Genomic DNA, 57,671 nt, shown 5'->3' on the forward strand with positions numbered 1-57,671 from the left:
ACAAAATCTGTAGAAGGTTGTGCGCCTAAAATACCTAAATCTTGAACCGTTAAATCAAAATCCTCAAATCCATCATTACTGTCGTCATCGCAGACTTCTAGGTCTGGAACACTATTAAAAGAAGGGCTTCCTACAAAAAGTGTAAACTGAGATGTAGCATAACAAGCTTCACTGTATATATCTTGAATTCTTACATAAACTATTTGTCCATCAGCACTAGTATAGTTAGTTGGATCTGCTATTGGGTTTGTATTATTTTCAGCATCTGTTAAAGTTTCAAAATATACTACATCAAACACAGTATCATCTTGACTACCTATAACTACTGGTGTATTTTGAGTTAAATCAAAATTTGCTGTTGAATTAGGAGTACAAATACTTAAATTTTGAACGTCTTCAACAACAGGAGAAGGATAAAACTCAATTATAATAGAGTCTGTGGCTTGACATGATGCAGAGAATACAATTTCAACAGTATATTCTCCATTTTCAGTTACATCTAGCGTTGAAGATGTTTCGCCTGGAATTACATCACCATTTAAATACCAAGTATGCGTAGCTGCTGGTGCTGCAGTATCTAATGTTATTACACCTCCTTCACAAGTAGTATTAGCAGCTTGTACTGTGATATCATCTCCTAAATCACCTCCTAAATTAAAACTACCCGCTTCTAAAAACACTCCAGAATCTAGAGCAGAATCGGAAGCATCAGCTATTACTAATTTTATATGATAAGTTTCTCCTGGTGTTACTGGAGATTGTGCTGTAAATACTTCTGTTCTTCCATCAAAAGAAATTGGTGGTTGGTTATTTCCTGTGTAGCCACCAAAGTATTGCTCGTTAATAGCGCCACATCCTGGATTTGCTGGGTGAATATTTGTAACAAGAATAGGTGTTGTTGTTCCAGGTAAAACAGCCAAATTAGTTGTTGTTCCTCCAGAATCGGTTAGTAAGAATGCAAATGCATCAGAATAAGTACACTCAAAGGTTCCTCCTGTACTTCCATTATATTCTTCTGAAGCCATTAAAAAGTTAAAGCTTATACTATCTGCTAAAGGCACAAAGTCAAATTCTATTATTGAAGCATTATTAGTTGTAGCTACTCCAACTGCCGCATTTAAATCTGGGTCACCAGGCCATGCCGAAGAACCGTCGCTCATTGCATTATTATTAGGACCTCTTGCTTTACTCGCGTCACCAGATGTCATTAATAAACCATCTTGAAAAGGAAAACTAATTCCATCTCCATAGAAGTAACCTATACCATTATCTTGCGAAAAATTAGTTCCTGTTGAGTAGGTTATATTTGAAACCTCAGCGCAAGGACTATCAATTAACACGTCTAAAACCAATTCTTCAACTGTATATGTTGTTTGGTCGACAACTACATTTGGTCCAAGTACAAAAACTGTTATGGTTGTTGTTTCTGTACAGCCTTGTGGGTTAGTATCAGTTACTATAAGTGTAACTGTATATGTTCCTGCTGTAGTAAAGGTATTAGAAGCAGATTGACCAATAGCAGTATTTCCATCGCCAAAATTCCATGTGTAGGTTGCTCCTGTTCCATCTACAGAAAAACCTGCACTTCCTTCAAAATCTACAGTCTCTCCTGGAAGAATACTCACGACTCCAGCACTTGCTTCAGGAGTTGTACTATCTATAGAAGGAGTTATAGTTTGACAAGGTTCAGCACAAAATATTTCAGCAACCCAACCAGTAGTAGTTCCTGTTGCATTAGAAACAAACTCGAAAGTTAAACAACCACTCGTATTAGTATCTGATGCTTCTACAAACCCTGGATTAACAACTCCAGAGTATGAACCTATAACAGGCGATGAAGTATCAGGTCCATCATAGATTGTTAAAATATCAGTATTTAATTGTGTACTAAATTCAGTAAAGTTCACTATGGTGAAATCCGTAGTGTTTTCTGGACAGATTGTTGTAACATAGCTCTCATTACTTGAGTAAGATCCAGCTGCTCCACCTGAATCGTAGAACATATCAGGTTGACACCTATTAAATGTCCCATCTTGCATGAGAACATCTTGTGAAAAAACATTTAGAGATATTAAAAAAACTACTAATAAGTAAACTTGCTTCATAATTACCTACTTTTTACTAATTGATATTATTTTATAAAGTATTTAACTTTTAAAATATAACAGTTTTATACATCAAAATACTACCTTACAAAAACAGGTCTTTGATATACCAACATGTTCCTCAACCAGTTATGTTAACACCTTATTCTTAAACAGCGTTGTTAAAAACAAAATTAATGTTAACAACATTCAAGTAGGTATTACAATAAAAGCGGAAATTTAATAAATTTTAACTAATTACATCTTTTAAATTGTAATAAAAATACCAGTTTTAACAGTTATAAGTATTAAAAAATTGATTTTCTGATTATGATTACTTTTTGAGTTAAAAATGACTTAAAAAGAAATTTAGAAAACCTCTCTTCAATACTGCTTTTGTATCTTTGTATCTAAAATAGATTTACAGTGAAAAATATTTCAATAAAAATTACAACAACCAACAATCCCTCTATTGTTAAGTTTGAAGCAAATACTTTTTTGACTCAACATAAAAGTTATGAGTTTAATAACATTGATGATGCTAAACCATCGCCTTTGGCTCAACAGTTATTTTATTTACCTTTTGTAAAGAAAGTTTACATCTCTGGTAATTTTATAGCGGTTGAAAAATATAATATTGTTGAATGGGAAGACGTACAAAACGAGGTTGCTGAACAAATTGAAAACTATTTAAATAGCGATGGAGTGTTAATAGAAGAAACAGCTACTCCTAAAAAAGTTCCTGTAACTGTATATGCTGAAAGCACACCTAATCCATCAGCAATGAAGTTTGTTGCTAATAAAAAATTGGTTACAACAAACTACGAATTCTCTTCAATAGACGATGCTAAATTATCGCCATTAGCTTTAGAGTTATTTCATTTTCCTTTTGTGAAAAATGTTTTTTTTGACGAAAACTATGTTTCAATTACTAAGTATGACATGGCAGAATGGAATGACATCACTATGGAGTTACGTGAGTTTATTAGAAAGTACATTGAAGATGGTAAAGAAGTAATGAATGCTAATGCACAAGCAACACTACAAAAAACTACAGAGCAATTAGATGAAGCTTTTGAATTGCTTGATGACACTTCAAAAGAAATCATCAATATACTTGAAGAGTATGTTAAACCTGCTGTTGCTAGTGATGGCGGAAACATACATTTTGACTCCTATAATAAAGACACAAAAACCGTAAAGGTAATCCTACAAGGTGCTTGCAGTGGATGCCCTTCATCAACATTTACTTTAAAGAATGGCATTGAAAACATGCTAAAAGAAATGTTGAACGGTAAAGTCTCTACAGTTGAAGCTATAAATGGTTAAACTTACTCCTAAAAAGTATTGTTTTGAATTTATAAAACTTCATAATTTTCAAAAATTAGATTTATCTTAAAAAAGAGTTAATTTATCTCAATCTTAACATTTTCAGCTTTTATTATTAAACATATTTTCTTTTTTTTACGACAAAATCACAAATCATGAAGAAAAACCAAGTAATTGTTGCCCTAGCACTAATTTTAACCTCAAATCTAAGTATTGCACAAGAAGTGCTTAGTCGCTCATTATCACCTTCTACTAATGGTAGTAGTGGTCTTATCACAACAACACCTGTTGTACTAAACGACGATGTTGAAGGCACACCATACATAACAAGTGATTTTCTACCAGCAAGAATATCTGCCTCTGATGACAATATTTTTTACGTAAGGTATAATGCAATTAAGGATGAAATTGAAGTAAAAGGAGATAACAATCAAGCTTTTGCTTTAAATAAATATAGAAAAGATATTATTATCAAGTTAGTTTCTAACAGTAAAACTTACAGATTATTCGACTATGTTGACGATAACGAATTACCTAATTTAGGGTATTTTGTTGATTTAATCCCAGAATCTAACATCAAACTTCTTAAGAAAGAAAGAGTAATCTTTATTGAAGAAAAAGTAGCATTAACTAGCTACCATACTGCAAGACCTGCTCAATTTAAAAGAGTAAGTGATGATTACTACATTAAAATTTCTGAAGAACAAGGTGCTGTATTAATGCCTAAAAGAAAAAAAGACATCGCTAAATTAATTCCTGAGCATTCAAAAGATATTTTAAGCTATATTAAAACTAACAAGATTAAAACTTCAAGAGAAGAAGATTTAATTAAACTGGTTAGCTACATGAGTACTTTATAATTTTCTCATGAATATAAAATTTTAAAAAGCACTTACAATAAGTGCTTTTTTTTATACCTTCAAATTAAATAATCGTTAATAAAAGAATTTGATTTTCACTTCAAAATCATTATAATTAATTTAATAGAAATTTAAAAACACACAATATGGATATTGAAAAATGGACAAACACAGCTGTTGAATTTGCAACAGAATATGGACTAAAGGTAATTGGAGCTATTGTCTTTTGGATTGTAGGTTCGTGGATTATTAAAAAAATCATGAACACAACCAGAAAATTAATGACCAAAAGCAACTATGATGAAAGTCTTCAAAAGTTCTTATTAAACCTATTAAGTTGGGGATTAAAAATTTTATTAGTCATTACACTTTTAGGCGTTTTAGGAGTACCAACCACATCATTTGCAGCAGTATTAGCAGCAGCAGGTTTAGCAGTAGGTATGGCACTTCAAGGATCGTTAGGTAATTTTGCAGGTGGTGTTTTAATCATGATTTTTAAACCTATAAAAATCGGCGATTTAATTGAAGCTCAAGGTGAAATAGGTGTGGTAAAACAAATTGAAATATTTACCACTAAATTAACTGGCTTGTCTAATAAAGAAATTATAATTCCTAATGGAGCTTTGTCTAACGGAAACATTGTTAACTATTCTACTGAAGGAACTAGACGTGTAGATTTAGTTTTTGGTGTAGGTTATGACTCTGATATAAAACAAACTAAAGAAGTATTAATGAATGTGCTTACCTCACATCCAAAAGTACTTAAAGATCCTGCTCCTGCTGTAACTGTTTTAGAGTTAGCAGATAGCTCAATAAACTTTGCTACAAGACCATGGTGTAAAACTGAACACTATTGGGATGTTTACTTTGATGTGACCGAACAAGTAAAAGAAGCTCTTGATGCTGCTGGTATTGAAATACCTTACCCACACCAAGTTGAAATACATAAAGAAAGTTAAGCTTTAGGCTTTAACGCAATAAAATCTTTTAAATAATAAGGTTCAAAATAAGCGACATCTTCGATGTCGTTTTTTTTGTACTTATCATAAGCCAACATACTCATTTCGTTTGCTGAAGGTAATCTATCTTCGATAAATACTGCATTTTCATGCTGTATTATAGTTTGCGCTTTTTCAACGCCATTACCAACAAAATAGACTTTACCTTTTGCTAGATAGTCTTTAAAAGAGTTTTCATCTAGTATTTGCGCTTCAATAGCTCTTATTTCGTTATATGAACTGTCAAACACAGCTGAATAGACTTCCATTCGTCTAGCATCTAACATAGGCACAATAACACCATTAGTAGCTTTTACTTGATGCGCTAAAGCTTTTAATGTTGATACAGAGATTAACGGTTTCTCCAAAGAAAAACAAAGTCCTTTTGCTGCTGAAACACCTATTCTTAAACCTGTGTAAGATCCTGGACCTTTACTTACTGCAACTGCGTCAATTTGAGACAAACTAACGCTTGCGCTATTAAGGACATCGTCAATAAACACATGCAAAGACTCAGCATGTGAATAATTCTTATCATTAAGTTCCTTTAAAACCAAAGTCTCTCCTTGTTTTGAAAGAGAGACTGAACAGTTTGTTGTTGTGGTTTCTATGTTTAGTATAACTGCCAAATATTTAGTCTTGTGAGTTATCTGTATCTTTTGTGTTTTGCTTAACTTCTATTTTATCTCCAGAATTAAGCGTTTTTGAAACTACGTTGTATGGTCCAGTAATGATTTCATCATCTTCTTTAAGACCTGAAATAATTTCAATGTTTGAATTGTCTTGTATTCCTGTTTTTACAACTCGCAATTTAGCTTCTCCGTTATTGGTAACAAAGACACATTCAAACTTTTCTTCAGTTTCACCTTCAACTTTATTAATCGTTTTTTCGTAAGACTTTTTAGTAGAACTAGTATCTGTCTTAACAACTATTGCGCTAATTGGTACAGCAACTGTTTTTTCTCTTTTGTTTGTAATAATATCTACAGTAGCAGTCATACCAGGTCTGAAAGGCGAGTAATGCTCTGGCTTCCCTTCAATTAAATCTTTATAAGATTCTTCGAGAATTCTAACCTTTACTCTAAAGTTTGTAACCTGATCTGCTGTTAATGTTCCTGCTGCTGAGTTTGCTATTTCAGTAACGACACCTTTAAATTCCTTTTTCAAATAAGCATCAACCTCAACAATAGTAGAGTCACCAATTTGAACCTTAACAATATCATTTTCGTTTACATCTACTTCAACTTCCATATTGCTTAAGTTAGCAACACGCATAATTTCGGTACCAGCCATTTGTTGAGTACCTACTACTCTTTCGCCTAATTCTACATTAAGCATAGAAATAGTTCCTCTCATTGGTGCATAAATAGTAGTTCTGGTAAGGTTGTCTTTTGCTTCATTTACTGTAGCTGCAGCACTTTGCACACTGTAATATGCTGAACTCTTGTTTGCTTGAGCAGTTTCGTAAGTTGCAATAGCTTTGTCCCAATCTGCTTTAGAAATTACGCCTTTTTCAAAAAGCACTTTGTTTCGGTCATAATCAGCTTTTGCTTGTTTTAAATTTGCTTCAGCTTGTTCTAAACCTGCTCTTACATTTTGGTAAGAGGCTTGAGACCTGTTTACTGCAGATTGAATTAAATCTGGATTTATTCTTACTAATAAATCTCCTTTATTTACTTCTTGTCCTTCTTTAAATGGTAGTTCTAAAATTTCACCAGATACTTCAGAAGATATTTTTACTTCTACTTCTGGTTGAATTTTACCTGTAGCCGAAACAGTTTCAATAATATCAACTAAGGCTACTTTTTTAGTTTCTACTTCTTTAAAGTTTCCTTTTTTGCCAAATAAACCTGCTTTTGACCCAATAATTAAAAGGATTATTAATGCAATAGCTGATAGTACTAAAATTTTGGCTGTCTTACTCATGGTAAATTATTAGTTTATGTCTGTAATAGGAATTCCAAAGTAGAATTCTAATACTTTTAATTTGAATATATAGTCGTATTTTGTTCTAATTACATCACTTTGAGCTGCTTCAAATCTGTTTTGAGATTGATTATAATCAAAGGCATTTAACAATCCAACATTATAACGCTCTCTAGAATAATTAAAAGCTTCTTCTCTTGCTTCAAGTGTTTTTTGCGCAGCTTCATAAGCTTTTAACGCACCTTTAGTGTCGTTATAGGCTTGGTAAACTGCTGTTTCCATATCTAAATTGGCTTGCTCTAATTGAACTTTTGCGCGCTCCAAATTTACTTTATTTCTTTTAACATTGTTGCTTGCAGCAAATCCATTAAAAATAGGAATACTTAAACTTAAACTAAAATTGTGGCTTTTGTTATCTGTTAACTGAGTTTCAAAATCAGGAGTATCAAATAGCTGTGATGTAAAATAATTTGAACCAAAATTATACGATCCTCTTAAGGTTGGTTGTAATGCACCTTTAGCTATTTTTAAATTATCGTTTGCTATTTCTTGGTTTGTTTCAGCAATTTTAATATCGTATCTAGTTTCTTTTGCCTTACTTACTATAGCATCAGGTGATTGTTCTAATATCATAGTTGTAGGTACTTCATAATCTATATCTACGATATCAAAAGTTTCATACTCTTGTATTAATAATAATTGTGCTAACTGAATTCTAGACAATAAAACTGTGTTTTCGGCATTTACAATTTGTTGTTCTTGAGTAGCAATTGTTGCTTGTATTTCTAACAAATCGCCTCTTGGTAACACTCCTGCATCGACAAGCTCATTGGTTCTTTCTAATTCTTGTTGAGATACAACTTGTTGTGCTTGTAATACTTTTAACTGCTCTTTATTAAATAGGATTTGTAAAAACGAATTAGCCACAAGTAGCGAGATATCATCTTTAATTTTATCTAATTGATATCTAGAGGCTAAAATTTCTAAGTTAGAGCGATGTAATTGATTAATGTTACGTAATCCATCATAAATGTTTAAACTAGAGCTTATACCTCCTGAAAGGTTTTTAGTAGTTGAGTTAACAGCATCAAAAGTAACAGGATCTTGCCCTAAACCAATACTCCACGAGTGTGAAACAGAAGCATTTAAAGTTGGCAAAAAGTTACCTATTGCATCTTTTTTATTGATTTCTGATTGTTCTAAGTCTAGTTCACTTTGTTTTACAGTAATGTTGTTTTGTAATGCGTGATCTACACATTCTTCAAGCGTCCACTTTTTGGTTTGCGCTTGGAATGAAAACGTCAATAATACCGTAAATACAAAAATTGCTTTTTTCATAATTAAAATATATGTCTATAGATATGTTAAAGTGTTACAAAAAATTGAATTAATTATTTTGAGCATAGCTTGGAACGCCTTGAATTTGGTTCCAAACCTTGATTTTATCATCTTTTGTAACTCCTTTTTTAATTTCAACGTGAATACCATCGCTAATTCCTAGCTCTACATCTTTGCGCTCAAACTGTTGGTCACCAGTTTCAATCTCAACGAATGGTTGTTTAGTTTCAGAATCGTATTGCACCAAAGCTTCTTTAACCGCTAAAACTTTTTCAGCTTTTTCTAAAATAATAGATGCATTCGCACTTAAACCTGCTCTAATAAAAGTAGAATCGACAGTTTTTAAAGAGCCTTTTATTTCAAATTGAATAGCGCCATTTTCTTCAACTCCTTTTGGAGCAATATAATCTAAAACAGCATCAAATTTTTTGTTTTCGATAGCTCCAACAGTAATTTCAAGTGGTAACCCTTCTTTAATTTTCCCTACTTCACTTTCGTCTACTTTTCCTTCAAAAATCATTTTTTTAACATCAGCCAATGATGCAATTGAAGTTCCTTCGTTAAAGTTATTAGCTTCAATAACTTGGTTTCCTTCTTTTACAGGAACATCTAACACCATTCCTGAAACTGTTGCTCTAACTTGAGTTTGTGCAATATTACCCAAACCACTAGTAGTTCCTGTTTTGATAATATCATAGTTTTGTCTAGCAGAATTCACATTAATTCTTGCTTGCTCAACACTTTGTTTAGTTTGTAGATACGTGTTTTTTACAGCTTCAAAATCATTTGCTGAAATAACTCCTTTTTCAAACAACGCTTTTTGACGGTCGTAATTAGCTTGTTGCGTCTCTAGGTTTATTTGTGCAGTTTGAAGTGCAGTTTGGTTTGTAGCAATACTGTTTTTTGCACTTGTTAAAGAAGATACATTTGGTATTACTCTAATTTGAGCAATTAAATCACCTGACTTTACATACTCACCAGCTTCAATAAAAACTTCTTCTATAACTCCAGAAATATTAGGTTTAATCAAGACCTCTTCTTTAGGCACAATGCTTCCTGTTGCAACGGTTTTTACCACAATAGTCTCTTCAGATGGAAGTTCAGTAGCATACGTTATTGGGTTTTCTCTATTTTTTTGCCACAAATAATACAATGCTGCAGCAAATACAAGTACAATAACTACTAAAGCGATTACGGTTTTGGTTCTTTTCATGATTATGGTTGATATTTATTTTTTTATTCTATTCTTAAAGCGTCTACAGGTTTCATTTTTGTGGCACTATTTGCTGGTATTAAACCTGCTAAAAGCCCTGAAACCACTAATATTATTAAAGCTGTAAAAACAACTGTCATACTAACACTAGGGTTGGCAAAACTATCTACAGGTCCACTCATATCCAAAAGGTAATTTAACACCCAAATAACAAATGCTGAAAATGAAATACCAACCATACCTGAAAGGATAGTTAATATTAAACTTTCTTGTAATATTTGCCCTTTTATGGTCCATGGAGAAGCACCTAATGCTCTACGCACACCTATTTCTTTTGTGCGTTCTTTGACCACAATAAGCATAATGTTACTAATACCAATAATACCAGACATTAGTACTAATGCTCCAACAAAGTAACCAACAATAGTTAAAATTGTAAACAGTCCATTAATGCGCTCAAACTGTTCTGATAAGTCCCAATGGCCAATTGCTCTATCATCATCTGGTGCTACTGTATGTCTCGATTTCATTAAATCAAAAACTTGTTGTTTTATTGAAGTAATAGGAACTCCATCAACAGCTGTAATAGCCATCCAACCTACTCTATCTCCTCTATTGAATGCTTGACCAAACGTTGTAAATGGAATATAAATGGTATTGGCATCTTGCTCATTGTCGCCTTGGCTGTTACTCATTTTAAAAGTACCAACCACCATAAAGTTTACACCATTAATTTTTACATAACTCCCTAATACTTCCTCATCTTTATCATAAAGACTTTTAATAACATCTGTACCAATAACACAAACTTTACGCTTAGAATTGATATCGGAATAACTTACAAAACGCCCTTGGAGGATATCCATAGGTTGTTGCTTTATATACTCAGGGTAATCACCATAAATTTCAAAAGCTCCAGTTTTAGTACCTCGTATCACGTTATTTGCACCTTGAAACCCTCCTAATTGGTTTCTTGGAGATACATATTTTAAGTTTGGTATTTCAGATTTTAATGCTGCAACATCATCTAATTTATAATTGAAATAACGTCCTTTTGGAAGTCCTTTATAAGGTTTAGATGTTCCTTGTGTCCACATAAACATGGAATTGGTAGCGAAGTTACCAAAATCGGCAGTTACACCATTTTTAAGTCCGTTGGTTAAAGCTAGAAGTAGTACTAAAATTGTAATACCCCAAAACACACCAAAAGCGGTTAAAAACGTTCTGAATTTATTAGCAGTAAGCGCTTGTAATATTTCGTCCCAACGGTCTCTATTAAACATACTATTCGTCTCTTAATGCAATGATTGGTTTTATTTTTGCAGCTCTGTAAGCTGGAATAAATCCTGCTACAGCACCAGCAAACACTAGCAAGAACACAGTTGTTAATGCTATATTGAAATCGACTTGAGGATACTTAATAAAATCGCTTTGAACTTGTGGACCAACCAATTCTAACAAGCCAAGACCAAAGATTAGTCCAAATAAACCTGCAAACATGGTTACAAATACAGCTTCCTGAAGAATCATTCCTACAATAGACATTGGTAAAGCTCCTAAGGCTTTTCGTATTCCAATTTCTTTTGTACGCTCTTTCACTATAATTAACATGATGTTACCTACTCCAACAATCCCTGCGATGATAGTTCCAATACCAACAAACCAAAATACTGCTTTAATGGTGTCAATTAAGGAATAAATCTTTTTAGCTTCTTCTAGAGTGTTATACACTCTTACTGCACTTGTATCATCAGGAGCAACTGTGTGGATTTGCTTTATTTGATCTTCAATACCTTTTGAAATGCTTTGAGAAAGCGCTACAGCGTCATCAAAATTATCAGACATTTTAACTGTAAACAGCATGTTTCTAATATTGTCTCCTGCATTGAATACTTTTTGTGCAGTTGAAATAGGAATATAGGCTTGGTTTTCTTCACGCTCTCCTCCTGGATCATAGAATACACCTATAACCTTAAAGTTCATTCCAAAAACAGAGATGTTTTTATCAATAGGGTCTTCGTCTTTGAATAAATCGGTTTTTAACTTGTTACCAATTACTGCTACTTTTTTATTTTCGTTGTAGTCTGATTGATTTACAAATCGTCCCACTGAAATATCAGCATTTTCAATAAATTGGTGATCTGGCATTACACCTCGAATACGATAATTACCTGACTCTCCTTTATATGAAATGGTTCCTCCCCAAATAGAGTACAATGAGGTTTCATATTCAATATAATCTTCATACTTCTGAGAGATCATATCGAAGTTATCGTTTTTAAGCTGTACGTATCTTCCTGGGTTAAGCCCTTTATACTCTTTAGTAGTTCTACCTGTCCATACTGTAATCATGTTTGTAGCATCTTGCTGAAACTGAGAAGTCACTCCATTTTCAATACCCTTACTAAAGCCTAAAAGAATGACTAAAATAAAAATACCAGAAGCCACAGAAAGACCAGTTAAGAAGGTACGAAGTTTGTTTTTTCTTAATGTCTCAAAAATTTCCTGCCAACGTTCAATATCAAACATATTGGGATGCTCTTACTTGTTCAACAGTACTATCATCAATAATCACACCATCTTTGAGGTTTACAATACGCTTAGTCATATTAGCAATATCGTTCTCATGGGTTACAACCAATATGGTTTTTCCTTCGTCGTTAATACCTTGTATTAACTCCATAACTTCATAAGATGTTTTAGTATCTAATGCTCCTGTAGGTTCATCGGCTAAAAGTACTTTTGGGTCACTTGCAAGAGCTCTAGCAATTGCTACACGTTGTTTTTGACCTCCTGAAAGTTCGCTAGGTAAATGATGCGACCATTGTGCTAGTCCTACCTTTTCTAGATAATGCTCAGCTTTTTCAATGCGCTCTTTTCGCTTTATGTTTTGATAATACAATGGCAATGCTACATTGTCTAAAGCGCTCTTGTAGTTTATTAAGTTGAACGATTGAAATATAAATCCTAAAAATTCATTACGGTATTTTGCGGCAACTTTTTCGTTTAGGTTTTTAATTGGAAAGCCATCAAGAATATATTGTCCTGTATCTGCCTCGTCCAACATTCCTAAAATATTAAGTAAGGTTGATTTACCTGATCCTGAAGATCCCATAATGGAAACCAATTCGCCTTCTTTTACTTCAAAATTTATGCCTTTTAAAACGTGAAGAGAATTACTCCCCATGTGATAAGATTTATGTAAATCTTTTATCTGTATCATTTATAGATGGTTAATTCTATACAATGTTACACAAAACTAAAATTGTTTTATACTAACAAATTGTTAAGAATAATTTTGATTGATATTAAATAAGACTGTTGAAATCTAAAAATGTTACAGTTGCAGTTAAATCTTTTTATGAAGTTTTTTTCTGTCTAAAGAATTTCCAGTAAATAATAAAGCCTAATCCTGCTACCAAAATATAAGGAATAGCCATAAGATAAACAATGCCATCATTAACACCTTGAGCTGCTTGTTGCCCTTCTTCGCTTTCTAAAACTGCTCTACACATTGCACATTGTGCATTTACTGTTTGATAAAAAACAGTAGCAAAGAACAGTATAAAAGCAAGCTTAAGTTTAGACATAATATGGAGAAATCATGACATACACAATAACACCAGTAATTGCGACATACAACCACAAAGGAAATGTGATTCGTGCTATTTTTTTATGTCTATCAAAGTTTTTAGCAATTGCTCTTACATAAGTAATTAGCACAAAAGGAATGATGATTATTGATAGTAAAATGTGTGTTATTAAAATAAAGTAATAGAAATATTTAATAGCTCCTTCTCCACCAAACTTTGTAGAATCACTAGTCATGTGATAAGCAACATACATAAGTAAAAATAGTACTGATAAAAAGATAGCAAACTTCATTAAGCGTTCGTGAAGCTTTATTCTTTTGCCTTTAATAGCCCAAAAAGCTATAAGTAACACCACAGCAGTTACTGCATTAATAGCAGCATAAATTGGAGGCAAAAATGTGAGTGGTTCAACATCAAACCCGAGCTCTCTTAGATTAATTCCAAAAAGGGCTGCAACTGCTATTGGAATAACAATTGACAGAATTACTATCAACTTATTATACTTTTTTTCTGCTTGTAGGTTAGTATTTCCCATTATTCTTTTAATAGTTTAGCAATGTCTTCTTTTAACATTGTTATTTGTTGTGTTTTACCGTCTTCGTCAGTTTGCTCTTCTTCTGAAATTATACCTTCGTAATAGATTAAAGGATTACCTTCAATAACTCTAGATCTAATAAATCCGTTTTTATCAATTAAAGCAAAATTACCTGAGTGTTCAAAACCGCCTTCTACCTCTTTATTTTCTGAAGCATAAATATAAAAACCTTCATTTGCTAATTTATAAATATCATCTCGTTCTCCTGTCATTAAATGCCAATTAGGGTTTGTTATCCCGTAATTATCAGCATAGGCTTTTAAAACTTCAGGTGTATCATTTTCAGGATTTATAGTAAATGATGCTACACCAAAATTATCAAACCCTTTAAATGTATTTTGAACTTGAACAAGGTTTCTATTCATTCTTGGGCAAATTGTAGGACAAGTAGTAAAAAAGAACTCTACAACATACACTTTACCTTCGTAATCTTTGTTGGTTACTGTATTACCATTGTGGTCAGTGAAACTAAAATCTGGTACTTTTTTAGGTGAACCATCAGGATTTTTTATAAATATTAAATCAGAGGTATAAGCATCTTTCTCTTTTGTTTGGTCACTACGACTTTCATTTCTGGTTACATCATCATTTGAAATTCTATCTATAATTCTTGGTATAAAATAAATACCAAAAACTAGAATTATAAATGCGATACCTATGTAAGAATAATTAGTTTTCTTGCTCATTGTTGTTTATTTCGTTAGCTCTTCGCTGTGAGGAGTCAAAGTTTCCTTTACGTTTTTCTCTATACTCAGTAAATAGTACTCGCAAATCATCGGCTCCCATTTTATTTTTTAATTGGTCTACCTCAATACAATTGTATGATGATAATCCATAAACTGGTTTATTACTAGCAATTTCATTATCTGTTCTATCATCCAATCGTCCTCTTTGAGACAAATCAGTATCTACTATAAACACGTTACTTGTTGCTAAGTTAGCATCTAAAACTGTATTGGTTTTTAAGCTATTAAACAAGTCGTTAATTTCACCTTCTTTTAAATACACAAAATGCCAAAATCTCAAATCTTCATAAAGTGCTATTTCTTTATATAGTTGTTGTGCTTCAGCTTTTGCTTCTTCGGTCACTAAAACCACTATTTGGAATTTTTTAAAGCCTTTAAACTTATCATAAATAAGTTCTTTAAGGTTAGATGCTTCTGTAGCTTTTTCCATAGGCTTTTTACCAAAGAACGCTAAAACAGTAAGGTGGTCTTTTAACTGAATTTGTAACTCATTAGTTGCAGGAAGCTCTCTTACATTTTCTTTTACAATGTCTAATGTGTTGTAGTTTTCTTTGGAAATTGACATTATAAGAACAAAAAAAACTGGAAGGAAAAATAAAACTCCAAGAATTAAAGGTTTTTTGTATGATTTTTTCTCCATTAGGGATTTTGGAATTTTTCTTGTTTTTACTACTAGTGCAAAATTAAAAAAAGGCGGTTTAAAAACCGCCTTTAAGTAATCTATTTAACAAATAAATTATATGTTAAAAATCTCTTTTTATAAAACCAGAAGAGTATACTCCTTCAATATATCCACCTTCTTGTAGTAAGATGAATATTAAATAGCAAATTAAGAATACTCCTGTCCATATTACAGCTCTTCTTAGTCCTTTAGTTTCATCTCTCATGTGCATAAAGTCCCAAGTGATGTAATATGCTTTTACTATGGTAAGGATGATGAATATCCAGTTTAAGAGTTTCATCCCAATTACTTTTGCTTCTAAAGCTTCAGGCTTGTAAATACCTAATACAACTTCAATTGCTGTAATGATAGACAATAAGATTAAAACACCCCAAATTTTTTGAGTATTGCTTTTAAACTTTAGTAGTCCTCTAAATATTTCTAATTTATGTGCGTGTGCCATTTTTAATTAAATTTCTAAATGAATTAAACTAAGTAGAAGAAAGTAAATACAAATACCCAAACTAAATCTACAAAGTGCCAATAAAGACCTACTTTTTCAACCATTTCGTAGCTTCCTCTTCTTTCATAAGTTCCTAAAATAACATTAAAGAATATAATAATGTTAATTACTACACCTGAAAATACGTGGAATCCGTGAAATCCTGTAATAAAGAAAAAGAAGTCTGCAAATAAAGGAGAGCCATACTCATTAACATGAAGATTTGCTCCTTCTACCACTAACTTACCATTTTCTTTAATTTGCTTTAAAGATTCTTCTCTAGATAAAACTGTTTTCTTTCCGTCCTCTGTTAAAGTTTGAGTTCTAACCAACACATTTGGGTTTGCCTCAAGACCATTGTATACTTCATCAACAGTATAGCTTGGTAATGTACCTTCGCTTACAAACCAAAGTCCGCTTTTGCGCTCATGTTGCACTCTTTCTCCATGCTCACTAACTGCAATATCTCTAACAGCAACACGATTACCATCAGTATCTACAAATTGTAAAATGTTTCCTCCATTAGTTTGGATAGCACCATAATCACCTTTTATAAATGTTGCCCATTCCCATGCTTGCGAACCAACGAATATTAATCCACCAATAATGGTTAAGAACATGTAAATTGTCACTTTTGCTTTTTTCATATGGTGACCAGCATCAACAGCAAGTACCATTGTAACTGATGACATAATAAGAATAAAGGTCATGAATGCCACATAAATCATAGGATAATTCCCATGAAAAAATGGAATATGAGTAAAAACCTCATCGGCAATTGGCCATGAACCAATAAACTTAAATCTTGAAAATCCGTAGGCTGCTAAAAACCCAGAAAACGTTAAGGCATCAGATAATATAAAAAACCACATCATCATTTTACCATAGCTAGCTTTAAGAGGCTGATTTCCACCTCCCCAAGTTTTGCCCTCTGTACCAGTATTTACAACTGTAGTATCCATATAAAGCGTTTAGTTTTTAAAAGTTGCACAAAAATAATCATTTTATTCATCTAAAGAAACATCAAGTAATAAATTATACAGACTCTAAATAAATATAAAAGCGATGTTACTTTATCCTTTTGATAGGCAATATAGTCTATCTAAATAAATATAAAAACAAAAACAAAAACAGCCATAGTATATCTACAAAGTGCCAAAATGTTGCAGATAGCTCTAAACCAAGCATTTTAGTTGCTGTATATTTTTGTCTTAAATGATTAAAAATTACTACCATTATTGAGATTAAACCTGCTACAACATGCATTATATGTGCAAATGCTATAACATAAATAAAACTCATGGTAATATTACTTGTAGGTCCTGTAAAATTATAACCTAAATCTATTATTTGTTGAAACCCTAATAATTGACTCCATATAAAAGCAACACCTAATGCGAGTGTTACAAACAACCATAGTGTTGTTGCTTGCCTGTTGTTAGCTTTTAAACTTCTTTTAGCCAGATAAAATGTAATACTACTTACAATAATAATTACTGTACTTATTACAAATGCTTCAGGTAATTGAAAATCCTTTAACCAGTCTGGTCGCTTACTACTTACAACTACAGCACTTGTTAAACCTGCAAAAGACATAATTAATGAGCCAATACCAAACCATAGCATCATTTTTTTTGCACGTTCATTTTTTTCCTCTAGCGTTCCCTGTGTTAAATCCATTTTTTATCTAATAAACTTATCTATAACATAAACTATTTGCAGCAACGTAATATAAGACACACTTGCCAACATTAATTGTTTAGCAGCTTTTGCTGTTCGTTCTTTAAACAATACTAATGCGTAACGCAACATCACAAGCCCTAATAAAAACACAATTATTGCTGCAACAATAGAGAGTTTTAAGTCTCCTGTAAAACCAAATACTGGTATAATTGAAACCAATATTGTCCAAACAGTATACATTATAATTTGTACTGCTGTTCCTTTATCTCTTTTTCCTGTTGGAAGCATAAAAAAACCTCCTTTTTTATAATCATCAAACAAAAACCAGCCAATAGCCCAAAAGTGAGGAAATTGCCAAAAAAACTGTACCGCAAATAAGGTTCCTGGTTCAATACCAAAATCATTTCGAGCTGCTACCCATCCCAACATAAATGGAATGGCTCCTGGAATGGCTCCAACAAAAACGGCTAAAGGTGTTTTGGTTTTTAATGGTGTGTAAACACTCGTGTATAAAAAAATTGAAATTGCTCCATACATTGCAGTTCTTGGGTTGATAATATACAGTGTTGCTATCCCTAATAATGTAAATGCAACTGCAATTATAAATGCTGTTCTTACCGACATTCTTCCAGCAGGAATTGGACGGTTTTTAGTACGCTCCATTAAAGCGTCTAAATCTTTTTCAATAATTTGATTGTAGGCATTAGAAGCACCTACCATAAAATAGCCTCCAAAAGCCAGTAAAATTAATGTGTAAACATCTACAGTTGGAGCTCCCAACAAGTAACCAGCAATGGAAGAAAATACCACACTTACAGAAAGTCTGATTTTGGTAATTTCCTTAAAATCTGAAATTATTGATGCTGTTGAAACCGAAGACACTTTAGTACTCAAACTCTATTGTTTTGTTGCTCGCTATTGCGACTGCAAAGATACTTTGAAAATTACTTATGGGCAACGCTTAGTGAAAGTAATTCGGTTTTTGTTGTTGAATGTATTTTAAAAGTAAAAAAGTAGTACTAAAAATCGTAGTACCAATTAAACAAATCGGTTCTTACACCTAAACTAAACCAGGTTGTATTACTCTTTATCAGTGCAGCTGTATTAGCGTTTGGGTCAAAGTTTCTAAAGCTTATATTAGTGAATAGCTTAAGATTACTTACAGGATTTATAATATAACCGCCTTGTAATTCGGCATTAAATGTATTGGTTTTTATACCTTGTCCTACCTCTACTCCTGTATCAAAAGGTCTCTCTTCATAACTACGGTAAATATCGCCTCCATAGCTAAAGTTGTCTGTACCATCATTAATATCAAATCCTCTTACGCCAAATACAAGTTTAGCATCAGCAAACCAACGTTTGTAATTATAACGACCAATTAAAATAAGTTCACTAAAATTTGCTCCCCAAAGATGTGCCATTGACTGGTTGTTATGCCCATAATTTAAAGCTACAGTATTATGAGAATAGGTATAAGGTCTAACCCTGTTGTACTCAACTTGCAGTAATAGATCATCAACCTTAAAGGCATCATAGTATTTTGCTCCTAACTGATAGCCATATTTATTTTTCCAACTTTTTTCCCCTCCTTTAATATCGTTTAAAGAAAATTCATCTAAAATAAATTGTCCATAAAGGTTAACTTTATTGTTCCACTTATACTTTAAAGATGCACCAACCACAGCGTTTCCAGCATCTTGTCCTGTTTCAAACTCAATAGCTCTAAAAAATATTATTGGGTTAAGGTAATTTACATCAAACGCTCTATTATCAGTCTTTGCCCACATAACGGATTCAAACAAACCTATGTTAAGTCGTTTAGACACGTTCCAGCTTAAGTAATGGTTTGCCATATACTTGGTTAAAAACGCACCATCTTCGGTTACTTCGGTTCGTACGTCTTTTAACCACATCCAAGTATTGGTGTATTTTATTTTCCAGAATTTAGTGTTCAATTTTAAAAAAGGATATGGACTAGTTACATCACTTTGCAACAAAGACCTATAACCATCACCTATGAAATTTTTACCATGACCAAATTGTACATTTATAAAATTTGCTGGAGAATAGGATAAATATGCTTCAGCTACTGGATAATCGTAAGAATCGGTTTTAAACCGTTTTGCAATACCACGACCAGGAATTATAGCAGGATCTGGACCAAAGGCTTTTAAGCTTTCGGAATACTCATTAAAATATTGAGCAAATCGACCTTGACTTTCATAAACCGATGCTGAGAAATTGAATTTTTTCCCTAATCCTCCTTGAATATAAAATCCTCTAGTATTATTATATGTTGTGCTAAAATCGGCATCAGTATCTTTACCTACCTGAAGGTCAAAAACCGGATCAATGGTAAACCAATAATCTTCTCCTTGAACTTGTACTAAGTGCTCATTCCACAGTTTTCTTGCCCACCAACTTTCAGAGTCTTTTACTAAAGTTTCTTTTTCAGCTTCAAAATCATAATACTTTGAAACCTCATCAAACATAAACGGTTTTGCTGCAGTATGACTATTGGTACCAAGCTCATTCATTTCTCTATCAAACCTTGCATAATAGGTATGCGTAAATGGAATGTTAAGTTGGCTTTTATATTCTAACTTTTGATACTTTACAATGTTATCATTAATGCTATCGTACTCATTAGATACAACCTCATTTAAATCGACCGTTTTTTTAACATCAACTACAGTTTCTTTAGCTGTTTGCGGAGTAACCTCATGAGGATTTACCAAAGGTATTTTTATAGTCAAGGAATATTGATAATAGGTTGGATTGCCATTATAAGTTCCAGGTGTTGCCTTTGGTAGTTCATTAAAAACACGCTTTACCTCATCCTTTAATTCATCATAAACTGCATCTACATAAAGCACATGTATTGTTCCTTCTTTATCTACTTCAAACAACACTTTTGCATCACCTTTGTACTCATCATCAATAGCTACTTGTGGTACTTTTAGAGTATTAAAAATATGGGTGTTTATTTTATTATTAAAACAAGATTTTAAATTCTCTATTGGTTGAGATTCGCAACCTGGAAAAACAGGTGATTTTTCGTAAGTATCGCTAGTTTGAGAAAATACTATGGATTGTGTTAAAACGAAAATAAACAAGAAGAGTTGTTTCATAAGATGGTAACTACCTTTTTATTAGGCGAAAGATACTATTTTTTTCAAAATGCGGACAATAAAAGAATTTCTTGATAAAGGTATAAAACTGAAATTCATTTATAATTAAAAAACCGCTATCAGTAAATGATAACGGTTTATATATTAATAAATTTTAAGGTTTAATAATCCATCACTTGAAAAATGATTGGGAAGGTGTAGATTACCTCAACAGGATTTTCTCTTTGCATACCTGGAGTCATTTCTGGGATTTTTTTCACCACACGCTCAGCTTCTTTTTCAAGTCCTTTGTGTGGTGCTCTAGTTTTAATATCTGAAACCTTACCAGATTTATCCACCTTAAATTCGACATAAATTTTTTGAACACCACTCAGCCCTAATTCTGAAGCTATGCTTGTAGAGAATTTTTTATTTACCAATCTGGTAATTTTCTCTGACATACATTTTTTACGTGCTTCATTAGTTGTTTCATTTTCACAACCAGGATAAATTGGTGCTTTTTCTATTCTGAAAAAAGGCACAGGAATATCTTCAACAACCTTATCAATTACTATATCTCCAGGATCAACAGGAGTTGATGTTGCTACAGGTTCAGTAATTATAGTTTCGGTCACCTGTTTTTCGTTGAAGTCATTTTCAACGATTGTAGGTTCTTTATCTACAATCCTTCTCTGTTTTTGTTTGACCTCTTCTTTAGGCGCTTGTTCTTCATAGATTTTGAACTCTGGGACAATAATTTCGGTTTCATCATCAATTGCCACTAAAGCTTGGTCAATTTTTGGAACATGTGTTGCAAAGTTCATTTCAAAAAGCATGTAAGTTCCCAGCAAACAAAGAATGAGTCCAACCTGAAAATACAAGGCTGAATTTTTTTGTAAATTTGCATCATGCTTTTGTGGTTTTTTCACATTGGTAGTGCTCTGACCAGCATTACTGTGTGTTTCGTTAAAATTTTTCATAATACTTTAAATTTAAAATGTTAATATTATGATAAAAACACAATAAGCATACCAAAAACAAAAATCCCGCTCATTAATTTGAACGGGATTTTTAAATCTATATTAAAACTGTTTTTAGTCTTGTACTTGGAATAAGATTGGTAACGAATATGGAACTGTTACTGCTTTCCCTCTTTGCTTACCTGGTTTCATTTTAGGAAGCAATCCAATTACACGCTTAGCTTCTTTTTCCAATCCTGGATGTGGAGCTCTAGCCATAATGTTAGTAATGTTTCCACTTTTATCAATCTTGAAAATTACGTTAATACGTTGTCTTCCTGATAAACCTAATTCTCCAGCTAAGTCAGTGTTGAATTTCTTGTTTACAAACTTGCTGATTTTTTCAGACATACATTGTTTTTTAGCATTGTTTCCACTTTCGTTTTCACAACCAGGAAAAACTGGTACGTTTTCAATTACAGCAAACGGAACCTCGATGTCTTCTTCTACTTCTTCAACCTCTACTTCTTCTACTTCAACGATTTCTTCTTCTTGATCAGTTTCAGTAGATTCAATTACAGTTTCCTCAACTTCTTCTTCATCTTCTACAATCTCAATCTCTTCAGGAGCTGCAGGTGGTGGTGGTGGTGGTGGAGGGGTTTGTATTTGTTCAGTAATTGGAATTTCTTCTTCTAATTCTTCATCTAAGTTTAATTGACCTATATCAATATCAGACTTATCATATGTTTTATAGTTAATTGCCACATTAGCAAACAATAACATTAAAGCAAGACCTACAGCGAAATAGATTGAACTATTTCTACTTACATCTGCTTTAGTACTCTTTTTAGGTTCCATATCTTAAAAGGTTTAAAAGGATTGCTAAAATAACCAATTAATTGTTAAAAAAGCAAGTGATTTTTTTATTTTAACTTTAAGCTTTTACTAGACTTTATAATGACTACTCCTATTAGGATACCAATTGTATTGGCTGCTACATCATAAAAATCTAATGTTCTTAAAGTTGTAATTGTATTTTGTAATACCTCAATTATAATGCCATAAATTACTCCCACAACAATTGTTACACCTATTTTATAGTTAAGGCTTAATGTGCGTAGGTAATTAAAACAAAGTAAGGTAAACACAACATAGGCTGCGATGTGATAAAACTTATCATCCATTGATGAGCCTAAGCTTGGTAATCCATTAACATTTATAAGGCTAAGTATTGTTAAAGCTATAACGTAACCGCCAAATAAAATTAATGCGAATTTTTTAAGCACCTATTAGTGTTTTATAATCTTCGGCAGACATTAAATTATCGAATTGAGAAACGTCTGAACACTTTACTTTTATCATCCAACCGTCTCCATAAGGATCAGTATTTACTGTTTCCGGTTGGTCTTCTAAAGCTTCATTAAATTCAATGATTTCTCCTGATACAGGTAAGAACAAATCAGAAACTGTTTTTACAGCTTCAACTGTTCCAAAAATTTCTTCGGCTTCTAGAGTTTCGTCTAAAGTTTCAACTTCAACATAAACAATATCTCCTAATTCGCCTTGAGCAAAGTCTGTAATTCCTACAGTTACTACATCGCCTTCAATTTTAACCCACTCGTGGTCTTTAGTGTACTTTAAATCTGATGGTATATTCATCTTGTATAAAAATATTAATTACAGCAAATGTAATTTTTTAAATAAAGAATTTCAGGTGTTTTCTCTTATTTTTTATTAACAGCCTTTATATGTCTAGTTACCAAAATTATACCTTAGAGTAATACCAGATCGTATTGTGGTTTGTGGAAATGCTGTAGAAATAGCATACTCAGAAAACGTATAATCAAAATAGAATATTCCTGTTAGGTTTTTACTAAACGCATAATCTGCATTGTACTTAAACCCTAATATGGTTTGACCTGAAGTAATTTGATTATTATCTAAATCTAAATATCTAATTATGGTTTTATTATCTCTTATTGAGATATCTGCCGACATATTTAAATCACTTTTAATAATTTGTTTTGGTCCTGCAAGTTTAGAGCGTATTCTAACATCTTTTATTCTATACCCTAAACCAATAATGTATTCTTTACCTTGAATTTCAGTAAGTAGATTGTTATCAAAACTTAATGACAGTACTCTGTCTTTTTTAATTTCGGCTAGTATTTTTATTGAGTTTTTCATTTCAAAATCCACTCTTACTAACGGACTGAATTGTTCTTCTAAGTTTATATTACTAAATACTGTTCTATTCTTGAAGTTTCCTGATTGGTCTAACACATTTGGATCTTGGTTAGCATAATCCATAGTTGGGTCAGCAGCTTGATAGTCTAGGTTAGTTCTAAACTGATTGATTGTATAACTAGACCTATAACCATGCGTTACAGAAAAACGTTTAAAGCGCTTTTTAAACCAGTTAAACTTCATGAAACCTGTATACTTTAACTGCCAGTTTGGAATTGGAACATCTCTAAACGCTCCTAGTTTAATATTATCAGGATTAGTACCTTGATATGCCGATAAGAATGCTGGTAATAATACAGCTTGACTATTTTTACCAAATCCTAATGGATAACCTTCATCATCTACATCATAAGTTGAGTTACCATAAAAGTTTCTCGCCAATCTATTAGCTATTACAAGTCTGTTTTCTCTAAAATTATCAAAAGCTTCTGATTGATTTTCGTCACTCTTACTAAACGCTGTTTTAATTAATGCTGTAGAAATATTAAAGTTACCATATGAATTTTGAATTAATGAATTATAGTCTAACTCTCCATCATTATCTAAATCTTCAACTCTAAAATTCTCAGTCATACTTTCAGAGTAAGTCCTACTTCCAGTAAAGTCAATTTTTAAATCATTAATAGGTTCCATATTGGCTGCTAAATCCAATATTTTATTGGTAGTAGCCATATACTGTTGGTTAAACTCTGGGAATACAGTAAGCCACCCGTTTCTTGCAACTACATCTCTAATGTCTCTTTGACTACCAAAGGTATATCCAAACGTAGGCTTAAGTGTTCCTACAAATCCTGGTGTTCTTAAATAACCTGGTAAGAATGTTCCGTTATTTTCAGTATAATTTATTTGAATACGTTTTATACTCGTTAAAAGATCAATTCCAGCGTTTAGTATTTTGGTTCCTGCTCCAGCTTTAGAAGTAGAACTATTATTTCTTTGATTTTGGGCTGGTTTGCCATCTTTTCCTATTGCTGCAGGTGTCGCTCTAGTTCTTGCTCTTGTACGAGTTGGTTTTTTAACCAAACCTACATATCTATATAAATTCTCCATATTTAATGTAGAATTTATAGAGTGGGTATTTGCATTTTGTACTGAGTTCCCTAAATTATAGGTTCTAGTTACATCGTTATCATCAGTATACTCAAAATCGGTATTAAGATCAGAACCCTTTTGCCACTGGAAATTTGCTGTATAAGAATACGTTGCCTTTAAGAAACTAAATGTTGGTATTTTATACAATGGAATGTCATAGTTAATCTGTAAATCCTGTGCTTGAATATTTGGATCTCCAAGATCAAAGAAACCATCCCAAACATCTAGAGTTGGGTCTTGACTTCCGTTAATTTGGTCATCAATAAAATAGTTTCTTACAATATTTTTGTTTGCAGCACTAAAGTTTAAATTCAAACCATTAGTGATATTATAGTTAATAGCGTATTGGAAGTTGAACGTGTAATTTCTTCTAAATAACTCTTCAATTCCTATGTTATCTCCTCCCAATTCAACATCTCTAAACTTTTGCTTGTTGAATTGTCTAATAATATCAGTATTAACAGAGAATGTTGTTGGTAACACATTAAAATTGAAATCTTTAAGTATCTTCCAGTATTTCCCTCTAAATAATGAATCGTTCTTTTTAAAAGGTTCAATAGGTTTTGGTGTAAAACTGTAGTTGTAGTTAACACCTGCTCTAATGTTTTGGTCTAAAGATCTTTCAATTTCAAAATCTCTATGCTCAACTTTGTTGTATGAATAGTTGAACGTTAAATTTTCAACATCATAAAAATGTGGTTTAGCTTCAGCTGAACGTTGCTTTTTAACACCAATAAAGTTAATACTCTTACGCTTAGTGTAATTTTCTGATTGTACTCTAATTTGCTCACGCTCTTCTTCAGTTTCTGCAGCATCTATTCTTGACTCTAGCGTAAGGTCATTATAATACTGGTCGTATTTTGGTGTAATAAGCTCTTCACTCTGAGCATAATTAAATGGAATTTGAATTCCCCATTTTTTAGGTAATAATTGACCAAGCTGAACATTGGTAACTACATCATACTGTTGCACATCTTCTCTACTACGCTCATTAGGACGTTGCTCAACCGAACCAAATCCTGAAGTACTCTGTCTTCCTGTTGCACTAATGTTTGCAAAATCTGCAAAATTGGTATCAACACTAGCAATAGCTGCCCAACCACCTTCGTTTTCTAAATCAGATAAACGCAATTCATTTACCCAAACCTCTCCACAAACATCTTCGTTAGGGTTGATGTTTTTAACACCAACCATCAACACTCTAATATCTCCAAAGTTAGGATTACCTTTAATTGCCACACGCTGTTGACCTAAAGTATGTGGTGAAAATTCAGTAACAGGATCTGCACTTAACTCTCCATTTATAACATCGTAGAATGTAGGGTCAAGGTTACTTAATGTTTGTGCTGAAATTCCTCTTGATTTTATTTCTTGAAGTACTGATAACTGAATATTAATTTCATTTTCTTCAGGCCAAACATCAGTAGGCGACACACTTCCTGTTGATACTTTTAAAGGCACTTCAATTTGGTAGAAGTTTTGAGTTAAGTCATTACCCATTCTAATAAACCCAACTAATTCTTCATCATCTAAAGTTCCACTTTCTCCATCTTGGGCGTGCATAAACATACGCAGTTTTTTATACTGACGCATGTCAACATTTATGTTCTTGAAAACTCCTTTAGAATCGGTTGGTTCTAAATTACAAATATTTAAAACTAATGATTGCTCATTTTGTCTAATGATATTGTTATTGTTATTTAACTGTTCTAACTCAACTCCTGGAGGCAACACATAGTTTCCTTCGTTTTCTTGCAAACCAACTATACCAACACTAAACTCAGGGTTAGCACTGTTATTGTTTGAGTCGTTATCTAAATCTAATGTGTAACGTCTCCAATCACTACGTACAAGATCTAGAGTTGCAAAACGCAATGTTGTAGTTTCAGTAAATCCGTTAAGATACATTCTTGCAAAACGTACAGATCTAATATCTGTAATTCCTCCTACCGCTGAAGTTGGCTCAGAAATTGGAATTCTAAACTGATACCATTTTACTTCTCTTGTATCTCCATTTGGCAATACAACATCTCTTGTTTTTATATCATTGATTTGCTCATTAGTTGCAACTAAACTCGCAGGAGTAATATCAATTTCATACTCATAATAACTATCAATAGTATTCATTGTATTGTCTCTATTGATATCTTCAACATCTGGTTGTGTTGTAGAACCTCTGTTTGTTTCAGTAAAGGTTTCAGGAGAGTTTCCTTGTGTACCATTGTACTTCTTGTAACGCTCAAAAATATCTCCTGATGTATTTAAGAAATAGGTATAGTTATCATTTGAAGGATCTTCTAATCCAGCAAATGCAGGAAATTGTTGCGCTTCTTCAGCATCATCAAATCCATCATAACCAACATCTTGGTTTGTTCTTTCTTGCCCTAGAGTTGAAAACGTATAGATTAATGATTGGTTTTGTGGCACAGCCCAATCGGTTCCTGAGTTTAATAATGCTGATACATCACCATTTTCAGGAAGTCCATTTTCATACTGCTTTTTACCATCTTTTAAAATATCTTCAGAGATATTTCCTAAGTTGAAATAGAGCTTTCCTCCTGTACTGTTTTCGTTATCTAAAAATGGATCTTGCACCCAAAACTCAATATACTCTACATTGGCTTGTTCAAAATCGGTTGAAGTTATTTGTCTGGTAATTCCTGCCCAAGCTTGTGCTGGGTTATCAATTGTTCCATCAGATGTTGAAGGATCAAAATTGTATGGTCCTCTTTCGGTTGGATAATATCTTAAATCCAATGTATTAATAATGGTACTTTGACCTTGTACAATATCAACCTGAGGAAACACTTCGTCAATGAAAACACGTCTTGAGTATAAGTTTGACACATCATCATCTGAAATACCACTTGGTCTTTGACTACTGTAAAAAATTGGGTCAATTGTATACCAGTTTAAAAAGGCTCTATCAAAACCATTTTCTAAACCTGGTGCGTTTATAGGATCGTTTTCAGCAGCTCCATTTACAGTTCTTGGTCTACTCGATAAAAACCATGATTGAGGTGATAGTAAATCTATTGCTCCTTGAGTACCTTCAAAATCATCAACATAAGCTGTAGCTTCATTGTTAAAGTCGGTTCCTTTTGGAGCTCCTGGAGCTAAATAAGCAAACTCTCCTCTAACTGATAAATTAGAAGGCACATCAGTATCGATATTTGGAAGTTTATTTACTAATCTTGTAAAGAATGGAACTTCGGTTGAATAATTCCCATTAAATCCAAAAATGGTATTGTTTATAGGTTCAGTATTGTAGTTTGCTTTTTGTGTTATTGGTCGTTCACTTAAATTTAAAAAGGTTGCTCCCAACACAAAATTCTCATTAAACTGGTGTTCTACATTTACACCTGCAAAACGTCTTGTTTGCTGACCAAACACCGCATTGTTTTCAACAGATACATTAATAGGAGTGTTAGATGCTTTAAGTGCTTCATCTAAAATTTGAACACGTCCTAATTGATAATTTACTGTGTAATCAATACCTTCAACTAGTGTACGTCCTCCAGCAGTTACTACTACAGAACCTCTTGGCACATTAAATGCTCCTAGAGGAATACCATCACCTCCTGATGATTTATAACTTCCCTTAATCTGGAATTTATTCTTTTCAATTTCATCTAAAGCAGCAGTTTTAGTCTTCTTATAAAGAATATCATACACATACTTTTCTTGGTTGGCGTTGGTATAGATATCAGCATCGTAGTCACCAGGGTTACTTGGGTCGTCTAACACATCAAATAGGTATTTACCAAATGGCTCTACCTTAGTGAATATTATTTTTCCGTTTTGCATTAAAACAGTTTGACCTTCAACAAAATCAAAGAACCCATCACCATGCAATTGTGGGTCATTATTGTAATTAAGTCGATCTAAGTGAAATAGTCTAATTAAAGGTGTTTCGTTAATAACTGAATCGTCTGTTGGATCGGTTGTATTGTTATCATACAACGGAAAAGCTGTTCCTTCAACTGGTAAAATGTAGTTAACAGGAGAGGCTTCAGTATAAAAAATGTTTAATTTGAAATCCTCTTGACTTAATTGAAAAGCGCCAGTGTCATACACGTTCTTCATCATTAAGTCCCATATAGGTTCCTCAACACTAGTAATTGCACTTTTAAGCATTTTTAAAACCAAGCTATTGTTACTAACTACTTGGTTTCCTGAACCTGTATCAGTTGTTACTCCAGTAGCTTCAACACCATCGTTAGCAAATTCACCAACTTGGTATACTTGACCTCCTACAGTATATTGGAAGGCAACTGCTAACACTTCATCGTTTAGCAACCTTTGATTTAATGAGATGTAACCCAATTGTGTGTTTAGCGTATAGTCATACCCTTCTTCTAACTTACGTGCGTTTTCTAACTTTCCAAAGTCAAAACCTTCGTTTGCTGGAATATTAATACCTTGCTCTACAGTGGTAATATCTCTTACTAAATCATTAAGGTTAGAACCAGCTCCACCTATATTTGTCGGGTCAAAACCATTATTACTGTTATCAGGCAGTGCGCCTGGGTTTAGTATGTTTACACCAGAACCGACAATTTCAGACTCTCCTAAATCCTGAAAAGCAGCAATGTTTCTTACGTTATCAGTTTGATTGCTTCGGTTAGTTACCCAAACCTCTATTCTAGTAATTTGAATATTATTATTTATGTATGGGTAACGCATCATAGACGCATCATACGTTTCCCTAAAATATTGCGAAAGGAAAAAGTGTCGGTTTTCGTCATAGTCTCTAGCAAAAAACGAGAACTCCTCGAGTGTTCCTCCTCCTTGGGCTACTACTGACTGCGACTGTGATTTCTGTTCAGAAAACACTGCTGTAACTCTTGTTTTACCAAATTGAAGTTCGGTTTTTACACCAAATAAACTTTGCGCTCCAGTAATTAATGAACTATTAAGCGGCATACTAACGTTACCAACTTCAATTTTTCTTACAATATCATCTTCGGTTGGTGTATATTCTAACTTGATTAAGTTTTGAAAATCAAATGTTGACTCGGTATCATAATTTGCAGTTACCTGTAATCTTGTACCTACTTTACCTAATAAACTTAAACTTATACGTTGGTCAAAATCAAAGGTGAAATTACTTCTGTTTCTTGGTGAAAATGAAGGGTTATCTTGCTTTGTAAACAATACTCCTAAGTCCATTTCAACCGAACCTTGAGGAACTACCTCAATGGTATTACCTCCAAAAATAGTTTCAAAAAAACCTGAGTCTACATAAAACTCTGGTAATAAGTTTTTTTGTTCTTCTTCAGTCCCTTCCTTTTTACCTTCAGCAGCATCAATTTTTTGTTTGTAGTAGTTTCTTAACTGCTCTTGTATTACTAATCTTTGATATTCAGCAGGTGTTAGAATAATTGGATAATTGATATTGAAATCGCCTACTTTTTCAGTGTAAATGTATCTGTCAGTTAAAGGATCGTATGTATACTTTGAAACAATGCTGTTAGGATTTGGCATTTTTATATTTCCTAAGGCATACCCTGTTTTTGTAGTATCAGATTCTTCAGCATCTTCTTGGGAAAACGCAAAAGTGCTGCACAGCATAGCTAAACTAAAAAGCAGGTATTGTAATAATGTCGGTTTAAAAGTATAGTTAGTTGTCCTCAAATTGATTATAAATTTTTTAAAGCCTCTTTTATAATTGCTTCAATGCTTGCATCTGGCTGATTAGATATAATTTTATCTACAACTCTTTCAGACTGTTTTTTAGCAAATCCTAGAACTTCTAAAGCAGATAACGCTTCATCTTTGTTTGTATTGCTTTTTGGGGCCGAAAGTTCGTCAATATCATACACTTTCAAAATTTTATCTTTTAAATCCAAAATAACTCGTTGAGCTGTTTTGGCTCCAATACCCTTTATAGATTGAATTAGAGCCACATCTTCCATAGCTATTCCTTCTCTAACTTGTTTGGGTGTTAACGAAGACAACATAGTACGTGCAGTACTAGCTCCTATACCACTTACCGATATAAGTAATCTGAAAATTTCACGTTCAGCTAATGATGAAAATCCAAAAAGCGTGTGCGAATCTTCTTTAACCTGAAGATGCGTGTATAACTTAAGATGCTCTTTATCTGGAATTTGAGAAAACGTGTGTAGCGAAATATTAAGCAAATAGCCCACTCCATTACAGTCTATCGTAACATCAGTTGGGTTTTTCTCTACAAGTTTCCCTTGAATATGTGTAATCATTAACTAATCCTTAATTAACCTCTCAAATGTAATAAAATTATTTGCATTACAAATCTACTTGGTCGATTGGTTTTCTAACTCCCACTTTTCTTTTTGCTGAGCATCAATTACCGCAATAGCTGTCATGTTTACAATTTCATCTACACTTGCATCCAATTGTAAGATATGAACAGGCTTACGCATTCCCATCATTATCGGTCCTATTGAGTCCGCTTTATTAAGCTCTTTAAGCAGTTTATAGGTGATGTTTGCAGAGTCTAAATTTGGAAAAATGAGTGTATTTACTTTTCTACCTGCTAATTTTGAAAACGGAAAGATATCTTGTAGCATCTCACTGTTTAAAGCAAAATCGGTTTGCAATTCTCCATCTACAATCATATCAGGATAGTAACGATGCAAATAAGACACTGCTTCTCTTACTTTTGATGCACGCTCATTTGTTGACGAACCAAAATTGGCATACGACACCATTGCCATTACTGGCTCCATACCAAACATTTTTACCACTTTGGAAGTCATTTGAGCTATTTTAGCTAAGTCTTTAGATGATGGATCAATATTTATTGAGGTATCACTTAAAAACATTGGTCCACGTTGTGTCATCATTAAGTTAGTAGTCGCTACTCTCGATGCTCCCTTAGCTAAACCTATAAGCTCTAACATAGGTTTTACTACTGAAGGATAACTTCTGGAGTACCCAGAAATTAAAGCATCAGCATCTCCTGTATTAACCATCATTGCTGCAAAATAGTTTCGCTCACGCATGATTTTTTGAGAAGAATATAATGTAACACCACGTCGTTTACGTTGTTGCCAATAGACTTCGGCATATTTATTTTTTCGCTCTAACTCTTCATCTGACTTAGGGTCGATAATTGGAACATCAGCATCAAACTCAATTTCTTCTTTAAGTTTTTCAATTTCATCTCGTCTTCCTAATAAAATAGGATGTGCAATTCCTTCATCATAAACTATTTGAGCAGCTTTTAATACATCTAGCTGGTCAGCTTCAGCAAATACCACTCGTTTTGGGTTTAGTTTTGCTCTATTGACAAGTAAACGTACAATCTTATTATCTGCTCCTAAACGCTCTAATAGTGACTCTTTGTATTTATCCCAATCATCGATAGACTCTTGAGCAACTCCACTTTCCATAGCTGCTTTTGCCACAGCAGGAGGAACTTCGCCAATTAATCTTGGGTCAAAAGGTTTTGGAATGATATATTCTTTACCAAAAGTTAAGTGCGTTTCTCCGTAGGCTATATTAACTTGCTCAGGCACTGACTCCTTTGCTAAACGTGCTAATGCAAGCACAGCAGCCATTTTCATTTCTTCATTAATCTTGGTAGCTCTTACATCTAGAGCTCCTCTAAAAATAAAAGGGAAGCCAAGTACATTATTTACCTGATTAGGATGATCGCTACGTCCTGTAGCCATAATTATATCATCTCTAGTAGCTATTGCTAAATCGTAAGCAATTTCAGGATCTGGATTAGCCATAGCAAAAACTATTGGGTCTTTTGCCATAGACTTAAGCATTTCGGGAGTTACGATGTTAGACGTAGACAGTCCTATAAACACATCAGCATCTTTCATTGCTTCTTCTAAGGTGTCAATTTTCCTGTGCGTAGCAAACTCAGCTTTTTCTTTGGTAAGGTTTTCTCTGTCTTTTCTGATAACACCTTTACTATCTAGCATTACCATATTTTCAAGATTTGCACCACACGATTGGTATAAACGCGAACATGATATTGCAGCAGCTCCTGCTCCACTAATAACTATTTTAACATCTTCAATATTCTTTTCTGCTAACTCCAATGCATTTATTAATGCTGCAGCAGAAATAATAGCTGTTCCATGCTGGTCGTCGTGCATTACAGGAATATCTAACTCCTCTTTTAAACGACGTTCAATTTCAAAGGCTTCGGGAGCTTTGATATCTTCAAGGTTAATACCTCCAAAGGTTGGTGCAATATTTTTAACCGTTTCAATAAACTCTTCAATATTTTCGGTGTCTACCTCAATATCAAATACATCAATATCGGCAAATATTTTAAACAGTAACCCTTTACCTTCCATAACAGGTTTAGAAGCCTCAGGACCAATATTACCAAGTCCTAAAACCGCTGTCCCATTAGAGATTACGGCAACAAGGTTACCTTTAGTAGTATATTTATAAACGTTGTTTTTATCTTTTGCAATTTCAAGACAAGGCTCTGCAACACCTGGTGAATATGCTAATGACAAATCTCTTTGGCTTGCATATTTTTTGGTAGGTACAACCTTTATTTTTCCTGGAGTTGGTTTGGCGTGATACACCAAAGCCTCACGACGTTTGCTTTGTTTACTCATATAAAAATTGGATTAATATGAATTTACAAATGTAGTAATCCTTTCTATGAAACTCTAATCTTTCAAAAACTTAATATTTCGTGTAAGTCCTGAATACTTGGTGCGTTTTACTGCTGATTTTTTAAACACCTTTTTAAAAGTGTCTTCTGTAATTTCATCCCAATCCTTCTTGGTCATTTCTAATAGTTCTGGATGTGGATTAAACAATGGTTCATTGTGAGGTTTTGAAAATCTATTCCATGGACAAACATCTTGACACACATCGCAACCAAACATCCAATCGTCAGTTTTATTCTTAAAGTCTGATGGTATATTATCTTTTAACTCAATGGTTAAATACGAAATACATTTACTGCCATCTACCACATATGGTTTTACAATGGCTTCTGTTGGGCAAGCATCTATACAGGCAGTACAGCTCCCACAATGGTCTGTAGTTGGTGTATCGTAATCTAATTCTAAATCGATAATTAATTCAGCAATAAAATAAAACGAGCCTACTTTTTGGGTTAGTAAATTGCTGTGTTTACCTATCCAACCTAATCCACTTTTTGCTGCCCAAGCCTTATCTAAAACTGGTGCTGAATCTACAAAGGCACGTCCTGATACTTCACCTATTTCGTCTTGAATGAATTGTAATAGTTGTTTTAATTTATCTTTTATTACAAAATGGTAATCAGTTCCATAAGCATATTTTGACAATTTATAGCTTTCGGTGTTTTGAGTTTGGGAAGGGAAATAATTAAGTAGTAATGATACTACACTTTTAGAACCATCCACTAGTTTTGTTGGGTCTAAACGTTTGTCAAAATGATTTTCCATATAACGCATTTCACCATGCATATTAGCGTTTAACCATTTCTCAAGACGAGATGCTTCTTCTTCTAAAAATTCTGCTTTACTTATACCACACGATAAAAAACCTAGCCTTTTAGATTCCTCTTTTATAAGCTTTGTGTATTTTGAAGTTTGGCTGTTCATTAAGCTCTAGGTTGAAGCCTAACAATGGCATTTTTAGGCTTAAGCGTTATTAATGGGTTTATTTCAATAGTATCTTTAGTTGGAAGAATTTCAAACCTAAGTAATACTTCTGAAATGGCTATAATCATTTCATACATAGCAAAATTATTTCCTATACATTTTCTTGGTCCTGCTCCAAAAGGAAAATACTGTGAGGAGTAGCTTTTAGCTTTTTCAGGAGAAAAACGATTAGGATTAAACTCCTCTGGATTTTCCCACAGGTCTTTGTGTTTATGAATTTCTATAATAGATAATAAAATACTACTCTCTTTTTTAAACTGATAGGTTTTAAAACTATCATCTTCAATATTAACACGATCTATAAAGTATGCTGGTGGATACAGTCTTAAAGTTTCTTCAACCACTTGTTTAGCATAAGCTGACATAGCAATTGCAGACATTATATCTGTATCATGTAGCCCTAATATTTGTTTATACTGCGATACTACTTTTGTTTGCCAGTTAGGATGTTGTGCTAATAATTGTACTGCAAAGCTTAGGGCATTTGCTGTTGTTTCATGTCCTGCAACAAACAAAACCAAAATCTCATCTATAAGTTGTTCGTCACTCATTTGAGAGCCATCGTCATAACGTGTCTGCAAGAGCATATCTAACAAATCGTTATACTCTACGGAAGAATTCCTACGCTTATCAATAATAGTTTGCAAAACATCTCTTGAATCTTTTGAGCGAGATAAGTGTTTTTCAATAATTCCGAAATGTTTAAAATACCAAGCCAAGTAAGGTTGTCTTAATTCTTTCACTAACATTTCTTGATTTTCTTCGGTTACATCTTGGAGTAGTTTGATTTCACTGTCAGATGCTGCATTGCTAAACAATGCCTTTACAACTACTTTAAACGCTAAATTGCTAAACATTGGTAAAACATCAATATCCTTATTAGGTTCAATTGATGTTAATTCATCTACAATAGTTTGTTTTATGACTGTTAGTAAATGTTCAATGTGCTTTTTATGAAATGCTGGTTGAATAAGTTTTCGTTGTGTCCGCCAATGATCACCTTCGGCTGTGAGTAATCCTTGACCTAAATACTTTGCAAGATCTTTAGTTTGAATAGGTGATTTTTTATAGTTCTTCCAGTTTTTCTGCAATACATATTCAGCTAGTTCAGCATCACGAGAAAATATAGCATAACTTTTGGGTCCTACATTTAGTTTAAATGTGTCTCCATAACGCTCAAAGTTTTTATGATGAAATGGTAGCGGATTATTAAGTATAGATATTGCTTGCCTTAAAAAAGTAAAGGTTGAAACCTCTGGTATGTTTTTTACAACACTCATCTAAAATAAACCACCTTGTATATTGCCTTTTACTCTTCCAAGGTGTTTATAGGCTTGTTCAGTCACTTCTCGTCCTCTTGGTGTACGCATTATAAATCCTTGTTGAATAAGGAAGGGTTCGTAAACTTCTTCAATAGTTTCGGCACTTTCACTTACTGCAGTAGCCAAAGTAGTGATACCAACTGGTCCACCTTTAAACTTATCAATGATAGTGGATAGAATTTTGTTATCCATTTCATCGAGTCCATGCGCATCCACATTTAACGCTTCTAAAGCAAATCGTGCAATTTTAATGTCAATTGTTCCATTACCTTTTATTTGAGCAAAGTCTCTAACTCTTCGTAATAAAGCATTGGCAATTCTAGGGGTTCCTCTACTTCTACCTGCAATTTCTACGGCAGCTTCCATAGAAATTGGCACGTTTAATATTGATGCACTACGTTGTACAATGGTTGTTAATAATTCGGTATTATAATATTGTAACCTACTACTAATACCAAAACGCGCACGCATAGGAGAAGTTAATAATCCTGAACGAGTGGTTGCACCAACTAGTGTAAACGGATTAAGATTGATTTGTACTGTTCTTGCATTGGGTCCAGACTCAATCATAATATCAATTTTGTAGTCTTCCATTGCAGAGTAAAGGTACTCTTCAACAATGGGACTCAATCTATGAATTTCATCAATGAACAGTACATCACGCTCTTCTAGATTGGTTAACAAACCAGCCAAATCACCTGGTTTATCCAACACAGGTCCTGAAGTTACTTTGATACCAACATTAAGCTCGTTAGATAAAATATGTGCTAAAGTTGTTTTCCCTAATCCAGGAGGCCCATGAAATAGTGTATGATCTAATGCTTCGTTACGCAAATTAGCTGCTTTAACAAAGACCTGAAGGTTTTCCAATACTTGATCTTGACCAGTAAAATCTTCAAAAGATAAGGGTCTTAATTTCTTTTCAACATCCAGCTCTTCTGGCGTGAAATTTTCGTTTGTTGGATCTAGGTTTTCGTTCATACTAAACAAATATAAAGAAAAAGCCTCTCTATTTCAGAAAGGCTTTTTAATATCTTTTAAGATTCTTGCTCTATCAAGAATTCATTAATGTTGAAGTTCTTCTTCGCCATCTTTCATTGGCACGTTTTGAGGCACATAATCTTCATCATGTCCTGGTTTACTGTAGTCATAAGCCCAACGGTGAACATGAGGAATTTCTCCTGGCCAGTTACCATGTATATGTTCAACTGGAGTAGTCCATTCTAAAGTGTTAGATTTCCATGGGTTTTTCTCAGCTTTCTTACCAAAGAAAATACTAGAAAAGAAATTGTATAAGAATACCAACTGGAATACACCACCTACTAAGGCGAATACAGTAATAATAACGTTTACATCTGCTAAGTCATCAAACAATGGGAATGCAGAGTTAGTATAATAACGTCTTGGTAATCCTGCCATACCTATAAAGTGCATTGGGAAAAATACACCATAAGCACATACTGCAGTTGTCCAGAAGTGAACATAACCTAAACGTTTGTTTAACATACGTCCAAACATTTTAGGGAACCAGTGGTAAATACCAGCGAACATTCCGTAAAGTGCAGAAATACCCATTACTAAGTGGAAGTGAGCTACAACGAAATACGTATCGTGTACGTTAATATCAAGTGCACTATCTCCTAAGATGATTCCTGTTAAACCTCCTGTAATGAATGTAGAAACTAATCCTATTGAAAACAGCATTGCTGGATTCATTTGCAAATTACCTTTCCACAGCGTAGTGATGTAGTTAAATGCTTTAACAGCTGAAGGAATCGCGATTAATAAAGTAGTAAATGTAAATACAGACCCTAAGAATGGATTCATACCAGAAATAAACATATGGTGACCCCAAACAATTGTAGATAAGAATGCAATTGCTAAAATAGAGGCTACCATGGCACGATAACCAAAGATAGGTTTACGTGAGTTAGTCGCTATAATTTCTGAAGTAATACCTAATGCTGGTAATAATACAATATACACTTCAGGGTGACCTAAGAACCAGAATAAGTGCTCAAACAATACTGGAGATCCACCTTGATAATGCAGTACTTCACCTTGAATAAAAATATCTGATAAGAAGAATGATGTACCAAAACTTCTATCCATTATTAATAATAAAGCAGCTGATAATAATACTGGGAATGAAATTACACCAATGATAGCTGTAATAAAGAATGCCCAAATAGTTAAAGGCAATCTTGTCATAGACATTCCTTTAGTACGAAGGTTAAGTACTGTAACAATATAGTTTAATGATCCTAATAATGATGACGCAATAAATATTGCCATAGATACTAACCATAAAGTCATACCAGCACCTGAACCACCTTGAGCCATTGGTAATGCAGATAATGGAGGGTAAATTGTCCATCCTGCTGCAGCTGGTCCAGCTTCAACAAATAATGACAACACCATGATAACACTAGATAAAAAGAATAACCAGTAAGATACCATGTTTAAGAATCCTGATGCCATATCTCTAGCACCAATTTGTAACGGAATTAAAAGGTTACTAAATGTACCACTCAAACCTGCAGTTAGTACAAAGAATACCATTATAGTACCATGAATGGTCACTAATGCCAAATAGATATCAGCATCCATTACACCTTCAGGTGCCCATTTACCTAATAATGCTTCAAAAAGTACATTTGGCTCTTCAGGCCATGCAATTTGCATACGAAACATCATAGACATTAAAATACCTATAACACCCATTATAGTACCTGTAATTAGGTATTGTTTGGCAATCATTTTATGATCCTGACTAAATATATACTTAGTCACGAATGTTTCTTTATGATGATGTCCGTGATCGTCGTCGTGTGCGTGAATATCTGCGTGTGCTGACATAATCTTATATCGTTTTAATACTTTTTAATTGGTTTATTATAAAGATTCTTTGAATGTTTTTTGCTCTTTCATCCAAGCATCATACTCTTCTTGAGTTTCTACTATTATTTTCATTTGCATGTTGTAATGCGACTTACCACAAATTTTGTTACATAATAATAAATAGTCAAACTCATATCTTAAATCTTGTCCTCTAGCTTCAACAGCTTCGCTGTTTTCAACTCTTATCTCATTAATATGAGCAACCTTATCAATGATATCAGGGTTTTGTCTCATTTCTTCGGTTGTAATAGTTGGTGTAAATCCAAACTGAGTAATCATACCAGGAACACAGTTCATTTGTGCTCTAAAGTGAGGCATGTATGCAGAGTGTAATACATCTTGAGAACGCATTTTAAATAATACTGGTCTACCTACAGGAAGGTGTAATTCTTTAACAATTACATCATCGTGTCCGTTAGGGTCAGATTCGTCAATACCTAAAACATTAGCTTTATCAATATCAATTAATCTAACGTTAGCCATACCTAAAACATTATCGTCTCCAGCATATCTAGCAGTCCAGTTAAATTGTTGAGCATATAACTCAATAACTAAAGGATCTTCGTCTTCATCAATATTCATAATGCTAGTCCAAGTAAATAATCCGTAGATAATTAAACCAGCTAAAACAATTACAGGAATAATAGTCCAAATTGCCTCTAATGTGTTATTATCAGCATAGAATAATGCTTTTCTACCTTTTTCTCCTTTGTATTTGTAAGCAAAGTAGTGTAGTAAAAACTGAGTTATTGTTTGAACTATAAATATGATTACCATTGAGATAATCATTAAGTTATCTATTTGAGGTCCATGAGCTGAAGCTGAATTGGACATTAGAGGTAAATCTCCCCATTTTACAAAACAAACAATTGTTATTACATAAATGAAGATTAAGAAACCTATCATTAAATAGCCATTAATTGTATTGTCTTTATCATTTGCTACTTGGCTATTGGTGTTACCTACTTGAGCTAAGTCAAATATTTTAACCATTTGCCAAATTGCAACAGCTATGAAAAGTACTATTATAGTTGTTAAAAAAGCAGTCATTGTCGTTTCTCTTCTTTATTTATTTTAATTAATAATGGAAATGTTCACTCTCTTTAATAAATGGGTTTCCTTTTGCAAGTAAAGGTGCTTTAGTCAATGCAGTGAATACTACGAAAATAAACAGTCCTGCAAATAACATTATTGAACTAATTTCAGATACACCAATAAACCATCTATCTCCTACTGTTGCAGGCATAATCATATTGAATATGTCTAAATAGTGCCCACAAAGAATTACTATACCAGCCATAACTACAAACCAAGGAATACGTTTGTAATCACTATTCATTAATACTAATAATGGGAACACAAAGTTCATTACTACCATACCTAAGAAAGGTAATTGGTAATCTTGGAAACGCGTTACAAAATAAGTTACCTCTTCTGGAATGTTAGAATACCAGATTAACATAAATTGAGAGAACCATAAGTATGTCCAGAAAATACTGATTGCAAACATGAACTTAGCTAAATCGTGTAAATGGCTATCGTTTACAAACTCTAAGTGCCCTCTAGACTTTAAGTACATAGTTATCATTGCAATTACTGTAATTCCACTTACAAACATACTTGCAAAAACATACCATCCAAATAAGGTAGAGAACCAGTGAGGGTCAACACTCATAATCCAATCCCAAGACATCATAGATTCAGTATAAATATAGAATACTAAGAATGCAGCAGAAATACGGAATGTCTTTTTAAAGTTACTGTTATCGTTAATATCAGCATTATCTTGAGCTATTGAGAACTTACGAGCAAAATGACGGTAAATACTCCAACCAGCTATAAATATCAATCCACGAATTATAAATCCTGTCATATTTAAGAATCCTGATTTACCTGCAACTAACTTGTCATAATCTTCGTGATCTGGGTTAGTCATATTTTCATTCATCCAAACAAAAATACTATTGTGTCCTAAATAGTGTGAAGCAACTGCAATTGCTAATACTATTAATCCACCAGGTAATACATAAGATGTTATCCCTTCCATAACTCTAAACAGTACTGGAGACCATCCTGCTTGAGCTGCATATTGAATTGCATAAAATGCAAGTACTCCTAAAGCTATCATGAAAAAGAAAAATGCTGCAACGTATAATGCTGCCCAAGGTCTATTGTGTATTTGGTGCATTACATGCTCAACATGTTTTTTGTGGTCGTCACCATGACTTACATCTGAATTAGCATGAGCGTTAGTTGCATGAGCATCTGTAGTGTTGTGAGTATCATGAGCAGGTGAAGCATGTGCTGCATCTTCTCCATGACCTCCACCATGATGTGAAGCTGACTCAGCCACTAACATGGTTTCAACGTCTTCAAAAGATTTATGAGATGTCATAAAACCATAAACAACGCCTATTGCCCCAATAATCATTAATGCAATAGAAAGTGTCTTTAATTTATTTGAAAATGTGTACATATCTATATATAATCTTTATCTGTCTTATTTTTCTAAATCAGCTTTTAATTTCATTACATAAGCAACTACTTGCCAACGCTCTTCTTCGTTCAATTGGTTTGCATAAGAACCCATTGCGTTCTTACCATAGTATATTACATGGTAAACACTACCTTCGGTAATTGCCCTTCCAACATCATCATAACTAGGTATACCTAGTATCTTTTCACGCTTTACAAGGTTACCTTGTCCGTCACCTTTATTACCATGGCAAATACCACAATAAATATCATAAAGTTCTTTTCCTCTAGTGAAATCTACTTGAGTAGAATCTAATTTATTAGTCAGTGTAGCTTTTGCAAGCTCATATCCTTCAGTTGTGTTATCAATATCAAAAGGAGTATGTCCTCTTGGAATTGTTCCTTCTACAGGCAATTGACCTTCTTTTCCGTTTTTAAATGCATCAGACTCTGAATATGTTTCGTAACCTACAGACTCGTACATATTAGGCATGAATTGGTAATTAGGTCTTGAATCTTTTTTACAAGAGACAAACGCTACTAATACTAATGCTATAACTGCTACTTTAATTAAGCTCTTCATATTAATGTGCTTCTTCTTTATCTACTAAATTAATTTCTACTGCACCTGTTTCTTTAAGTAAACTCTCTAGTTCTTCTTCATTTCCATGAACAGCTATCTCCATTAAGAAATGGTCGTCAGTAGTTCTTGGATCTGGGTTTTCAGCTTTTTTGAATGGCCACATTCTACTACGTAAATAAAATGTGATTACCATTAAATGGGCAGCAAAGAATACTGTTAACTCAAACATAATTGGCACAAAAGCTGGCATATTTTCTATGTAGCTAAAACTTGGTTTTCCACCTATGTTTTGAGGCCAATCTTTAATCATGATAAAATTCATCATGGTAATAGCAACAGTTAACCCTACACAACCATACATAAATGCAGCAATTGCAATACGTGTTGGTGCTAATCCCATAGCTTTGTCTAATCCATGAACTGGAAAAGGTGTGTATACTTCTTCAATATGATGTTTTGCTGCTTTAACTTTTTTAACCGCAGACATTAATACATCATCATCTGTATAAATAGCGTGAATTACTTTTGAAGATTCCATATGCTACTTTTAGTTTATTAGTTTTTTAGCTTGTCCAGACCAATCATCACGTTCTGCTCTTCCTGGGAAAGAACCAGTAATTTCGTCTAACAAGTCGTATTCTCTCTTTGTCATTTTACTTACCTGAACATAAGTAAAAATACCTATACTGTTAAGTACGTCTTCCATTTTTGGACCAATACCATTAATCACCTTAAGGTCATCAGCAGTTTGTGTACTTGGGTCGAACTTACCTATACTTTCAAATAAGCTATTTACTTTATCAGTATTGTCCTTTACTTCAGCTTTTGGTGCTGATTTTACTTCAACAGCTTTACCTGAAGTTCTTTCATCTGCTCCTGTACCAGCTAAACTTTCGCCTGCTTCTCTTATTCTCTTATATCTTTCTCCTGAAGATTTTAAAATAGTTTTAACCTCTGCTTGAGCGATTACTGGAAATGTTCTAGAGTATAATAAAAATAGTACAAAGAAGAATCCAATAGTACCTATAAATATTCCTATATCAACAAATGTTGGAGAGAACATTGTCCATGAAGATGGTAAGTAATCTCTGTGTAATGATGTAACGATAATTACGAAACGCTCAAACCACATACCTATGTTTACAACAATAGAGATAAAGAACGAGAACATAATACTAGTACGTAGTTTCTTAAACCACATAAACTGTGGAGAGAACACGTTACAAGTCATCATCGCCCAATATGCCCACCAGTAAGGACCTGTTGCTCTGTTAAGGAATGCATATTGTTCATACTCTACACCAGAATACCAAGCAATAAATAACTCAGTAATATAAGCCACACCTACTATAGAACCTGTAATCATGATTACAATGTTCATTAACTCGATGTGTTGTACAGTAATATAGTCTTCTAGGTTACACACTTTTCTCATAATGATAAGAAGTGTGTTTACCATTGCGAATCCTGAGAAAATCGCACCAGCAACAAAGTAAGGAGGGAAAATTGTAGTATGCCATCCTGGGATTACTGAAGTTGCGAAGTCAAAAGATACAATGGTATGTACAGAAAGTACAAGTGGTGTAGCTAAACCTGCTAATACCAATGATACTTCTTCAAAACGTTGCCAATCTTTAGCACGTCCTGTCCAACCAAAACTGATTAGAGAATATATTTTCTTTTGGAAAGGTTTTACTGCTCTATCACGAATCATTGCGAAATCAGGTAATAAACCAGTCCACCAGAATACTAATGATACTGATAAATAAGTTGAAATCGCAAATACATCCCAAAGTAATGGAGAGTTAAAGTTAACCCATAGTGAACCAAACTGGTTTGGAATTGGTAATACCCAATATCCTAACCATGGACGACCCATGTGAATAATAGGGAACAATCCTGCTTGTACTACTGAGAAGATTGTCATCGCTTCTGCAGAACGGTTAATTGCCATTCTCCATTTTTGACGGAATAAAAGAAGTACTGCAGAAATAAGTGTTCCTGCGTGACCAATACCTACCCACCATACAAAGTTGGTGATATCCCAAGCCCAACCTACGGTTTTATTTAAACCCCAAGTTCCAATACCTGTTGATATGGTATATAAAATACATCCAATTCCCCAAAGAAAAGCTACCAGTGAAATTCCAAAAACTATCCACCACTGCTTATTTGCTTTACCTTCAATAGGTCTTGCCACATCCACAGTAACATCGTGGTATGATTTTTCACCTGTAACTAAAGGTCTTCTAATAGGTGCTTCGTAATGAGACGCCATAATTTGTTTATAATTGTTTCTTATTAATTCTTTTGTTAAGCTTCAGTTGTATTTCTAACTTTAGTTTGATATACAACGTTTGGTTTTGTACCAATATGTTCTAGCAAGTGATATGCTCTGTCATCTTCTTTAAGATGAGCTACCTTACTTTCTTTATTGTTAATGTCTCCAAAAATCATTGCTCCACTACTACAAGCAGCTGAACATGCTGTTTGGAACTCATCCTTTCTAACCTCTCTACCATCACGTTTAGCATCAAGAACTGTTTTTTGTGTCATTTGAATACACATAGAACATTTTTCCATAACACCTCTTGAACGTACTACAACATCTGGGTTTAATACCATACGTCCTAAATCGTCGTTCATGTGATAATCGAACTCATCATTTTGGCTATATAAGAACCAGTTGAATCGACGTACTTTATAAGGACAGTTGTTAGCACAGTATCTTGTACCTACACAACGGTTATAAGCCATATGGTTTTGACCTTGACGACCATGTGATGTTGCTGCCACAGGACAAACTGTTTCACAAGGTGCGTGGTTACAGTGTTGACACATTACTGGTTGGAAAGCTACTTGAGGATTTTCTGATGGGTTTTCCATCTCACCAAACTCACTTAATGAGCTTCCTAAACCAGAGATATTATCTTTCTTTTCATTATCACCTTCAAAAGAGTCTTCTGAAGAATAATATCTATCAATACGTAACCAGTGCATATCACGACTACGACGAACTTCTTCTTTACCTACTACAGGTACATTATTTTCTGCATGACAAGCAATCACACATGCTCCACAACCTGTACAAGCATTTAAATCGATAGATAAATTGAAGTGATGTCCAATTGAACGATCAAACTCATCCCAAAGGTCAACATCTGGAGAAGTTACTGGAGTTTCCTCATGGTTAAGAGAAACAACAGGAATCTTATTCCAACCGTGTTTGTGGTCTTCTTTATCGTAAGTATTAAATATTTCAAGTGTAGTTTCTTTAATGATGTCTCCACGACCCATTAATGTATTGTGCAACTGAACACATGCAAACTCATGCATTCCAGCAGCAGCAGCTACAGTTACACTTTGAATATTATTAAAATCACTGTATAATTGGTAAGCATTAACTCCTGTTTTCATTTCATCTTTAAGTCCAGCCTTACGACCATACCCAAATGATAAACCTACAGAACCATTAGCTTGTCCTGGTTGAATTAATACAGGAACATTCTTTAAAGTTGTTCCGTTTACAGTAACATCAGCATAACTTCCATCTAAAGCTCCTGTTGCTACATGAACATTTTTAAGTCCAAGTTTATCAGCATCAGCTTTAGAAACAGTTAAATAGTTATCCCAAGACACACGAGAAATAGGATCTGGGAACTCTTGTAACCATGGGTTATTGGCTTGTTGACCATCTCCCATTCCTGTTTTGCTATATAATGTAAGTTCTAATCCTGAACCAGCTTTTGCAGAAGACGCTAAAGCTCTTGCTGCATTAGTTGAAAGTGCCTCAGCAGTATCTTCTTCTGTTGTAGCTTCTTCAACAACATCAATTGACACATTACTTACAAAAACACCATCATGTAACGCTTGGTTAAATGATCCTCCATTAAGTATTGAAGAATTCCAAGTATCTTTAACATAATCATGATACGATACATCACTTCCAGACCATTTTAATAATGCATCTTGAAATTGTCTTGTATCAAACAAAGGACGAATTGTTGGTTGCATTAATGCATAATGTCCTTTTTTCATTTCTACGTCACCCCAAGATTCTAAGTAATGTGGTGCAGCAGCAATATATGTACAGTTAGTTGACGTCTCATCAACTTTCATAGAAAAAGCGATAGACACTGTAGTGTTTTTTAATCCTTCAGCAAAGTCAGCAGCGTTAGGTAATGTATATAATGGATTAACTCCACTCATTATAATTGCTCCAACTTTTCCTGCTTTCATATCACTAACCAAAGTAGATACAGCTTTGTCACTACCTTGCCTAGTTTTTATTGGTGAAGCAGTATTGAATGCTTCACTGCTTAAGTACTCATTAATTTCTAATGCAACGGTTTGTGCATTTATATCGTTAAGTCCAGTTACAACTACAGCTTTTCCTTTAGCGCTTTTAAGCTCAGACGCTGTTTTAGTAACTGCTTGTAAAATATTTTCTGGTAAATCAACAGAAACAGAACCACCAACTACTTCGGCATAAAGCTTAGCCAATACCATTTTTTGTTGTGTTGGAGTTACTGGCACTCTTTTATCAGCATTAGCTCCTGATAGAGACATGTTTGATTCAAACTGAATGTGACGAGACATTTTTCCATGATCTGGAATTCTCTTTTTAGCATATGCAGAATCAAATCCACCACCTTGCCAATCACCTAAAAAGTCTGCTCCTACAGATACAATTGTCATTGCTTTAGAAAAATCGTAATCCGCTAAACCACGTTCTCCATATTTTGCTTGAAAAGCATCTAATGCAGCCGACTCAGAAACAGCATCGTATTGTACATGACGTACATTACCATATTTTGCTTTAAAATCAGCAATCAATCTAGATGTTGAAGGACTAGCAAATGTTTGTGTAAATAACACAATTTCTTTACCAGAATTCATTACATCTGTTAAGGCTTGATTGGTTTCAGCATCAAATTGTTCCCAAGAAATTTCAGCGTCGCCTTTCATTGGTTTTTTAACTCTAAGGCTATCATATAACCCTAAAACCGAAGCATTAACTCTAGCATTAGCACTACCATTGGTAGCTGCCATTGTGTTGTTTTCGATTTTAATTGGACGACCTTCGCGAGTTTTAACTAAAACACTTGCAAAATCAAATCCGTCAGCAATTGTAGTTGCATAGTAGTTAGCAACACCAGGAATAATTTCCTCTGGTTGCACCACATAAGGGATTGACTTTATCACTGGTCCTTCACAGGCAGCTAATGATGCTGCAGCTGTACTAAAACCAACGTACTTTAAGAAGTCACGACGTGTTGTAGAAGAACTTTCTAATGAGGCTTTATCTCCTAAAAACTCATCAGTTGGAATTTCTTGAACAAACTCGTTCTGTTTTAGCGTCTCAACAACAGAGCTGTTTTGGTCTAGCTCTTCAACACTTTTCCAGTATTTCTTGTTTGATGACATATTATATAATTGAATTACTCTTTATTAATATTAAATTAGTAATGGCATTTACCACATTCCAGTCCACCCATTTGAGCAGCTGTTAATTTTTCAACTCCATATTTCTTAGATAACTGCTCATGAATTTTTTCATAATAACCATTATCTTGAACTTTAACCTCAGTATCTCTATGACAGTTAATACACCATCCCATTGTAAGTGGAGCATGTTGATACATAATTTCCATTTCCTCTACAGGACCATGACATGTTTGACATTGAATTCCTGCTACAGACACGTGCTGAGAGTGATTAAAGTATGCAAAATCAGGTAGGTTGTGAATTCTAACCCACTTTACAGGTTGTGCTTGACCAGTGTATTTTTGATCTGCATCACTCCATCCTGCTGCTGCATATAATTTTTGGATTTCTCCATCATAAAACTCTTTGCTATACTCAGCAGTAGTTTCACCTGTATATTCAACAACTGATTTATGACAGTTCATACAAACGTTTAATGAAGGAATTCCTGAAGTTTTACTTACTCTTGCAGATGAGTGACAGTACTTACAATCGATACCGTTATCTCCTGCGTGTATTTTATGAGAAAAGTGTATTGGTTGTACTGGTTGGTATCCTTGATCAACACCTACTTGCATTAAATAACCATACACAAAATAACCACTAGTCAATAAAAAGAAGATTGCAGTAACCAATACTAAAAATTGATTTTGTACAAACGCTTTCCATAATGGTAATCCTTTGTCTTTTTGAGGAATCTCAATTCCTTTCGCTTCAGCAAATCTATTTAGTGTACGTCTTACCAATACTAAAGCAAAAGCCAACAATGCAAATAACAATGCTAATGCCCAAAGGATTATTTTGTTTGAAGTTCCTCCATTTGTAGCACCTTCACTATTAGGATTCTCTGGAGTTTCAGGTTTTTTAACCACAGCTTCTTGGGCTGTATACGCTAAGATATCTGAAATGTCTTGATCAGTTAATTGCGGGAAAGCCGTCATAGGCGTACCACTATATTCATTGAATATTTGGTTACCATAGGCATCGCCAGATTTAACAACTCCAGCACTGTTACGAATCCATGCAGCAATCCACTCTCTATCTAAACCATGGTCATCTGCTAATCTTTGCTCTACATGACGTAACGCAGGACCAGTCATCTTTCGATCTAGGCTATGACAAGAAGCACAATTGGTATTGAAAATAGATTTACCCTTAGCAGGATCACCTTCTTGAGCGTTAAGTGTTGTTGAAAACGTGAGTAAAAGAATAAACCCTAATTGAAGTATATTAGCGGTTAATTTACGGTATATCACCTGTTTCATATTGTTAGTTGAATTATCTTCCAAACTTTGGTATGATTTTTTCATTTAAAAAGAAAAAAATACAGTTATAAAATCTCACGCAAAAATAATACTTAAAGTCCATTTTAGAAATGTTACAGAAGTGTTAATTGGTAATTTATAAAGATTCTAAATAATATTGAAGCTTGCATTTACTTAATTAAACACAGATATACTTTTGCTGAAATAAATTTTTTAATTTTACCGAATTGAAAAGTTGTTAATACTAAATGGTTTAGTATTTGCGTTTGAAAATTTTAATACTCTTAATAATAGATACGTATGACAAAAATGAACATAAAATCACTACTCGCCTTTTTAATTTTTATTGGATTTTCCTCAATAGGAAATGCTCAAGATGGTGTTGTTACTGTTGAACAAGACAAAGACATTGAAAAGTTATTACAGTTTAAAAAAGATGCTAAAACTGTTGACTTGTATAAAATACAAGTTTATCAAGGAAATCACTCTGGAGCTCAAAAAGCTGAGGCTGATTTTATGAAAACTTACAGCGAATGGCCTGTAAGCATGGAGTATGAGACACCAAACTACAAGATTTGGGTAGGAAATTTTAGAAGTAGACTTGAAGCTGACAAGGCTTTACTTAAAATTAAAAAGAACTACAACAATGCTTTTATTTTTAAACCTAAAAGAGATAAAAGCTAAAACGAAAGATTATATCAAACAAAAAAGCGACTTAAATAAGTCGCTTTTTTTATATCTAATTGAAAGTAATTACTTCAATTTTTTCTTCACTTCTACTTCTTGGAATGCTTCTAAAACGTCACCTTCTTTAATGTCGTTGTAGTTTTTGATTTGCAATCCACAGTCATATCCTTTAGATACTTCTTTAACGTCATCTTTAAAACGTTTAAGCGATGCTAACTCTCCTGTATAAACAACAACTCCATCTCTAATCAATCTTATTCCTGAGTTTCTATATATTTTACCGTTAGTTACCATACATCCTGCAATAGTACCAATTTTAGACACTTTGAATAGTTCTCTTATCTCTGCAGTACCAGTAATTTCCTCTTTAAGCTCTGGAGATAACATACCTTCCATTGCATCTTTAAGGTCATTAATAGCATCATAGATAATAGAGTACATTCTGATATCGATTTCTTCCTTATCAGCAATTTGACGCGCATTACCCATTGGTCTTACGTTAAATCCGATAATAATTGCATCAGAGGCAGTTGCTAAAAGCACATCACTTTCGGTAATGGCTCCAACACCTTTATGTATGATATTAACTTGAATTTCTTCGGTAGATAATTTCTGGAACGAATCGGTTAAGGCTTCAACAGATCCATCAACATCACCTTTTAAGATTATGTTCAACTCTTGGAAATCTCCAAGTGCAATACGACGTCCAATTTCGTCTAAGGTAATGTGACGTTGTGTTCTTACAGATTGCTCACGTTGTAATTGTGTACGTTTAGCTGCAATTTGTTTAGCTTCACGTTCATCTTCAAATACGTTGAATTTGTCACCTGCTTGTGGCGCTCCATCTAAACCTAAAATAGATACAGGAGTTGATGGTCCTGCAGCAGTAATGTCATTACCACGCTCATCATGCATAGCTTTCACCTTACCACTGTTTCTACCAGCAAGTACATAATCTCCAATTTTAAGTGTTCCGGCTTGCACCAAAATTGTTGACACATAACCTCTTCCTTTGTCTAGGAATGCTTCAACAACAGTTCCGTTTGCAGGTTTATTTGGATTTGCTTTTAACTCTAATAATTCAGCTTCTAGCAATACTTTTTCAAGTAATTCATTAACACCTTGTCCTGTTTTTGCAGAGATATCATGCGATTGAATTTTTCCTCCCCAATCTTCAACCAATAAATTCATGTTTGCTAATCCTTCTTTAATCTTATCAGGATTTGCTGTTGGTTTGTCAATTTTATTAATTGCAAATACAATTGGAACACCTGCAGCTTGCGCATGTGCAATTGCTTCTTTGGTTTGAGGCATGATATCATCATCAGCTGCTACAACAATAATTGCCAAGTCAGTTACTTGAGCACCACGAGCACGCATAGCTGTAAAGGCTTCGTGTCCAGGAGTATCTAAAAATGCAATTTTTTGTCCGCTTTCTAAAGTAACTCCATAAGCTCCAATGTGCTGTGTGATTCCACCTGACTCACCTGCAATTACGTTTTCTTCACGAATGTAATCTAGTAACGATGTTTTACCATGATCTACGTGACCCATTACAGTTACAATTGGTGCACGAGATTTTAAATCTTCTGGCTTGTCTTCTACCTCTTCAATAGACTCTTCTATATCAGCAGTTACAAACTCAACTTCATAACCAAATTCATCTGCTACAACCGATAGTGTTTCAGCATCTAAACGTTGGTTCATTGTTACCATCATACCTAACGACATACACGCCGAAATAATTTCGGTAACAGAAATATTCATCATAGTAGCAACTTCACTTGCAGTAACAAACTCAGTTACTTTAAGAATTTTACTTTCTGCTGCTTCAGCTTGTAAGTCTTTTTCAGTTTGCTCTCTATGTTGTTCTCTTTTCTCTCTACGATATTTAGCTCCTTTACCTTTGTTGGATTTACCTTGAAGCTTTTCTAGAGTTTCTCTAATTTGCTTTTGAACTTCTGCTTCGCTTGGTTCTTCTTTAACAACAGCTGGACGTTTTCCTTTACCTTTAAAACCGCCTCTTTGGTTATTGTTTCTGTTAAAGTTATTATCTGATCCTGGTTTACTAATACGACGCCTTTTCTTTTTATTGGTGTCTCTATCAGATGAAGCCGCAGGTTTTTTATCTTCTTTTTTCTTCTTAGGCTTATTGAATTGAGATAAATCGATCTTATCTCCAGCTATTTTAGGTCCTGAAAGTTTTTGGTATTGCGTTTTTAGTTTGTCATCACCAACAGCACCTTCGGTTGGAACTTCTTTAGCTTTAGGAGTTTCCTTTTTAGGTTCAGGTTTTTCGACTTTTGGAGTCTCCTCTACTTTAGGAGTCTCTTTTTTAACCTCGACTTTTTCGACTTTTTCTACCTTTTCAACCTTGTCTACTTTTTCTACCTTTTCAGTTTTTTCAACTTTAGGAGCCTCCTCTACTTTAGGAGTCTCTTTTTTAGGTTCGGTTTTAGGTTTGTCTAAATCAATTTTACCTACTTGTTTCGGACCGCTTAATTCAGCTTTGGCTTTAACGACTTTAGCTCGTTCTTCTCTTTTCGCCTTTTCTTCAAGCTCGCGCTCACGTTGTTCACGCAACTCTTCTTTTTCCTTAAGCTTTGCTTCACTAACTTCTTGAGACGCTACTTTTTTACTTGCATCTGTTTGAAACTCGTTGGAAAGAATTGCATAAACGTCTTCTGATATTTTTGTATTAGGACTTTTTTCTATCTCCACGTTTTTTGATTCTAGGAAATCAACTGCACGGTCAATAGAAATATTGAGTTCTCTTAATACTTTATTTAATCTAATTGTTTGCGCCATAAATTGCTTGTAATATAACTTAAATATATGTTATTCTTCAAATTCTTCCTTAAGAATTCTGATAACATCAATTATTGTTTCTTCTTCTAAATCTGTTCTCTTCACAAGGTCTTCAATATCTTGCTCTAGAATACTTTTAGCTGTATCAAGACCTGCTTTATTGAATTCTTCAATAATCCATCCTTCGATTTCATCAGAGAATTCAGTTAATTCTACATCTTCATCTTCTTCAGTTCCTTCTCTAAACACGTCAATTTCATAACCTGTTAATTGTCCTGCTAAACGTATGTTATGACCTCCTCTACCAATAGCTTTACTTACTTCTTCTGGTTTTAAAAGTACTTCGGCACGTTTTGCTTCTTCATCAATTTTTATTGATGTTACTCTTGCTGGACTTAATGCTCTTGTAATGTATAATTGTAAGTTGTTGGTAAAGTTGATTACATCAATGTTTTCGTTACCCAATTCTCTTACTATACTGTGTATTCTAGATCCTTTCATACCTACACATGCTCCAACTGGATCTATTCTATCATCATAAGAATCTACAGCTACTTTTGCTTTTTCACCTGGGATTCTTACTACATTTTTTATAGTGATTAATCCATCAAAAACCTCTGGTATTTCTTGTTCAAACAACTTCTCTAAGAAAACAGGAGCTGTTCTTGACATAATAATTGCTGGCTTATTTCCTTTAAGCTCAACACTTTCAATAATTCCTCTTACATTTTCTCCTTTTCTAAAGAAGTCAGAAGGAATTTGTTTGTCTTTTGGTAAAATAATTTCGTTACCCTCATCGTCTAGCAAAATAATTGCTCTGTGACGAATGTGGTGTACTTCGGCTGTATAAATTTCACCTTCTAAATCTTTAAATTGCTTATAGATATTAGTATTGTCGTGTTCGTGTATTTTTGAAATTAAATTTTGTCTTAATGCTAAGATAGATCGTCTTCCTAAATCTATAAGTTTAACTTCTTCTGCAACATCTTCTCCTACTTCAAAATCTGGTTCTATTTTACGTGCTTCACTTAATTCAATCTCTTGGTTTGGTTCTTCTACTTCTCCATCTGCTACAACAATTCTATTTCTCCATATCTCTAAATCTCCTTTATCTGGGTTTATAATGATATCAAAGTTATCGTCATCTCCATACTTCTTTTTTAATGCATTTCTTAACACATCTTCTAAAATCGCCATTAACGTTACACGATCTATTAACTTATCGTCTTTAAATTCTGAAAAAGAATCAATTAACGCAACATTTTCCATATCTATTATGAATTAAAATTTTATTATAACTTTCGCCTCTAAAATATCATCGTATTTTATCTTGGCTTCTTTTTTAACAGTAACTTTTCCTTTACCTACTGGCTTAGGTTCTCTTGCTTTCCACTCTAGCATTATCCCTTCTTCATCTTGATTAACAAGTGTTGCTTCAAATTTTTCGCTAGCTTTTGTCTTTACACCTAAAACTCTACCTATATTTTTTTTGTATTGTCTTATATGGCTTAATGGTGTTGTAGCACCAGACGACATTACTTCTAAAGAAAAATCCTGATCTTCTCTGTCTAGATTATGCTCAATTGCACGACTTACAAAAATGCAATCTTCAACAAGTACTCCGTTGTCGCCATCAATAATAATCTTAATGGCATTGTTATCTAACACCTCAAAATCAATCAAGAACAAATCTTTTCGTTCTTCTAAGGCTTTATCAAGTAATTCTTTTACGGTATCTCTAAACATTTTTAGTATAAAAAGAGGGGACTTCCCGTCCCCTCGTATTTTCTTTTTCCTTACAACGCTGCAAATATACAACAAATTAATTGATTTCTGCAAATAGGGTAAAGTCGATTTTTATTATTAAATTTATGTAATAACATTCAACGTCATCAATATGAAAAAAATTCTTGTACCAACCGACTTTTCTAAAGAAGCAGAAAACGCATTAAAAGTTGCTGCTCAATTAGCCAAAAAAGAGAATAGTGAAATATACCTACTTCACATGTTAGAACTTCCATTACAGGAAGTTGATGCCATGAGTTCTCATAGCGCATTACCCGAAGCAATGTTCTTCATGAAATTAGCGCATCAAAAATTTGAAAACCTTATGGCTAGTGATTATTTAGAAGGGATTACTGTACACGAAACTGTAAAATCTGATACCAATTTTGGCAACATCATTGACAAGTGTCATGAGTTAAACATAGACCTAATTGTTATGGGCTCACATGGTGCTAGTGGTTTTAAAGAAATGTTTGTTGGTTCAAATGCTGAAAAGGTTGTAAGAACGTCTGATATTCCTGTATTGGTGATTAAAAACGAGCACACTAGCTTTAATGTTAAAAACTTTGTGTTTGCTTCTGATTTTAAAAACGACAACAAAGAAACCTATAAGCAAGCAACCGATTTTGCCAGTGCATTTGGTTCAAAAATACATTTACTCATGGTAAATACCGCAAACACGTTTACAACTACATCAAAAGCTAAAGAACGAATATTAGATTTTATAAAAGATTATGAATTTGACAATTACACGCTAAACATATACAACGACACCACTGTGGAAAGCGGCATTTTAAACTTCTCTAAAGATATTGACGCAGACCTAATAGGAATAAGCACTCATGGAAGACAAGGAATTGCTCATTTTTTTAACGGCAGTATAAGTGAAGACCTTGTGAATCATGCCAAAAGACCTGTGATTACGTTTAAGATATAATCTCAAAACCCTAAAACAAAAAAGTCTTCCGCAATTGGAAGACTTTTTTTGTTGGCCTACTAGGGCTCGAACCTAGACTCTTCTGGACCAAAACCAGACGTGTTGCCAGTTACACCATAGGCCATCATTTCAAATGAGGATGCAAATTTATAACAAAGTTTCATTTGCACAAAAAAAAATCAAGAAAATAATTTAAAAACCTTAACGTTTACTTAAAAACCTTAGTGTTTATCATATTTATTATTAAATTCGCCCGCAACAATACTTAACACATATGACACATTTCAACTTCAAGAAATGGAATACCATTTTAGGATGGTTTGCTTTTACCGTAGCCCTTATTACATATGCGCTAACCATAGAACCAACAGTTAGCTTTTGGGATGCTGGAGAGTATATTTTAACTTCTTCTAAACTACAAGTTGGACATCCTCCTGGGGCACCATTTTTTCAAATGATGGGTGCATTTTTCTCAATGTTTGCTCTTGAACCTTCTCAAGTTGGTATGATGTTAAATATGATGAGTGCTGTAGCAAGTGCTTTTACAATCTTGTTTATGTTTTGGACCATAAGCCTACTTTTAAGGAAACTAGCAGTTGCTTCACTACCTAAAAAAGAGGCTATCAATGATGAATATGATACTACTTTATTATCTAAACAACAAAACGTTGCCATCTTAGGAAGTGCTCTTGTAGGGAGTTTAGCTTTTACTTTTACCGATTCTTTTTGGTTTAATGCTGTTGAAACAGAAGTATATGCAATGGCTGCCTTAATTATGTCTATTATGTTTTGGTTAGGGTTACGTTGGGAACAAGACATGAATACTCCTAGAGGTAACAGATGGTTAATTTTAATAGCTTTTGTTATAGGTATGTCTTTTGGTGTTCACTTTATGGGATTATTGACCATACCTGCTATTGGACTTATCTATTACTTTAAAAACTACAAAGAAATAACGGTTAAAAACTTCATTATTGCCAATGTAGTAGCAGTAGCTATATTACTTTTTGTGTTTAAACTATTAGCTCCAAACATTATGAGAGCGTTTAGTGCTTCGGAATTGTTTTTTGTAAATAGCATAGGATTACCTTTTAACTCAGGTTCAATTATTGCTGGTATTGTTTTAATTGCTATTATTTATTTCGGATTAAAATATACTCGTCAAAAAAACTACAAGCATTTAAACACAGGAATTCTTTGTTTAACGTTTATTATCATTGGTTTTTCTTCATGGTTGATGCTACCAATTAGAGCCAATGCGCAAGTTGTTATTAACGAAAACAACCCTTCTAGTGCCAGAGAACTTTTAGCATATTATAACTTAGAGCAATACCCAGAAACTCATTTGTTCTATGGACCATTGTTTACAGAGCAATACACTGGTTATGATGCCAATCAACCTTTTATTGATGATAAACCTAAATACGAAAAAGACGAAAAGTCTGGAAAGTATATTGTTGTAAACGATTGGAAAAACGCCAAACAAAACTACAATTCTGAGCAAGCTTCTATTTTACCAAGAATGTGGAGTACAGAGCATGCCGAAAACTATATGATGTTTACTGGCCTACTAGATTTTAAAATCAAGCCAGAATATCAAATGGAAAACCAAGTAAGAGCTTTGGTTAATGATTTTAGACAACAAGTTGCTGAAGGTAGAATTGATTATGAAGATTACCATTTATTCCTTAAAAGATACGGTCAAGAATTTTTAGACATTGAAAAACCGTCATTACTTCAAAATGTTGGATACATGTTAGAGTACCAATTAGGTTATATGTATTGGCGTTATTTTATGTGGAACTTTGTAGGAAGGCAAGACGATATTCAAGGAAAATATGACGATTTACACGGTAACTGGATAAGTGGCATTGATTTTATTGACGAAATGCATTTAGGCATGTCGCAAAAAAACTTACCAAGCGATGTAGAAAACAATAAAGCACGAAACACCTACTATTTCTTACCGCTTATCTTAGGGCTTATAGGGTTTTTATTTTTACTCAGTAAAGACAAAAAACTGTTTTGGACTATGCTAGTTTTCTTTTTGTTTACAGGTTTAGCAATTCAGTTCTATACAAATATTCGACCTTTTGAGCCTAGAGAAAGAGACTATTCGGTTGTTGGTTCGTTTTATGTGTTTGCCATTTGGATTGGTTTTGGAGTATACTCTATTTTTGAAGGCTTAAAAAAGTATTCGTCTTCAAAATTCTTAGCGCCATCAATAACCCTTGTGTGTTTAATTCTTGTACCAGGAATTCTTGCGGCAAACAATTGGGACGACCATGACAGGTCTGAAAGAGAAACAGCCCATGCAATGGCTATTAAGTATTTAGAATCTTGTGCGCCAAATGCCATTTTATTTACTATTGGTGATAATGATACATTCCCACTTTGGTATGCTCAAGAAATTGAAGGAATACGAACTGACGTAAGAGTTGTAAATACAAGTTTATTCCAAACCGATTGGTATATCGATCAAATGAAACGAAAAGCGTATGAGAGTGACCCAATTCCTTCTCAACTAACGCATGACCAATATAAGTTTGGAACAAGAGACTATATCATGAGAAGGGAAATTACCAAAGACACGCTTATGATAAAAGACTTTATGAACTTTGTAAGTAGTGACGATCCTAGATACAAGCTAAAATATATTCTTCAACGAGAAGGTGAAGACCTTAGCTACTACCCAAGTAATTTATTAAACTCTAACTATTTTCCAACATCTCACATTAGAGTTCCTGTTGACAAGGCTTCTGTTTTAGAACATGGTATCGTAAAACCTAAAGATGCTGATAAAATACTACCTTATTTAGACGTTGAAATAAAAGGAGGCGCTTTATATAAAAACAGATTGCTAAT

General features: G+C 33.6%; 44 protein-coding genes and 1 tRNA gene (1 of these 45 running past the window's edge). 6 read left to right on the plus strand and 39 right to left on the minus strand.

The window, feature by feature from the left end; genetic code table 11:
* Positions 1-2,105, minus strand: a 2,105-nt coding sequence (locus tag OD803_RS09415) for a choice-of-anchor L domain-containing protein (RefSeq protein ID WP_262733233.1), incomplete at its 3' end; no start/stop codon positions are given.
* A 405-nt stretch (positions 2,106-2,510) separates the two neighbouring features.
* On the opposite strand from OD803_RS09415, the gene OD803_RS09420 reads away from it, so the two are divergent.
* The 3 genes from OD803_RS09420 to OD803_RS09430 all read left to right on the plus strand — a co-directional run bounded on the left by OD803_RS09420 (position 2,511) and on the right by OD803_RS09430 (position 5,232).
* Positions 2,511-3,413 carry a NifU family protein gene (locus OD803_RS09420; RefSeq protein ID WP_262733234.1) on the plus strand — a complete coding sequence of 301 codons (903 nt, stop codon included), beginning with the start codon at positions 2,511-2,513 and terminating at the stop codon, positions 3,411-3,413.
* A gap of 155 nt (positions 3,414-3,568) precedes the next feature.
* Positions 3,569-4,273 (plus strand): hypothetical protein, encoded by a 705-nt coding sequence (locus OD803_RS09425; RefSeq protein ID WP_262733235.1) that lies wholly within the window; start codon positions 3,569-3,571, stop codon positions 4,271-4,273.
* Positions 4,274-4,419: 146 nt separating this feature from the next.
* Positions 4,420-5,232 (plus strand): mechanosensitive ion channel family protein, encoded by an 813-nt coding sequence (locus OD803_RS09430; protein WP_129760989.1) that lies wholly within the window; start codon positions 4,420-4,422, stop codon positions 5,230-5,232.
* Here the strand turns inward: OD803_RS09430 and tsaB are convergent.
* The 34 genes from tsaB to OD803_RS09600 all read right to left on the minus strand — a co-directional run bounded on the left by tsaB (position 5,229) and on the right by OD803_RS09600 (position 48,589).
* Positions 5,229-5,900, minus strand: coding sequence for a tRNA (adenosine(37)-N6)-threonylcarbamoyltransferase complex dimerization subunit type 1 TsaB (tsaB, locus tag OD803_RS09435; RefSeq protein ID WP_129760988.1), 672 nt, complete (start codon positions 5,898-5,900; stop codon positions 5,229-5,231). The two genes, OD803_RS09430 and tsaB, sit on opposite strands and share 4 nt — an antisense overlap.
* Before the next feature lie 4 nt (positions 5,901-5,904).
* Positions 5,905-7,197 carry an efflux RND transporter periplasmic adaptor subunit gene (locus tag OD803_RS09440; RefSeq protein WP_262733236.1) on the minus strand — a complete coding sequence of 431 codons (1,293 nt, stop codon included), beginning with the start codon at positions 7,195-7,197 and terminating at the stop codon, positions 5,905-5,907.
* Positions 7,198-7,206: 9 nt separating this feature from the next.
* Complete coding sequence (locus tag OD803_RS09445; protein WP_262733237.1) at positions 7,207-8,535, minus strand: TolC family protein; 1,329 nt, start codon at positions 8,533-8,535, stop codon at positions 7,207-7,209.
* Positions 8,536-8,584: 49 nt separating this feature from the next.
* On the minus strand, positions 8,585-9,748 hold the full coding sequence (locus tag OD803_RS09450; RefSeq protein WP_134200727.1) for an efflux RND transporter periplasmic adaptor subunit: 1,164 nt from the start codon (positions 9,746-9,748) through the stop codon (positions 8,585-8,587).
* Positions 9,749-9,771: 23 nt separating this feature from the next.
* Positions 9,772-11,031 carry an ABC transporter permease gene (locus OD803_RS09455; protein ID WP_262733238.1) on the minus strand — a complete coding sequence of 420 codons (1,260 nt, stop codon included), beginning with the start codon at positions 11,029-11,031 and terminating at the stop codon, positions 9,772-9,774.
* Between the two features lies 1 nt (position 11,032).
* Entirely contained in the window at positions 11,033-12,277 is a 1,245-nt protein-coding gene (locus OD803_RS09460) for an ABC transporter permease (protein WP_262733239.1), read from the minus strand.
* Positions 12,270-12,971 carry an ABC transporter ATP-binding protein gene (locus OD803_RS09465; RefSeq protein WP_129760982.1) on the minus strand — a complete coding sequence of 234 codons (702 nt, stop codon included), beginning with the start codon at positions 12,969-12,971 and terminating at the stop codon, positions 12,270-12,272. Before OD803_RS09465 ends, OD803_RS09460 begins: the two co-directional genes overlap by 8 nt.
* A 136-nt stretch (positions 12,972-13,107) precedes the next feature.
* Positions 13,108-13,338: a hypothetical protein gene (locus tag OD803_RS09470; RefSeq protein ID WP_129760981.1), complete on the minus strand. Its 231-nt coding sequence runs from the start codon at positions 13,336-13,338 to the stop codon at positions 13,108-13,110.
* The gene (locus OD803_RS09475; RefSeq protein ID WP_134200721.1) at positions 13,331-13,876 is read right to left on the minus strand and encodes a DUF420 domain-containing protein; all 546 of its coding nucleotides are present in this window, start codon (positions 13,874-13,876) and stop codon (positions 13,331-13,333) included. The genes OD803_RS09470 and OD803_RS09475 overlap by 8 nt, the downstream gene beginning before the upstream one ends.
* Positions 13,876-14,622, minus strand: coding sequence for an SCO family protein (locus OD803_RS09480; protein WP_134200719.1), 747 nt, complete (start codon positions 14,620-14,622; stop codon positions 13,876-13,878). The genes OD803_RS09475 and OD803_RS09480 overlap by 1 nt, the downstream gene beginning before the upstream one ends.
* The gene (locus tag OD803_RS09485) at positions 14,606-15,322 is read right to left on the minus strand and encodes a hypothetical protein (RefSeq protein ID WP_262733240.1); all 717 of its coding nucleotides are present in this window, start codon (positions 15,320-15,322) and stop codon (positions 14,606-14,608) included. The genes OD803_RS09480 and OD803_RS09485 overlap by 17 nt, the downstream gene beginning before the upstream one ends.
* A gap of 103 nt (positions 15,323-15,425) precedes the next feature.
* Complete coding sequence (locus OD803_RS09490; protein WP_134200714.1) at positions 15,426-15,806, minus strand: cytochrome C oxidase subunit IV family protein; 381 nt, start codon at positions 15,804-15,806, stop codon at positions 15,426-15,428.
* A gap of 23 nt (positions 15,807-15,829) precedes the next feature.
* A complete protein-coding gene (locus OD803_RS09495) occupies positions 15,830-16,807 on the minus strand; it encodes a cytochrome c oxidase subunit 3 (RefSeq protein ID WP_129760976.1) in 978 nt (325 codons plus the stop codon).
* A 136-nt stretch (positions 16,808-16,943) separates the two neighbouring features.
* Positions 16,944-17,525: a cytochrome c oxidase subunit 3 gene (locus OD803_RS09500; protein ID WP_262733241.1), complete on the minus strand. Its 582-nt coding sequence runs from the start codon at positions 17,523-17,525 to the stop codon at positions 16,944-16,946.
* A 3-nt stretch (positions 17,526-17,528) separates the two neighbouring features.
* The gene (gene cyoE, locus OD803_RS09505; RefSeq protein ID WP_262733242.1) at positions 17,529-18,422 is read right to left on the minus strand and encodes a heme o synthase; all 894 of its coding nucleotides are present in this window, start codon (positions 18,420-18,422) and stop codon (positions 17,529-17,531) included.
* Positions 18,423-18,547: 125 nt separating this feature from the next.
* Entirely contained in the window at positions 18,548-20,662 is a 2,115-nt protein-coding gene (locus OD803_RS09510; RefSeq protein WP_262733243.1) for a gliding motility protein RemB, read from the minus strand.
* A 161-nt stretch (positions 20,663-20,823) separates the two neighbouring features.
* On the minus strand, positions 20,824-21,621 hold the full coding sequence (locus OD803_RS09515; RefSeq protein WP_262733244.1) for an energy transducer TonB: 798 nt from the start codon (positions 21,619-21,621) through the stop codon (positions 20,824-20,826).
* A gap of 114 nt (positions 21,622-21,735) precedes the next feature.
* Positions 21,736-22,458, minus strand: coding sequence for an energy transducer TonB (locus OD803_RS09520; RefSeq protein WP_129760971.1), 723 nt, complete (start codon positions 22,456-22,458; stop codon positions 21,736-21,738).
* Positions 22,459-22,523: 65 nt separating this feature from the next.
* Positions 22,524-22,886, minus strand: a complete 363-nt coding sequence (locus OD803_RS09525; RefSeq protein ID WP_262733245.1) for a VanZ family protein — start codon at positions 22,884-22,886, stop codon at positions 22,524-22,526.
* Complete coding sequence (gene gcvH / locus OD803_RS09530; protein WP_129760969.1) at positions 22,879-23,259, minus strand: glycine cleavage system protein GcvH; 381 nt, start codon at positions 23,257-23,259, stop codon at positions 22,879-22,881. Before gcvH ends, OD803_RS09525 begins: the two co-directional genes overlap by 8 nt.
* A gap of 93 nt (positions 23,260-23,352) precedes the next feature.
* The gene (gene sov, locus OD803_RS09535; RefSeq protein ID WP_442899861.1) at positions 23,353-30,576 is read right to left on the minus strand and encodes a T9SS outer membrane translocon Sov/SprA; all 7,224 of its coding nucleotides are present in this window, start codon (positions 30,574-30,576) and stop codon (positions 23,353-23,355) included.
* A gap of 5 nt (positions 30,577-30,581) precedes the next feature.
* Positions 30,582-31,163, minus strand: coding sequence for a Holliday junction branch migration protein RuvA (gene ruvA, locus OD803_RS09540; protein ID WP_129760968.1), 582 nt, complete (start codon positions 31,161-31,163; stop codon positions 30,582-30,584).
* Positions 31,164-31,217: 54 nt separating this feature from the next.
* The gene (locus OD803_RS09545) at positions 31,218-33,515 is read right to left on the minus strand and encodes an NADP-dependent malic enzyme (RefSeq protein WP_134200704.1); all 2,298 of its coding nucleotides are present in this window, start codon (positions 33,513-33,515) and stop codon (positions 31,218-31,220) included.
* 54 nt (positions 33,516-33,569) lie between these two features.
* Positions 33,570-34,496 (minus strand): tRNA epoxyqueuosine(34) reductase QueG, encoded by a 927-nt coding sequence (gene queG, locus OD803_RS09550; RefSeq protein WP_262733247.1) that lies wholly within the window; start codon positions 34,494-34,496, stop codon positions 33,570-33,572.
* Positions 34,496-35,836 carry a cytochrome P450 gene (locus OD803_RS09555; protein WP_262733248.1) on the minus strand — a complete coding sequence of 447 codons (1,341 nt, stop codon included), beginning with the start codon at positions 35,834-35,836 and terminating at the stop codon, positions 34,496-34,498. The genes queG and OD803_RS09555 overlap by 1 nt, the downstream gene beginning before the upstream one ends.
* Positions 35,837-36,859: a Holliday junction branch migration DNA helicase RuvB gene (gene ruvB / locus OD803_RS09560; RefSeq protein ID WP_129760964.1), complete on the minus strand. Its 1,023-nt coding sequence runs from the start codon at positions 36,857-36,859 to the stop codon at positions 35,837-35,839.
* An 84-nt stretch (positions 36,860-36,943) separates the two neighbouring features.
* The gene (locus OD803_RS09565; RefSeq protein WP_134200698.1) at positions 36,944-38,737 is read right to left on the minus strand and encodes a cytochrome c oxidase subunit I; all 1,794 of its coding nucleotides are present in this window, start codon (positions 38,735-38,737) and stop codon (positions 36,944-36,946) included.
* Between the two features lie 36 nt (positions 38,738-38,773).
* Positions 38,774-39,829 carry a cytochrome c oxidase subunit II gene (locus OD803_RS09570; protein WP_129760962.1) on the minus strand — a complete coding sequence of 352 codons (1,056 nt, stop codon included), beginning with the start codon at positions 39,827-39,829 and terminating at the stop codon, positions 38,774-38,776.
* Between the two features lie 28 nt (positions 39,830-39,857).
* Positions 39,858-41,255, minus strand: coding sequence for a quinol:cytochrome C oxidoreductase (locus OD803_RS09575; RefSeq protein WP_131508810.1), 1,398 nt, complete (start codon positions 41,253-41,255; stop codon positions 39,858-39,860).
* A 24-nt stretch (positions 41,256-41,279) separates the two neighbouring features.
* Positions 41,280-41,837, minus strand: coding sequence for a c-type cytochrome (locus tag OD803_RS09580; protein WP_129760960.1), 558 nt, complete (start codon positions 41,835-41,837; stop codon positions 41,280-41,282).
* 1 nt (position 41,838) lies between these two features.
* The gene (locus OD803_RS09585) at positions 41,839-42,375 is read right to left on the minus strand and encodes a DUF3341 domain-containing protein (RefSeq protein ID WP_129760959.1); all 537 of its coding nucleotides are present in this window, start codon (positions 42,373-42,375) and stop codon (positions 41,839-41,841) included.
* A gap of 9 nt (positions 42,376-42,384) precedes the next feature.
* Positions 42,385-44,115, minus strand: a complete 1,731-nt coding sequence (nrfD, locus tag OD803_RS09590; RefSeq protein WP_262733249.1) for an NrfD/PsrC family molybdoenzyme membrane anchor subunit — start codon at positions 44,113-44,115, stop codon at positions 42,385-42,387.
* A gap of 35 nt (positions 44,116-44,150) precedes the next feature.
* Positions 44,151-47,264: a TAT-variant-translocated molybdopterin oxidoreductase gene (locus OD803_RS09595; RefSeq protein ID WP_262733250.1), complete on the minus strand. Its 3,114-nt coding sequence runs from the start codon at positions 47,262-47,264 to the stop codon at positions 44,151-44,153.
* 35 nt (positions 47,265-47,299) lie between these two features.
* A complete protein-coding gene (locus OD803_RS09600) occupies positions 47,300-48,589 on the minus strand; it encodes a cytochrome c3 family protein (RefSeq protein ID WP_262733251.1) in 1,290 nt (429 codons plus the stop codon).
* Positions 48,590-48,898: 309 nt separating this feature from the next.
* On the opposite strand from OD803_RS09600, the gene OD803_RS09605 reads away from it, so the two are divergent.
* A complete protein-coding gene (locus OD803_RS09605) occupies positions 48,899-49,273 on the plus strand; it encodes an SPOR domain-containing protein (protein WP_129760955.1) in 375 nt (124 codons plus the stop codon).
* 69 nt (positions 49,274-49,342) lie between these two features.
* On the opposite strand, the gene infB is transcribed toward OD803_RS09605, so the two are convergent.
* The 3 genes from infB to rimP are packed head-to-tail and all read right to left on the minus strand — an operon-like array spanning position 49,343 to position 53,830.
* Positions 49,343-52,084, minus strand: a complete 2,742-nt coding sequence (infB, locus tag OD803_RS09610; protein ID WP_262733252.1) for a translation initiation factor IF-2 — start codon at positions 52,082-52,084, stop codon at positions 49,343-49,345.
* 30 nt (positions 52,085-52,114) lie between these two features.
* Positions 52,115-53,353, minus strand: a complete 1,239-nt coding sequence (nusA, locus tag OD803_RS09615) for a transcription termination factor NusA (RefSeq protein WP_129760953.1) — start codon at positions 53,351-53,353, stop codon at positions 52,115-52,117.
* A 12-nt stretch (positions 53,354-53,365) separates the two neighbouring features.
* Positions 53,366-53,830, minus strand: coding sequence for a ribosome assembly cofactor RimP (gene rimP, locus OD803_RS09620; RefSeq protein ID WP_262733253.1), 465 nt, complete (start codon positions 53,828-53,830; stop codon positions 53,366-53,368).
* 151 nt (positions 53,831-53,981) lie between these two features.
* Between rimP and OD803_RS09625 the strand changes: the two genes are divergently transcribed.
* Positions 53,982-54,806: a universal stress protein gene (locus tag OD803_RS09625; RefSeq protein WP_262733254.1), complete on the plus strand. Its 825-nt coding sequence runs from the start codon at positions 53,982-53,984 to the stop codon at positions 54,804-54,806.
* A gap of 51 nt (positions 54,807-54,857) precedes the next feature.
* Here the strand turns inward: OD803_RS09625 and OD803_RS09630 are convergent.
* A tRNA-Gln gene (locus OD803_RS09630) sits at positions 54,858-54,930 on the minus strand.
* Between the two features lie 150 nt (positions 54,931-55,080).
* Here OD803_RS09630 and OD803_RS09635 point away from each other — a divergent pair.
* Positions 55,081-57,671, plus strand: the 5' portion of a protein-coding gene (locus OD803_RS09635; RefSeq protein WP_262733255.1) for a glycosyltransferase family 117 protein. The gene runs 772 nt beyond the window's last position; only the first 2,591 of its 3,363 coding nucleotides appear in the window; its start codon is at positions 55,081-55,083; the stop codon falls past the right edge of the window.

Source organism: Gaetbulibacter sp. NE, from assembly GCF_025548475.1.
Classification (GTDB): domain Bacteria; phylum Bacteroidota; class Bacteroidia; order Flavobacteriales; family Flavobacteriaceae; genus Gaetbulibacter_B; species Gaetbulibacter_B jejuensis.

What these genes read in the sequence shown, in the direction of transcription:
- OD803_RS09490 (WP_134200714.1), bottom strand. Translation starts at nt 15,806, where the DNA reads ATGGCACACGCACATAAATTAGAAATATTTAGAGGACTACTAAAGTTT.
- OD803_RS09625 (WP_262733254.1), top strand. Translation starts at nt 53,982, where the DNA reads ATGAAAAAAATTCTTGTACCAACCGACTTTTCTAAAGAAGCAGAAAAC.
- infB (WP_262733252.1), bottom strand. Translation starts at nt 52,084, where the DNA reads ATGGCGCAAACAATTAGATTAAATAAAGTATTAAGAGAACTCAATATT.
- OD803_RS09510 (WP_262733243.1), bottom strand. Translation starts at nt 20,662, where the DNA reads ATGAAACAACTCTTCTTGTTTATTTTCGTTTTAACACAATCCATAGTA.
- OD803_RS09605 (WP_129760955.1), top strand. Translation starts at nt 48,899, where the DNA reads ATGAACATAAAATCACTACTCGCCTTTTTAATTTTTATTGGATTTTCC.
- OD803_RS09515 (WP_262733244.1), bottom strand. Translation starts at nt 21,621, where the DNA reads ATGAAAAATTTTAACGAAACACACAGTAATGCTGGTCAGAGCACTACC.
- OD803_RS09500 (WP_262733241.1), bottom strand. Translation starts at nt 17,525, where the DNA reads ATGGATTTAACACAGGGAACGCTAGAGGAAAAAAATGAACGTGCAAAA.
- OD803_RS09600 (WP_262733251.1), bottom strand. Translation starts at nt 48,589, where the DNA reads ATGAAACAGGTGATATACCGTAAATTAACCGCTAATATACTTCAATTA.
- OD803_RS09450 (WP_134200727.1), bottom strand. Translation starts at nt 9,748, where the DNA reads ATGAAAAGAACCAAAACCGTAATCGCTTTAGTAGTTATTGTACTTGTA.
- OD803_RS09485 (WP_262733240.1), bottom strand. Translation starts at nt 15,322, where the DNA reads ATGGAGAAAAAATCATACAAAAAACCTTTAATTCTTGGAGTTTTATTT.
- OD803_RS09465 (WP_129760982.1), bottom strand. Translation starts at nt 12,971, where the DNA reads ATGATACAGATAAAAGATTTACATAAATCTTATCACATGGGGAGTAAT.
- OD803_RS09565 (WP_134200698.1), bottom strand. Translation starts at nt 38,737, where the DNA reads ATGTCAGCACACGCAGATATTCACGCACACGACGACGATCACGGACAT.
- ruvA (WP_129760968.1), bottom strand. Translation starts at nt 31,163, where the DNA reads ATGATTACACATATTCAAGGGAAACTTGTAGAGAAAAACCCAACTGAT.
- OD803_RS09520 (WP_129760971.1), bottom strand. Translation starts at nt 22,458, where the DNA reads ATGGAACCTAAAAAGAGTACTAAAGCAGATGTAAGTAGAAATAGTTCA.
- OD803_RS09595 (WP_262733250.1), bottom strand. Translation starts at nt 47,264, where the DNA reads ATGTCATCAAACAAGAAATACTGGAAAAGTGTTGAAGAGCTAGACCAA.
- OD803_RS09445 (WP_262733237.1), bottom strand. Translation starts at nt 8,535, where the DNA reads ATGAAAAAAGCAATTTTTGTATTTACGGTATTATTGACGTTTTCATTC.
- OD803_RS09495 (WP_129760976.1), bottom strand. Translation starts at nt 16,807, where the DNA reads ATGGATACTACAGTTGTAAATACTGGTACAGAGGGCAAAACTTGGGGA.
- OD803_RS09575 (WP_131508810.1), bottom strand. Translation starts at nt 41,255, where the DNA reads ATGTACACATTTTCAAATAAATTAAAGACACTTTCTATTGCATTAATG.
- nrfD (WP_262733249.1), bottom strand. Translation starts at nt 44,115, where the DNA reads ATGGCGTCTCATTACGAAGCACCTATTAGAAGACCTTTAGTTACAGGT.
- OD803_RS09580 (WP_129760960.1), bottom strand. Translation starts at nt 41,837, where the DNA reads ATGAAGAGCTTAATTAAAGTAGCAGTTATAGCATTAGTATTAGTAGCG.
- gcvH (WP_129760969.1), bottom strand. Translation starts at nt 23,259, where the DNA reads ATGAATATACCATCAGATTTAAAGTACACTAAAGACCACGAGTGGGTT.
- OD803_RS09585 (WP_129760959.1), bottom strand. Translation starts at nt 42,375, where the DNA reads ATGGAATCTTCAAAAGTAATTCACGCTATTTATACAGATGATGATGTA.
- OD803_RS09545 (WP_134200704.1), bottom strand. Translation starts at nt 33,515, where the DNA reads ATGAGTAAACAAAGCAAACGTCGTGAGGCTTTGGTGTATCACGCCAAA.
- ruvB (WP_129760964.1), bottom strand. Translation starts at nt 36,859, where the DNA reads ATGAACGAAAACCTAGATCCAACAAACGAAAATTTCACGCCAGAAGAG.
- queG (WP_262733247.1), bottom strand. Translation starts at nt 34,496, where the DNA reads ATGAACAGCCAAACTTCAAAATACACAAAGCTTATAAAAGAGGAATCT.
- OD803_RS09460 (WP_262733239.1), bottom strand. Translation starts at nt 12,277, where the DNA reads ATGTTTGATATTGAACGTTGGCAGGAAATTTTTGAGACATTAAGAAAA.
- OD803_RS09570 (WP_129760962.1), bottom strand. Translation starts at nt 39,829, where the DNA reads ATGACTGCTTTTTTAACAACTATAATAGTACTTTTCATAGCTGTTGCA.
- OD803_RS09555 (WP_262733248.1), bottom strand. Translation starts at nt 35,836, where the DNA reads ATGAGTGTTGTAAAAAACATACCAGAGGTTTCAACCTTTACTTTTTTA.
- OD803_RS09455 (WP_262733238.1), bottom strand. Translation starts at nt 11,031, where the DNA reads ATGTTTAATAGAGACCGTTGGGACGAAATATTACAAGCGCTTACTGCT.
- OD803_RS09430 (WP_129760989.1), top strand. Translation starts at nt 4,420, where the DNA reads ATGGATATTGAAAAATGGACAAACACAGCTGTTGAATTTGCAACAGAA.
- OD803_RS09425 (WP_262733235.1), top strand. Translation starts at nt 3,569, where the DNA reads ATGAAGAAAAACCAAGTAATTGTTGCCCTAGCACTAATTTTAACCTCA.
- OD803_RS09470 (WP_129760981.1), bottom strand. Translation starts at nt 13,338, where the DNA reads ATGTCTAAACTTAAGCTTGCTTTTATACTGTTCTTTGCTACTGTTTTT.
- OD803_RS09475 (WP_134200721.1), bottom strand. Translation starts at nt 13,876, where the DNA reads ATGGGAAATACTAACCTACAAGCAGAAAAAAAGTATAATAAGTTGATA.
- nusA (WP_129760953.1), bottom strand. Translation starts at nt 53,353, where the DNA reads ATGGAAAATGTTGCGTTAATTGATTCTTTTTCAGAATTTAAAGACGAT.
- rimP (WP_262733253.1), bottom strand. Translation starts at nt 53,830, where the DNA reads ATGTTTAGAGATACCGTAAAAGAATTACTTGATAAAGCCTTAGAAGAA.
- OD803_RS09480 (WP_134200719.1), bottom strand. Translation starts at nt 14,622, where the DNA reads ATGAGCAAGAAAACTAATTATTCTTACATAGGTATCGCATTTATAATT.
- OD803_RS09440 (WP_262733236.1), bottom strand. Translation starts at nt 7,197, where the DNA reads ATGAGTAAGACAGCCAAAATTTTAGTACTATCAGCTATTGCATTAATA.